At 46.1% G+C, this 57,133-nt stretch carries 59 protein-coding genes; 11 read left to right on the top strand and 48 right to left on the bottom strand.

The window, feature by feature from the left end; all coding sequences use genetic code 11:
• Nucleotides 1-757 (top strand): integron integrase (locus tag ABWW54_RS19890; RefSeq protein WP_353414947.1); only part of this gene is annotated, 757 nt, incomplete at its 5' end.
• A gap of 115 nt (nt 758-872) precedes the next feature.
• Here the strand turns inward: ABWW54_RS19890 and fadA are convergent.
• Nucleotides 873-2,048: an acetyl-CoA C-acyltransferase FadA gene (gene fadA / locus ABWW54_RS19885; protein WP_353414946.1), complete on the bottom strand. Its 1,176-nt coding sequence runs from the start codon at nt 2,046-2,048 to the stop codon at nt 873-875.
• A gap of 29 nt (nt 2,049-2,077) precedes the next feature.
• On the bottom strand, nt 2,078-4,234 hold the full coding sequence (fadB, locus tag ABWW54_RS19880; RefSeq protein ID WP_353414944.1) for a fatty acid oxidation complex subunit alpha FadB: 2,157 nt from the start codon (nt 4,232-4,234) through the stop codon (nt 2,078-2,080).
• Between the two features lie 282 nt (nt 4,235-4,516).
• Here fadB and ABWW54_RS19875 point away from each other — a divergent pair, with 282 nt between their 5' ends.
• Nucleotides 4,517-4,882 (top strand): hypothetical protein, encoded by a 366-nt coding sequence (locus ABWW54_RS19875; RefSeq protein WP_353414942.1) that lies wholly within the window; start codon nt 4,517-4,519, stop codon nt 4,880-4,882.
• Between the two features lie 21 nt (nt 4,883-4,903).
• Here ABWW54_RS19875 and ABWW54_RS19870 read toward each other — a convergent pair whose 3' ends face one another.
• The 10 genes from ABWW54_RS19870 to ABWW54_RS19825 all read right to left on the bottom strand — a co-directional run bounded on the left by ABWW54_RS19870 (nt 4,904) and on the right by ABWW54_RS19825 (nt 14,138).
• Complete coding sequence (locus tag ABWW54_RS19870; RefSeq protein ID WP_353414940.1) at nt 4,904-5,143, bottom strand: DUF1145 domain-containing protein; 240 nt, start codon at nt 5,141-5,143, stop codon at nt 4,904-4,906.
• A 51-nt stretch (nt 5,144-5,194) separates the two neighbouring features.
• Nucleotides 5,195-5,653 (bottom strand): methylated-DNA--[protein]-cysteine S-methyltransferase, encoded by a 459-nt coding sequence (locus tag ABWW54_RS19865; protein ID WP_353414938.1) that lies wholly within the window; start codon nt 5,651-5,653, stop codon nt 5,195-5,197.
• Between the two features lie 30 nt (nt 5,654-5,683).
• On the bottom strand, nt 5,684-7,078 hold the full coding sequence (locus ABWW54_RS19860) for a DNA-3-methyladenine glycosylase 2 family protein (protein ID WP_353414937.1): 1,395 nt from the start codon (nt 7,076-7,078) through the stop codon (nt 5,684-5,686).
• Nucleotides 7,079-7,254: 176 nt separating this feature from the next.
• Nucleotides 7,255-8,229, bottom strand: a complete 975-nt coding sequence (locus ABWW54_RS19855) for a right-handed parallel beta-helix repeat-containing protein (protein WP_353414935.1) — start codon at nt 8,227-8,229, stop codon at nt 7,255-7,257.
• A gap of 16 nt (nt 8,230-8,245) precedes the next feature.
• Nucleotides 8,246-9,643 carry an asparagine--tRNA ligase gene (gene asnS / locus ABWW54_RS19850; protein WP_353414933.1) on the bottom strand — a complete coding sequence of 466 codons (1,398 nt, stop codon included), beginning with the start codon at nt 9,641-9,643 and terminating at the stop codon, nt 8,246-8,248.
• A gap of 46 nt (nt 9,644-9,689) precedes the next feature.
• Entirely contained in the window at nt 9,690-10,175 is a 486-nt protein-coding gene (locus tag ABWW54_RS19845) for a glutathione peroxidase (RefSeq protein WP_353414932.1), read from the bottom strand.
• A 176-nt stretch (nt 10,176-10,351) separates the two neighbouring features.
• Nucleotides 10,352-11,137 (bottom strand): class II aldolase/adducin family protein, encoded by a 786-nt coding sequence (locus ABWW54_RS19840; RefSeq protein ID WP_353414931.1) that lies wholly within the window; start codon nt 11,135-11,137, stop codon nt 10,352-10,354.
• A 64-nt stretch (nt 11,138-11,201) separates the two neighbouring features.
• Complete coding sequence (locus ABWW54_RS19835; protein ID WP_353414930.1) at nt 11,202-11,705, bottom strand: DUF6841 family protein; 504 nt, start codon at nt 11,703-11,705, stop codon at nt 11,202-11,204.
• A gap of 63 nt (nt 11,706-11,768) precedes the next feature.
• Nucleotides 11,769-13,139, bottom strand: a complete 1,371-nt coding sequence (locus tag ABWW54_RS19830; protein ID WP_353414929.1) for an NTP/NDP exchange transporter — start codon at nt 13,137-13,139, stop codon at nt 11,769-11,771.
• Nucleotides 13,140-13,142: 3 nt separating this feature from the next.
• On the bottom strand, nt 13,143-14,138 hold the full coding sequence (locus tag ABWW54_RS19825; protein ID WP_353414927.1) for an SDR family oxidoreductase: 996 nt from the start codon (nt 14,136-14,138) through the stop codon (nt 13,143-13,145).
• Nucleotides 14,139-14,418: 280 nt separating this feature from the next.
• Between ABWW54_RS19825 and ABWW54_RS19820 the strand changes: the two genes are divergently transcribed.
• Entirely contained in the window at nt 14,419-15,537 is a 1,119-nt protein-coding gene (locus tag ABWW54_RS19820) for a sensor histidine kinase (RefSeq protein ID WP_353414926.1), read from the top strand.
• Nucleotides 15,530-16,261: a LytR/AlgR family response regulator transcription factor gene (locus tag ABWW54_RS19815; protein WP_353414925.1), complete on the top strand. Its 732-nt coding sequence runs from the start codon at nt 15,530-15,532 to the stop codon at nt 16,259-16,261. The genes ABWW54_RS19820 and ABWW54_RS19815 overlap by 8 nt, the downstream gene beginning before the upstream one ends.
• Here the strand turns inward: ABWW54_RS19815 and ABWW54_RS19810 are convergent.
• Nucleotides 16,258-16,656, bottom strand: coding sequence for a hypothetical protein (locus ABWW54_RS19810; RefSeq protein WP_353414924.1), 399 nt, complete (start codon nt 16,654-16,656; stop codon nt 16,258-16,260). The two genes, ABWW54_RS19815 and ABWW54_RS19810, sit on opposite strands and share 4 nt — an antisense overlap.
• Nucleotides 16,653-16,961, bottom strand: coding sequence for a hypothetical protein (locus ABWW54_RS19805; RefSeq protein WP_353414923.1), 309 nt, complete (start codon nt 16,959-16,961; stop codon nt 16,653-16,655). The genes ABWW54_RS19810 and ABWW54_RS19805 overlap by 4 nt, the downstream gene beginning before the upstream one ends.
• 139 nt (nt 16,962-17,100) lie before the next feature.
• Here ABWW54_RS19805 and ABWW54_RS19800 point away from each other — a divergent pair, with 139 nt between their 5' ends.
• Entirely contained in the window at nt 17,101-17,913 is an 813-nt protein-coding gene (locus tag ABWW54_RS19800) for a helix-turn-helix domain-containing protein (RefSeq protein WP_353414922.1), read from the top strand.
• Between the two features lie 169 nt (nt 17,914-18,082).
• On the top strand, nt 18,083-18,523 hold the full coding sequence (locus ABWW54_RS19795; RefSeq protein ID WP_353414921.1) for a DUF3088 family protein: 441 nt from the start codon (nt 18,083-18,085) through the stop codon (nt 18,521-18,523).
• 35 nt (nt 18,524-18,558) lie between these two features.
• On the opposite strand, the gene ABWW54_RS19790 is transcribed toward ABWW54_RS19795, so the two are convergent.
• The 5 genes from ABWW54_RS19790 to ABWW54_RS19770 all read right to left on the bottom strand — a co-directional run bounded on the left by ABWW54_RS19790 (nt 18,559) and on the right by ABWW54_RS19770 (nt 24,450).
• The gene (locus tag ABWW54_RS19790) at nt 18,559-19,674 is read right to left on the bottom strand and encodes a glutathione S-transferase family protein (RefSeq protein ID WP_353414920.1); all 1,116 of its coding nucleotides are present in this window, start codon (nt 19,672-19,674) and stop codon (nt 18,559-18,561) included.
• Nucleotides 19,675-19,699: 25 nt separating this feature from the next.
• Nucleotides 19,700-20,878, bottom strand: coding sequence for an acetyl-CoA C-acyltransferase (locus ABWW54_RS19785; protein WP_353414919.1), 1,179 nt, complete (start codon nt 20,876-20,878; stop codon nt 19,700-19,702).
• Between the two features lie 87 nt (nt 20,879-20,965).
• Nucleotides 20,966-21,877, bottom strand: coding sequence for a 3-hydroxyacyl-CoA dehydrogenase NAD-binding domain-containing protein (locus ABWW54_RS19780; protein WP_353414917.1), 912 nt, complete (start codon nt 21,875-21,877; stop codon nt 20,966-20,968).
• Nucleotides 21,878-22,127: 250 nt separating this feature from the next.
• Nucleotides 22,128-23,264 (bottom strand): acyl-CoA dehydrogenase family protein, encoded by a 1,137-nt coding sequence (locus tag ABWW54_RS19775; RefSeq protein WP_353414916.1) that lies wholly within the window; start codon nt 23,262-23,264, stop codon nt 22,128-22,130.
• A 10-nt stretch (nt 23,265-23,274) separates the two neighbouring features.
• On the bottom strand, nt 23,275-24,450 hold the full coding sequence (locus ABWW54_RS19770; RefSeq protein WP_353414915.1) for an acyl-CoA dehydrogenase family protein: 1,176 nt from the start codon (nt 24,448-24,450) through the stop codon (nt 23,275-23,277).
• A 270-nt stretch (nt 24,451-24,720) separates the two neighbouring features.
• On the opposite strand from ABWW54_RS19770, the gene ABWW54_RS19765 reads away from it, so the two are divergent.
• Together ABWW54_RS19765 and ABWW54_RS19760 are read left to right on the top strand one after the other, a co-directional pair.
• A complete protein-coding gene (locus ABWW54_RS19765) occupies nt 24,721-25,605 on the top strand; it encodes an ABC transporter ATP-binding protein (RefSeq protein ID WP_353414913.1) in 885 nt (294 codons plus the stop codon).
• 11 nt (nt 25,606-25,616) lie between these two features.
• Complete coding sequence (locus ABWW54_RS19760) at nt 25,617-29,174, top strand: ABC transporter permease/M1 family aminopeptidase (protein WP_353414912.1); 3,558 nt, start codon at nt 25,617-25,619, stop codon at nt 29,172-29,174.
• A 110-nt stretch (nt 29,175-29,284) separates the two neighbouring features.
• Here ABWW54_RS19760 and ABWW54_RS19755 read toward each other — a convergent pair whose 3' ends face one another.
• From ABWW54_RS19755 to ABWW54_RS19705, 11 genes are all read right to left on the bottom strand, one after another.
• Nucleotides 29,285-30,061, bottom strand: coding sequence for a DUF4097 family beta strand repeat-containing protein (locus tag ABWW54_RS19755; protein WP_353414911.1), 777 nt, complete (start codon nt 30,059-30,061; stop codon nt 29,285-29,287).
• 266 nt (nt 30,062-30,327) lie between these two features.
• Nucleotides 30,328-30,474 carry a hypothetical protein gene (locus ABWW54_RS19750; protein ID WP_353414910.1) on the bottom strand — a complete coding sequence of 49 codons (147 nt, stop codon included), beginning with the start codon at nt 30,472-30,474 and terminating at the stop codon, nt 30,328-30,330.
• A 12-nt stretch (nt 30,475-30,486) separates the two neighbouring features.
• Nucleotides 30,487-31,032 carry a DUF4386 domain-containing protein gene (locus ABWW54_RS19745; protein ID WP_353414908.1) on the bottom strand — a complete coding sequence of 182 codons (546 nt, stop codon included), beginning with the start codon at nt 31,030-31,032 and terminating at the stop codon, nt 30,487-30,489.
• Between the two features lie 86 nt (nt 31,033-31,118).
• On the bottom strand, nt 31,119-31,919 hold the full coding sequence (locus ABWW54_RS19740) for a DUF2306 domain-containing protein (protein ID WP_353414907.1): 801 nt from the start codon (nt 31,917-31,919) through the stop codon (nt 31,119-31,121).
• Nucleotides 31,920-31,942: 23 nt separating this feature from the next.
• Nucleotides 31,943-32,974 (bottom strand): ABC-2 transporter permease, encoded by a 1,032-nt coding sequence (locus ABWW54_RS19735; protein ID WP_353414905.1) that lies wholly within the window; start codon nt 32,972-32,974, stop codon nt 31,943-31,945.
• An 8-nt stretch (nt 32,975-32,982) separates the two neighbouring features.
• Nucleotides 32,983-33,828 carry an ABC transporter ATP-binding protein gene (locus ABWW54_RS19730; RefSeq protein WP_353414903.1) on the bottom strand — a complete coding sequence of 282 codons (846 nt, stop codon included), beginning with the start codon at nt 33,826-33,828 and terminating at the stop codon, nt 32,983-32,985.
• Entirely contained in the window at nt 33,828-34,205 is a 378-nt protein-coding gene (locus ABWW54_RS19725) for a GntR family transcriptional regulator (RefSeq protein ID WP_353414901.1), read from the bottom strand. The genes ABWW54_RS19730 and ABWW54_RS19725 overlap by 1 nt, the downstream gene beginning before the upstream one ends.
• Nucleotides 34,206-34,415: 210 nt before the next feature.
• Nucleotides 34,416-34,838, bottom strand: coding sequence for a secondary thiamine-phosphate synthase enzyme YjbQ (locus ABWW54_RS19720; RefSeq protein WP_353414900.1), 423 nt, complete (start codon nt 34,836-34,838; stop codon nt 34,416-34,418).
• 127 nt (nt 34,839-34,965) lie between these two features.
• Nucleotides 34,966-36,489, bottom strand: coding sequence for a trehalase family glycosidase (locus ABWW54_RS19715; protein WP_353414899.1), 1,524 nt, complete (start codon nt 36,487-36,489; stop codon nt 34,966-34,968).
• Nucleotides 36,482-37,795 carry an MFS transporter gene (locus tag ABWW54_RS19710; RefSeq protein WP_353414897.1) on the bottom strand — a complete coding sequence of 438 codons (1,314 nt, stop codon included), beginning with the start codon at nt 37,793-37,795 and terminating at the stop codon, nt 36,482-36,484. The genes ABWW54_RS19715 and ABWW54_RS19710 overlap by 8 nt, the downstream gene beginning before the upstream one ends.
• A 101-nt stretch (nt 37,796-37,896) precedes the next feature.
• Nucleotides 37,897-40,185 (bottom strand): TonB-dependent siderophore receptor, encoded by a 2,289-nt coding sequence (locus ABWW54_RS19705; RefSeq protein WP_353414896.1) that lies wholly within the window; start codon nt 40,183-40,185, stop codon nt 37,897-37,899.
• 276 nt (nt 40,186-40,461) lie between these two features.
• Here ABWW54_RS19705 and ABWW54_RS19700 point away from each other — a divergent pair, with 276 nt between their 5' ends.
• From ABWW54_RS19700 to ABWW54_RS19690, 3 genes are all read left to right on the top strand, one after another.
• Nucleotides 40,462-41,466, top strand: a complete 1,005-nt coding sequence (locus ABWW54_RS19700) for a LacI family DNA-binding transcriptional regulator (RefSeq protein WP_353414895.1) — start codon at nt 40,462-40,464, stop codon at nt 41,464-41,466.
• Nucleotides 41,467-41,604: 138 nt separating this feature from the next.
• The gene (locus tag ABWW54_RS19695) at nt 41,605-41,967 is read left to right on the top strand and encodes a BlaI/MecI/CopY family transcriptional regulator (RefSeq protein WP_353414894.1); all 363 of its coding nucleotides are present in this window, start codon (nt 41,605-41,607) and stop codon (nt 41,965-41,967) included.
• On the top strand, nt 41,967-43,532 hold the full coding sequence (locus tag ABWW54_RS19690) for a M56 family metallopeptidase (RefSeq protein WP_353414893.1): 1,566 nt from the start codon (nt 41,967-41,969) through the stop codon (nt 43,530-43,532). The genes ABWW54_RS19695 and ABWW54_RS19690 overlap by 1 nt, the downstream gene beginning before the upstream one ends.
• Before the next feature lie 67 nt (nt 43,533-43,599).
• Here ABWW54_RS19690 and ABWW54_RS19685 read toward each other — a convergent pair whose 3' ends face one another.
• The 18 genes from ABWW54_RS19685 to ABWW54_RS19600 all read right to left on the bottom strand — a co-directional run.
• Nucleotides 43,600-44,301, bottom strand: a complete 702-nt coding sequence (locus ABWW54_RS19685) for a response regulator transcription factor (protein ID WP_353414891.1) — start codon at nt 44,299-44,301, stop codon at nt 43,600-43,602.
• A complete protein-coding gene (locus ABWW54_RS19680; protein ID WP_353414890.1) occupies nt 44,298-45,992 on the bottom strand; it encodes a sensor histidine kinase in 1,695 nt (564 codons plus the stop codon). Before ABWW54_RS19680 ends, ABWW54_RS19685 begins: the two co-directional genes overlap by 4 nt.
• A 119-nt stretch (nt 45,993-46,111) precedes the next feature.
• Entirely contained in the window at nt 46,112-47,449 is a 1,338-nt protein-coding gene (locus ABWW54_RS19675; RefSeq protein ID WP_353414888.1) for a vWA domain-containing protein, read from the bottom strand.
• A 160-nt stretch (nt 47,450-47,609) separates the two neighbouring features.
• Nucleotides 47,610-48,140, bottom strand: coding sequence for a GNAT family N-acetyltransferase (locus ABWW54_RS19670; RefSeq protein ID WP_353414887.1), 531 nt, complete (start codon nt 48,138-48,140; stop codon nt 47,610-47,612).
• Between the two features lie 101 nt (nt 48,141-48,241).
• Nucleotides 48,242-48,859: a LysE family translocator gene (locus tag ABWW54_RS19665; RefSeq protein WP_353414886.1), complete on the bottom strand. Its 618-nt coding sequence runs from the start codon at nt 48,857-48,859 to the stop codon at nt 48,242-48,244.
• 41 nt (nt 48,860-48,900) lie between these two features.
• Nucleotides 48,901-49,116 carry a hypothetical protein gene (locus ABWW54_RS19660; RefSeq protein ID WP_353414885.1) on the bottom strand — a complete coding sequence of 72 codons (216 nt, stop codon included), beginning with the start codon at nt 49,114-49,116 and terminating at the stop codon, nt 48,901-48,903.
• Between the two features lie 7 nt (nt 49,117-49,123).
• Nucleotides 49,124-50,047 carry an AraC family transcriptional regulator gene (locus ABWW54_RS19655; RefSeq protein WP_353414883.1) on the bottom strand — a complete coding sequence of 308 codons (924 nt, stop codon included), beginning with the start codon at nt 50,045-50,047 and terminating at the stop codon, nt 49,124-49,126.
• Nucleotides 50,048-50,124: 77 nt separating this feature from the next.
• The gene (locus ABWW54_RS19650) at nt 50,125-50,604 is read right to left on the bottom strand and encodes a GNAT family N-acetyltransferase (protein WP_353414882.1); all 480 of its coding nucleotides are present in this window, start codon (nt 50,602-50,604) and stop codon (nt 50,125-50,127) included.
• Nucleotides 50,585-50,839 (bottom strand): hypothetical protein, encoded by a 255-nt coding sequence (locus tag ABWW54_RS19645; protein ID WP_353414881.1) that lies wholly within the window; start codon nt 50,837-50,839, stop codon nt 50,585-50,587. Before ABWW54_RS19645 ends, ABWW54_RS19650 begins: the two co-directional genes overlap by 20 nt.
• Nucleotides 50,840-51,041: 202 nt before the next feature.
• Nucleotides 51,042-51,446, bottom strand: coding sequence for a DUF4177 domain-containing protein (locus tag ABWW54_RS19640; protein ID WP_353414880.1), 405 nt, complete (start codon nt 51,444-51,446; stop codon nt 51,042-51,044).
• Between the two features lie 188 nt (nt 51,447-51,634).
• A complete protein-coding gene (locus tag ABWW54_RS19635) occupies nt 51,635-52,093 on the bottom strand; it encodes a GNAT family N-acetyltransferase (RefSeq protein WP_353414879.1) in 459 nt (152 codons plus the stop codon).
• Between the two features lie 106 nt (nt 52,094-52,199).
• Nucleotides 52,200-52,625: a Dabb family protein gene (locus ABWW54_RS19630; RefSeq protein ID WP_353414878.1), complete on the bottom strand. Its 426-nt coding sequence runs from the start codon at nt 52,623-52,625 to the stop codon at nt 52,200-52,202.
• Nucleotides 52,626-52,806: 181 nt separating this feature from the next.
• Nucleotides 52,807-54,135 (bottom strand): aspartate aminotransferase family protein, encoded by a 1,329-nt coding sequence (locus ABWW54_RS19625; RefSeq protein ID WP_353414877.1) that lies wholly within the window; start codon nt 54,133-54,135, stop codon nt 52,807-52,809.
• A gap of 236 nt (nt 54,136-54,371) precedes the next feature.
• A complete protein-coding gene (locus tag ABWW54_RS19620) occupies nt 54,372-54,854 on the bottom strand; it encodes a DUF3291 domain-containing protein (protein ID WP_353414876.1) in 483 nt (160 codons plus the stop codon).
• A gap of 545 nt (nt 54,855-55,399) precedes the next feature.
• Nucleotides 55,400-55,750: a hypothetical protein gene (locus ABWW54_RS19615; RefSeq protein ID WP_353414874.1), complete on the bottom strand. Its 351-nt coding sequence runs from the start codon at nt 55,748-55,750 to the stop codon at nt 55,400-55,402.
• A 100-nt stretch (nt 55,751-55,850) separates the two neighbouring features.
• Nucleotides 55,851-56,189, bottom strand: a complete 339-nt coding sequence (locus ABWW54_RS19610; protein WP_353414873.1) for a putative periplasmic lipoprotein — start codon at nt 56,187-56,189, stop codon at nt 55,851-55,853.
• Nucleotides 56,190-56,304: 115 nt separating this feature from the next.
• Entirely contained in the window at nt 56,305-56,712 is a 408-nt protein-coding gene (locus ABWW54_RS19605; protein ID WP_353414872.1) for a DCC1-like thiol-disulfide oxidoreductase family protein, read from the bottom strand.
• Between the two features lie 67 nt (nt 56,713-56,779).
• A partial coding sequence (locus tag ABWW54_RS19600) for a hypothetical protein (RefSeq protein ID WP_353414870.1) occupies nt 56,780-57,133 on the bottom strand: 354 nt, incomplete at its 5' end.

The following is a 57,133-nucleotide window of genomic DNA, read 5'->3' as shown; positions in this document are numbered from 1 at the left end:
ACTTAACTCACTGGCATTTTTATACAATAAATATTTGGATAAACCTTTAGGAAATCTTTCAGAATTCAGACGTGTAAAACGTCAGCCTAAGCTACCCACAGTGTTGACTGAAGAGGAAGTAAAACGCCTTTTGTTGCTCACAGATCCGCAATATAAATTGCCGGTGGGGTTACTCTACGGGTCTGGGTTGAGGTTAATGGAGCTGGTTCGACTGAGGGTGAAAGACTTGGATCTTGATTTAAAACAAATCCAAATTTGGAATGGAAAAGGGTTTAAACATCGTTTGGTTACCTTGGCGCCCGAGCTGATTCCATCAATTAGAAAGAAAGTACGTTCAGTGGATGATTATCTTCAGCAAGACCTACTGCATGACGGCTTCGGCGGAGTCTGGATGCCAGACGCATTAGCTCGCAAGTACAGACATGCAAACCGACGGCTGTCTTGGCAATATCTATTTCCGTCTATTAAGTTAAGTGTTGACCCGCAAAGTGGCAAGATTCGCCGCCATCATATTGATGAAAGCGGTGTAAATAAGGCCATTCGCCGCGCAGCAAAAAAGGCAAACATTAGCAAGCAGGTCAGCTCACACACTCTAAGGCATTCGTTTGCTACCCATTTATTGCAAAGCGGTGCCGATATACGTACCGTTCAACAGCAACTGGGCCATAGCGACGTTAAGACCACCGAAATATACACCCATATTCTTAAACAGGGAGCAGATGGCGTTAAAAGCCCATTAAGTCGATTATTAGATTAGCCGCGGCTAATCAGAGCTTATTCATAAATAAAAAGGCCCCGATCAATGACTTGAACGGGGCCTGATTAGGGCAATGGCCAGTTTTCGGGCCATTATTTAGTCAGTCATTGAATGTCTAAACACGCTCAATGACAGTACTGATCCCTTGGCCTAGACCAATACACATGGTAGATATACCCCATTGCTGATCTCGGTCTTCCATTACGGTTAACAATGAACCGGAAATACGAGTACCAGAGCAACCAAAAGGGTGGCCTAGAGCAATAGCACCGCCGTGAACATTCACTTTGTCTTCCATGTCGTCCAAAAGATCAAGATCTTTTAGAACTGGTAGAGCTTGCGCTGCGAATGCTTCGTTCAATTCAACGTAATCAATATCATCAATATCCATGTCGAGCTGATCCAACGCCTTCTCTGTAGAAGGCACTGGGCCATAGCCCATGATTGATGGATCAACGCCCGCTAACGTGGTTGCGCGGATGACGCCTTTGGGGGTTAGGCCCAAATCAGCCGCTCGCTCAGCCGACATGATGATCATGCCGGAAGCGCCGTCGGTGATTTGCGATGATGAACCAGCGGTTACCGTGCCACCTTTAGGGTTAAACACTGGGCGCAACGCCGCTAGGCCTTCTGCCGTCGTGTCTTCGCGAATGGTCTCATCATGAACAACCATAAACGGTACGCCTTTTTCATCGTGCCCCATAACAGGAATGATCTCGTTAGCGAATTTACCAGCAGCACGAGCTTTAGCGGCTAACTGGTGAGAACGCGCCGCAAGTGCATCCATGTCTTCACGTTTGATGCCATGCATCATCGCAAGCATTTCTGCTGTCATGCCCATGCTGCCCGCGGCTTTTGCTGCGTACAAACCAAGCTCTGGGTTTGGGTCAACGCCTTCGTTCATGTTGATGTGGCCCATATGCTCCACACCGCCAACGATATAAACGTCACCAATTCCAGCCATAATGTTTGCCGCTGCCGTGTGCATGGCAGACATTGACGATCCACATAAACGATTAACCGTTTGCGCTGGTACCGTTTCCGGCAGGCCAGCCATAATGCCGGTAAAACGAGCCAGGTTAAAACCCTGCTCGTCACGCTGCATTACGCAACCCCAAATTAAATCATCAATTTCGTCTGCGTCTAACTCTTCGTTACGCGCCAATAAGCCTCGGATTACCGCCGCGCCTAATTCATCGGCGCGGGTGTGACGAAAACAACCGTTTTTAGAACGGCCCATTGCTGTGCGTGCAAAATCTACGATCACAGCGTCTCTTGGATTCAAACTCATAATACTTACCTTTCTAAATTCGTTAACGGTTACAGTGCGTAGTATTTGGCGCCATCGGCCGCCATCTTACGCTGTGTTTCAGTTGCGTCGTAAAGTGGCCCCAGTTCTTTAACTTGATCACTCAGCGAAACGAATTCGGCTGCACCCATTTGATCAATCCAACGGAAGATACCACCTCTAAAAGGAGGAAAACCCACACCGTAAACCAATGCCATATCAGCTTCAGCTGCTGAGCCAACTATGCCTTCTTCTAGGCAACGTGCTAATTCAGTCGCCATTGGCACCATCATGCGAGCGATGATTTCTTCAGGCGTAAATTCCTTACGTTCGGCCGTGATTGGCGCCAACAATTCGTAGGCCGCTTCATCAACGACTTTCTTTGGCTTACCGCGCTTGTCGGTTTCGTACTTATAAAAGCCCAAACCGTTTTTCTGTCCAAGACGATTCGCATCGTACATGGCATCGCCTGCCGTTTTATACGTTCCTTTCATTCGATCAGGAAAACCATCGGCCATGACTGCTTGACCGTGATGCCCTGTGTCCATACCCACAACGTCCATTAGGTACGCTGGGCCCATTGGCCAGCCAAAACGCTCCATCACTTTGTCTACTTGTTGGAAGTCTGCGCCGTCTCGAAGTAAGTCCATAAAACCAGCAAAGTATGGGAACAACACTCGGTTTACCAAAAAGCCTGGGCAGTCATTCACCACAATGGCTTTTTTGCCCATGGCGTTAGCGTAAGCAACCGTTCTGGCAATGGCCGTATCAGATGTTTTCTCACCACGAATTACTTCAACCAAAGGCATACGATGCACAGGGTTAAAAAAGTGCATACCGCAGAAATTTTCTGGTCGTTTTAATACTTCGGCTAAATGCGTAATAGAGATCGTAGAGGTATTTGACGCAATGACTGTGTCTTCAGTAACTTTATCTTCTAATTCAGCGAGTACCGCGTGCTTAACTTTCGGGTTTTCGACAACGGCTTCAACTACTACGTCTATGTCATCAAAATTATCGTAAGACAAAGTTGGGTCAATCCGCGCTAACGTCTCGCCCATTTTTTCTACCGTCATCTTCTTGCGCTTAACCGCTTTAGCAAGAAGTTTGTTTGCTTCAGACAAACCAAGATCTAAGCCATCTTGATTAATGTCTTTCATTTTAATCGGGGTGCCTTTAATCGCTGATTGATAAGCAATACCGCCGCCCATGATGCCAGCGCCCAATACAGCCGCTCGCTCAACCTTTTTGTCTGCTTTCTTTTCCCACGACTTGGCTTTTTTCCCAATCAGTTGATCAGACAAAAACAAGCCCACGAGGCTTTCGGCAACCGGCGTTTGCGCCAATTCAGCAAACGCATCCTGCTCGATGTCTAACGCGTCATCACGATACTTGCGCGCGGCGTGTTGCATCACTTCAATCGCCTTAACTGGAGCCGGATAGTGCGGGCCGGACATGCCTTTAACAAACGCTTTAGACGTTTCAAAAACCATCATCGACTCGGTTTCATTTAGCTTTAAAGGCTCGTCTTTTTGATCACGACGATCTTCGTAATCCATTTTTCCGTCGATGGCGTTTTGCAATACAGTTAACGCTGCATCGCGAAGGTCTTCAGGCGCAACAACACCGTCTACCACGCCCGCTTTCAATGCCGCGTCTGCGCGAACCTCTTTACCTGATGCAATCCAATCAATGGCTGTATCCGCTCCCGCGATGCGTGGTAAGCGAACGGTGCCGCCCCAACCGGGAATGATACCCAATTTGGTTTCAGGCAAGCCCACTTTTGCAACCGAACTCATCACGCGAAAGTCGCATGCCAAACAAAGCTCTAGACCACCACCCATGGCGTAACCGTTGATGGCAACGCAAGTTGGAAAGTCTAATGTCTCAAGCGTGTTGAAGCTGTCGTTGTTTTTTCCAAGGTGTGAGCCAACGTCAATGTCACCACCGTTGTCCCCAAACAATGGAACAAACTCAGTAATATCAGCACCCACAATAAACACAGGTTTCGCACTGGTGACCAGTAGGCCTTTTACGTCATCGGCGTCATCTAACAAAGCAACCGCTTCGGCTAGTTCAGAAACCGTCTTAGAATCAAATTTGTTGACCGACTCGCCTTGCAAGTCGAAATTCATTTCGGCGATGCCACCGTCAAGCATCTTTACCGAGATAGCGCTACCATTAAACATCTAGTTGGCCTCTTTGGTTATAGTGTTGTGTCAGGTGCTGACTGTATTACGCCCTTACTGGGAAATCAGCTCCTTAGTTAAAAATCGAACGAGCGCTCGATTTAATTACCGCATTATGCTTAGATTGGGGCAATAAAGCCAGCTTTCATCCATTCATGCCCTGAATAAAGGTGTATTCACCATGTTAATGATCAGTTTACTGCGAGTTACATGACAAATGGATTAAAACTGCCTATCAACTTCCAAGAAAAGATCACACTATAATTCAGGAGCCGACTAAAAATGCCGAACTACCCAGATTCATTTGACCGTATGCTTGACGCATGGAACGAACAAGACCCAACTCGAATCCGCGCTCATCTTGAGGCGGCTTTAACATCAGACGTGTATTTTGCTGACCCGACCATTGTTCTGACGGGCATTGATGATTTTGAAAAGATGGTTCACGAGGTTCAAGGGCGCATTCCCGGCGCAGTCTATTCAAGAACCAGCAGAGTGGATACTCATCACGACTTATATCGATATCATTGGGCGATACACGTCAACGGAGAGCAAATCGTTCAGGGTTTTGACGTGGTCGAAGAGCGCAAAGGAAAAGTTGCGAGAGTGCTTGGCTTTTTTGGAGACCTACCAATCAACGCGACGTAATCTATGTGCAAAGCAGCTACGTTAACTTGGTCGACCATTGATATAAATAACACCAAACACAATGGTCATTAAAAACCCTTTTAGGGTTGAATCCCCCTTGCTAGATATCCGTTTGCTAAAGACAAAATATTCAATCAAATGAGCGACTAACAATATAGCGCCTAGGAGCGTTAACCATGATGCATACGCACTGGGCAGCAGCCCTAGAAATGCGCCTAGAATGGCAGCCCATACAACCAGCATAATGACTCTAAGAACCATGCGAAACCCTGTCTGTTTTCTCTTTTATCTTAGATTGAGTATACGCAAAAGTTAGAACAGGAGTGAACCTTCGTGTTTAAGAAGCCATGCTTTTCTATCCACTCCGCTGGCGTAACCAGTGAGGGCACCATTAGCGCCGATGACTCGGTGACAAGGAACGATAATACTAATGGGGTTTTTACCATTAGCCGCACCCACGGCTCTAACCGCCTTTGGGTTTTGAATGGCCTCCGCGATATCTTGATACGAGCACGTTTGCCCGTAATCAATAGCGCATAAAGCCTGCCATACTCCTTGTTGAAAATCAGTCCCCGTGGCGTCCAAAGCAATATTGAATGTTCGGCGCTCGCCGTCAAAATACTGATTTATTTGACGTATGGCCTCATCAGTGATTGAGCTGGAATTAACGGAACTTGTTTCTTCCACAAAATTAAGTGACGTAATTCCGGAATCACCGGCGCATACTTCCATGCGACCCAATGGGGTATCAACGTGATCTCGGTAGCTCATACAACTATCTCCTATTAAAATTAATTGTTATTAAAGCAAGTTCCAAAGCTGAAAGCCCAAATAGCTGCGATACGGGCGTGCCTGCTCTGTGTCCAAATCACCCACTAACTTGAGCGCATTTTTAATTCCTGAGTCTCCATCTAGCCAAACATCGGGGTCCTTTGTAGCCCTCAGTTTTACGTAGTTAACGGTCCACGGGCCTATGCCTTTAATATCCAACCAAGCGTCTATGTCATCGGTATCTTCGGTCGTCATCATGTACTTAGCCAAGCGTCGAAGCGTATCCTTGCGAGATTGCGGCATTCGAAAAAACGCCAACTCACTGTTAGCAACCGCCTGCGGTGAAGGGAAAAGGTAACGGGCTGATTGATGTTCCATCGACACGCTTTCGCCGAGTTCCTCGACCAATAAGGTAACTAAGTCGTGAGCCTGCTTGACCGACACTTGTTGTCCCAAAATTGCGCGTACACCAGACTCAAAGGTGGCCCACACGCCAGGCACTCTCAACCCGCTGTGATACGAAAATGCGTTGTCCACCATGTCAGTCAAATGAGCTTCGATCGACGCAATGGGTGCATCCAAATCCAAGACCGCTCGAATACGTTGAATTACCTTGGGTAATTTACTGAGGTCACTCAAACACAGTTTAACTCGAACGCAGTGTTGCTGAGGATCGGGTGTTAATTCAAACATACCGGAGGTGCCCTCCATATCAATGGTTCTGCCATAACAACCGTGTTCAACCCATTCTAAACCAGGAATGATCCGTCGTTGCAGAAAGCCGATGAACTTGTCCCAATCAAATGGTGGCCGGTAATCAAGCTTAAGTTCGATACCATCGTTGGCGCTACGCACCTTAGAGCGTATCTGTGTGGGCGTTAACGCCAATCGCTCCTGCATAACTTCATTAAATCTGCGCACGCTATTAAAGCCCGTTGCAAAGGCAATTTGAGTTACCGGAAGGTCAGTTTGATGCAATAGTTGCTTGGCAAGTAAGCACTGTCTATGCAGCGCGTATCGCTTTGGTGACGTACCCAAATGTTCTGAAAAAAGCCCACGCAAGTGTCGTGAGGTTACCCCCAACCGGTCAGACAAAGCCTCCAACGAATCGTCTTGCAGTGCGCCATCATCGATAAGCTTAACCGCTCGCTGTAAGGTCACTTGAGTTCCTATCCAAGCATTGGAGTTTGGGGCACTGTCTGGCCGACAGCGCAAGCAGGGGCGAAAGCCTGATTCGGCGGCAGAAATAGAAGAAGAATAGTACTCCACGTTTTCTTCCTTGGGCGGATTCGCTGGGCAGATTGGGCGACAATAGATCCCAGTGGTCTTTACGGCAGTGAAAAACACGCCATCAAAACGCGCATCCTTTGCTAGCCGAGCGCTGGTGTATTGATGCTGAATCTTAGTATCTGAAATGAGTGTCATGATTTTATTCTAAACATAAAATCCGATAAAACTGGCGGTTTTCGGAACTAAATACCATTTCCGTTATGCACCCGAGGATGCATTAGTAATGGAGAATAAGGCTTTAGCGGATGAACCTACAGCGCATTTCAATGGGGCCTTAAGCAAAACACCCGACATTCTGCATTCGAAATGCTCTAAAGGTCGTTACGGCACGTGCTCGTTGAAACGTCAGTACCGATCACACCACCGGTGGGCTCAAAAATATTGCCTTCGACTTTAGTATCTGCGTCTTCACCTCGAACCAAAATTGTCCCGAAAGCGCAATCTCCACCGAATCGGTTATTTTTTATTGTCACGTTGGTGGGCGACCCAAATCCCTGCCCTTTATCATTGACCTGGACGCACCAGCCCCCTCCATTTAGCCAATTACCTTCAATTCTTACGTTGTCGATTGGGCCAAAGTTTGTCTGTATTATCAAGCACTGACTGTTGGTGAACCCAGTAAGCGGTGGCATATCGATGTTGTTCCCACGCACAATAACATTGCCACCAGAGACCATCTGCACGCCGTCTGAATGAGAACCAACCTTAGACCCTAAACGATGAAACCAAGACTGCTCGATTAGCACATTGCGGCTCGGTTTTACCGCATCGCCACCAGAGTCATGAATGTTCACTCGCCGCAACGTAAAATTTGACCCCAAGACTCCCGATGAGGTCATGTTGAACATCTCCGTGTCTTCGACTAAAACGTTGCTGACATCATCATCGACACGTATGGCATACAGACCTGAACAATCGATACGAACATTTCTAATCGTAACGTCACTGGCCTCAATTTGAATGCAGCCCTGGATACTAAGATTCTCGATTAACGCCCCGTTTTCGGTCACTTTAATGGTGCCATCGTGCGGCGTCAACACCCCGGCTGGCCCAGTGTTCTCAGGGCCAGGTTTGCTTTGCGAGATTGGAACCGCAGACGTTGAGCTACCATCAATGGGTGTTCGTTGCTTAGCAGAGACAATGGCCGGCACCATATACAGCAACTGTTCATCATTTTCAGGGGCAGCGTCTTTCGCGTTCTTTACTTGTTCACTCGCCGATAACGTGCTGGCAAAGACTGACAAAGCCGTCGCCATCATCATCTTCGACGAGTAAAGCTGCTTCATGGAAATAACACGGCCGTTAGAAATCGGCCGAACCCGGCGTTCTAGGAAACGGTATCGCGTCCCTGATGTTCTCCATTCCGGTCACGTAATTAATCAGTCGCTCAAAACCCAATCCAAAACCGGCGTGCGGTACCGTACCGTATTTCCGAAGGTCTCGATACCACCACAGATGATCCGCGGTCTCTTGATCAGGAAAACGTGTATCTAACACATCCAGCCGTTCCTCTCGTTGGCTGCCGCCAATGATTTCACCGATACCCGGAACCAATACATCCATTGCCGCGACTGTTTTTTCATCATCGTTCAAGCGCATGTAAAATGCCTTAATGTCTTTCGGGTAGTTTTTTAAAACCACGGGACCTTTAACGTGTTCCTCCGACAAAAAGCGTTCATGTTCCGACGCTAAATCAACGCCCCATTCCACTGGGTATTCAAACTTCTTGCCGCTCTTGAGTAAAATGTCGATGGCGTCCGTGTAGTCCATATGAACAAACTTGGAGTCCAATACGCTCTGTAGCCGATCGATAATACCTTTGTCGACGCGCTGCTGGAAAAACGCCATGTCGTCAGCTCGGTCGTCTAGCACCGCCTTAATACAGTGCTTAAGAAAATCTTCTGCCAACGCAGCGTCGTCTTCTAAGTCAGCAAACGCGATTTCCGGCTCCACCATCCAAAACTCGGCTAAGTGTCGGCTTGTATTTGAATTCTCAGCACGAAAAGTTGGCCCAAAGGTATACACCTTAGACATAGCCATACAATACGATTCAACATTCAGCTGACCCGATACGGTTAAAAAGCTCTCACCTCCGAAAAAGTCTTGCGAGTAGTCAACCTGTCCTTTGTCATCGTGCGGCAAATTCATCATATCTAAGGTTGAAACCCTAAACAGCTCACCCGCGCCTTCCGCATCACTGTCGGTGATGAGTGGTGTATTCACCCAGTGAAAGCCGTTTTGGTAGTAGTAGTTATGGATCGCATTAGCCAGCGTATTTCGTACTCGGGTTACCGCACCAATGGCGTTTGTTCTAGGGCGAAGGTGAGCTTGCGTGCGCAAATACTCAAACGTGTGCCTCTTTTTCGCCATTGGGTAGGTTTCTGGCTCAACCACCCAACCTACAACCTCGATTGAGTCGGCTTGGATCTCAACAGATTGGCCTTGCCCCTGAGATTCAACCAAGGTGCCAGTGGCAATCACTGAGCAACCCGTGCCTATCTGTAAAACCTCCTCTTCATAATTTGACAGCGAATCAGGAACCACGACTTGAATTGCGTCAAAACAAGAGCCATCGTGAATCGCAACGAACGATATGCCAGCCTTTGAGGTACGGCGAGTTCGCACCCACCCTTTTATTGTAACTTCTGTGTCAGTGGCCACTGCACCACCAAACAAATCTGCAACGGAGTTTTTGTTCATAAATTTTCGAATGTTTTAATCGCCGATGATTGGCGTTGCGCTGGAGTTAGATCTGCGCTAATAGTTTTTCAATATCATCTCGTAGTTTTTCTGGTTTAGTTCGCGGTGCGTAACGACGAACCACATTACCGTTATGGTCTACTAAAAATTTAGTAAAATTCCATTTAATACGTTTGCTCCAGAAAACCCCACGAGCGGATTCTTTTAAATGCTTAAATAACGGATGCGCCTCTTTGCCATTAACAACAACCCGTGAAAATACGGGAAAACTGACCCCATAATTCGTTTGGCAAAAGTTCTGAATGGTTTCATCATCACCAGGATCTTGATTGGCGAATTGATTGCAAGGGAAACCCAATATCTGTAACCCTTTGTCTCCATATTGTTGATTCAGTTCCTCTAGCCCTGCGAATTGAGGCGTAAAGCCGCACTTACTTGCGGTATTAACAAGCAATAAAACCTTACCTTCGTACTCACTTAGGCTCAGTAACTCGCCACTGCGATACTTAACCTTGTAGTTGTATACAGACATAGGAACACCCTATAAGTTAACTGATTCACCAGTGGCACACAGACCGTTATGTCCGGACCAACCAGTGACACGCTCTAAAAGCGTGCTCGTGGACAGAGAATATCATTTTTAAATCCACGGCGCAGTCACCAAGCAAACACACTCCTACATCTAAGCGCTTCAGATGGCATTACAAATCAAAGATCTCGGTACGAATCATCCTCACGGTCGACCAAGCGTTGTAATGCGGCGAACTCCAATTGACCATTTGCGACTGGCGTATTTGCCATTTGCAATTCAAGGAGCTTTTCGGTCATTTGCCCGATTGATTCATCAACCGGCGCAACGGCCTTTCCAGTCTGATCAACGGAAACCTGAATCTCGCACGCTCTCTGCAATAGCGTCATGTTCATAAACATATCGGCGATCGTTCCGCCTGTTGTAAGAAGGCCATGACTTCTTAGAATTAAGAACTGTTTATCGCCTAAGCTCTTTAAAAGGTCTTCTTTTTCGCCATCCATTACGGTGATGCCCTGGAAATCATGGTAAGCAATTTTGTTGTACAAAAGCACGGAATAGAAATTATCTATCCGAAGCCCCTCTTGTTGACAAGCCACCGTCATGCCTGCGGTTGAATGGATGTGTCCAATGCAGTGAGCGTCTTCTCTGGCTCCATGAATCGCACTGTGAATAAGCATGCCGGCAGGATTCACTGCGTAATTAGTGTCTTCCACGATGCTGCCATTAATGTCCACTTTAACTAAATTTGAAGCGGTGACTTCCTTGTAATGTAGACCGTATGGATTGATCAGAAAATGCCCTTCTTCGCCGGGCACTTTAACCGTGATGTGGTTATAAATAAGTTCGCTCCAACCCATGTAATCGAAGATTCGATAACACGCAGCGAGTTGGGTTCGTATGTCTTTTTCGGCTTGGTTCATGGCCTGCTCCTCGTTTTTTATACTGTCTGAGTATATCGACAATAACGAACAAGCAACAGGCCACGACTGGTCTTAAACTAGCCAGTAAAAACCCACGAACGAAACGCTAATCGTCAATGTATGATTCTTTTCGATAGATAAACGGCGTCTGATCAGGTGAGATGGATTGAATCATGAAGATTTTCCATCCATCTTCATACTTATACAAGGAATAGACTGACGACCGTCGATCAATCACTGCACCGTCTTGGTTATAAACATTGGCAATATTACTGGCCAAGGCATGGTTTTGACCCAGTTTTACGTATTGCACTTTTTCCCAGCGAATGCCCGCAGCTCCCTTTTTCTCGAGCGAGTTCAAGAAAAACGAAAAGCCCTTGCCCAACACCGCATGACCGTCAGCTAGCCTGGGAGCGACATTGGGCGGAACCTGTAACGTTTGATCAGCAAAGTGATCCAAGACAATGGAAATGTCTCCGCCTTGCTTCTTATCAAAGTACTTAGCATAGCTTGTGACATAGTCTGTAAAAAATTCTTCTATCTCAGCATCTGTCTGCCCAAATGACGCAGGCGACACTAGGATGAATAACGTTAATATATATTTGCGCATTGTGTTTCCTTAAATGTAGTAACTCTGTTTTTGTTGAAAAAATGTGATTGCAAAGCACCTTGCTCAGGCTTTGCTTAATGTGGGTTTCTGGACCGTTGATTGGATCAACGTAGAGCTTGGTTGAATGTCGGTATTTTGCTCATATGACTTGCCTAAACGAAAAGCGACTCGAGCCCAAACCGAGCTTATTCCAGCCCCTATAAGAGCAATGGCCGCCAGCCCCAAACCGAGCCCTTCACTTAAGAATGCAAAGAGAGTTCCACTGACAGCGTCGCCCCCCCGATAAACAACCACATCGATGACGGGTTTGGACTTAAATCGCTCCTCTTGAGTGACCTGGGTAAACAACATTTCACGAGCAGGTCGGGTGACAGCATAATTTCCGGCACGTCGTGCAATTTGAATTGCCATCACCACCACAATCAAGGGAGCAAACGTTAGTGCCAACATGCCCACCACAAGCAATATTGGCAGCAACATCAATGTAATAGGCATGCCGAGCTTGGTCACAATTCGACCAGTAACAAAGAACGCCAAGACAAACGTTAAGGTGTTAACCACCCAATCAATCGAGCCAAGAATTTGAGCGCGCTCAGGTCGTGAATAGTCAGCCAGTAGGTTTTTTTGTTCGAAGTACACGAACGATCCGATGAAAACGTAAAGCAATATAAATAGAGCAATGCCCAATAGATATCGATTGCTGATTACCTTGTTAAAGCCGGTCCACCAATTTCCACCCAACGGGTTCGTCTGCAAGCGAGACGCCGACGTTTCGGTGCCTTCGCCCTCTGATTGCGCACGGCCTAAGTCGGTTTGTTTTAGTTTGTACAAATAGAACACCAGCGGCACCACGAACGCTAATCCGCAAGCGGAAATCAACATCAATGTCTGTAAACCCAGACGGTCGGCAAAAAACGCAGGTATAGCAGGGCCCACGATGGCACCAGCACTGCCGCCCGCCGCTATGACCGCAAAGAGACGTTTACCTTGTTCTTTGGAAAAGGTGTCTGACATCAAACTCCAAAACACGGAGAGGTGTATCAAGCTGAAGGCGCTAACCCAAAGGTAAAAGGACTTCTCAATAATTGTTGGTTCGACAAACAATGGAGTGAAAATGTAAAACCCTATAAAACTCGCTCCGAATATTGAATACACAATGGGCACCACATTCTTAAAACTCACTCGGCTGATCATCCACCCATAGCCCGAGACAATAGCAATGCTGATAAAGAACTGCAGATTCCACAGCATACTAACCTCAGTATCAGACCAGTCGCTGGCCATGGCATCGCGCACGGGCCTCAATACAAAGTAAGATGCCATTAAAACGAACACCATCAAAAACGATACGGCCGTTGCTCTGAACTCGTGCGAATGGATATTGGATGTCATCTCAACCACCTTCGCCAATAGATTACGCTTATTGAGAGGCATTTCTTACTCCCCTTGACTTGAGGTGCCCTTGGAGGAACTCGGTTGTGTTGCGGCAGCCTGTTTGGCTAGTTGCGCGTCAAGTATCGAAATCAGCTGATCGCGAGTCATTGAAAACTCATGGTCCGCATTGACCTGCGCAATTTTTTTCATTAATCCACCAATGGCGTATCCGGCCTCGCGAGCGTTCGGTACAACCAGGTAACGAAGCTTTGGCGTCGCGGAGAACAGCGCATGCACCACAGCGTCAGCAACCGGCTGTGGATCTTTATGCTGAGATCGATCCGACTTTGTAAAACCAACCATCCGCTTGTATTCGTCTTCGTATTGAGTGGATTGATTGTTGCTCTTTAGCTTCGCGAGCCTCTTATGCATATTTTCCATGATATTCGACTGAAAATTGCCGGGTTCAATAACGCTCACCTTTACGTCAAACTTAGCCATTTCTCCGGCCAACGCATCGGTGTACGCTTCAACTGCAAACTTACTCATCGAATACGGCCCAAACATTGGCCCCGAACTGAATCCAGCAACCGACCCTGTGGAGCTAATACGACCCTTGCTTTTCATGATCAACGGTGCAAATGCCTTGGTGACTCGATAAGGCCCATAGACATTCACGTCCATTAGAAAGTCCATTTCTTTTTCACTCACTTCAATCATTGGAGAGTAAATGAACACACCCGCATTGTTGACAAGACCGTGCAAGCCTCGACCCTGCTGCTCTACCAGCTTAACGGCGGCAGCGATATCATCGTCTTTGGTCACATCGAGGCGTATACCCAGCATGTTTTTGTTTTTCGAAAGCCGCTCAATATCGTGGCTCTTGCGTGCTCCGGCGTAAACAAACACCCCTTTTTCAGCCAGCGTTTCAGCTATACGCTTACCCAAACCACTTGAAGCACCAGTCACCAAAACTGCTTTGCCTTGATACGGTATATCGGCTGCCAGACCGATTGATGCAAACGTCATTAGAACCACTAAAATTAATACGTTCTTCATTAGAATATTTCCTCAATTAAAATTCGTTAGGCAAGATTAAACGTAAACTTAGCCTCACTATTTTTAATAGACGAAACCCGCTGAACAGACGCCTAACCCACTTCGTTAGAGAAATCCCATTTGGTCTACGCTGGTTGCCAGTTGGTCAGCGTTAGATCCAATTTGGTCTACTCTAAAGCACAGATTACAGAGCTGATGTATAGTCACGAGTTGAAGTCAGCACTCGGTCAACCCGTCTAAGCAGACTGATGCTAGCCACGTCTATTTAAGAACTTATTCAATGAATCTAAATCCTCTTAGCGCACGTCACCATCACCCGTACATCTGGGGGCTATGTGCATTCTGGGGTGCCGTATTTATCCTTAATACCGGACCACATTGGGAAATCTATTCCTCGACGCGTGAACTCCTGGAAACCGCTGGAATGAAAACCGGCCTTCAATTTTTTGTGGCTGCCATCACGATCAACTCCTTGGTTCCGGCATTCCTAGAGAAAGGTCGCTGGGTGTGGTTTGCGGTGACGGTATTTCTGATTGTTGTGGTGGCCTCAGAAATCAATATCGTGATACGAGTGTTGTATTTAGAGGTGTTGTACCCAGAGAGCTATAAGCGCTTCCTTTCCTTGTTTTCTCACATGACTCTGTTTGAGCGCATGGATTTGAGCTGGGCAATGCGCTATATACTCTTTACTAAGGTACCCGAATTTACCTTCCCGACGGTTTTATTGGTCGCATACAAGTTCTATCAAAAACAACAGGGACTGCTTAAGTTAAAGGAACAAAGGATTTCCGCTGAACTTGACGCGTTAAAAAACCAACTCAATCCGCACTTTATATTCAATACACTCAATAACATTTACGCGCTGTCATTGAAAAAGTCAGATCAAACGCCTGTGGCAGTCGAAAAGCTGTCTGCGATACTCGACTACGTGGTTTACCGATGCAACGAAAAATTCGTCGACATCAACGCGGAAATCGAGCTAATTGAAAATTACATAGCGTTGGAAAAAATCCGTTACGGAAAGCGCCTTCAGTTTTCCTTAGATGTGGATCTGAAACACAACCTCACGATAGCGCCCTTAATTTTGCTGACACTTCTCGAAAACGCCTGCAAGCACGGTATCAGAGAAGAACTGCAACAGGGATATATCCGCATTGCCATCAAAGAAAAAAATGACTCTCTCAATATTGTTATCCACAACTCAAAGCCCGGTCACTCAACCAATGACAATGATAAGGCTCAAAAGGTTGGCCTAGCCAATCTAAGAAAGCAACTTGACCTCTTGTACCCTGACACTCACACCCTGCAGATAGAGGACAAACGCGAAAGCTACAGTGCAACACTGTCTCTTGACACCCAATACAACCTTGCTAGCGAGGCTTCTAAACACAATGGCTAACGTAAAATGTCTTATCGTCGATGATGAGGATTTGGCGCGCGACCTAATCCAAGCTCATCTGTCTCAGCTGACAGGTTATGACGTGGTCGCATCTTGCGCTAGCGCCATTGAAGCCAGTCAAGTACTCAAAAATCAAACCATAGACTTGATGTTCTTGGATATTGAAATGCCTGTGCTAAAAGGCACAGACTTCTACCAAAATCTAACCAATAAACCAAAGGTCATATTCACCACGGCGTACCGCGACTACGCGATAGATGGTTTTGAATTGGATGCCGTCGACTACTTGTTAAAGCCCATCGTGTTTTCTCGGTTTTTCAAAGCCATAGAAAAATTTTCAGCCAGTCTAAAAAAGACTGATTCCTCCCTTACCGAACCCTCGTCGACCATCAATCAACAACGTGAAGCGAACGCGACTAAACACATATTCGTACGCAAAGATCGTAAGCAGGTAAAAATACGGCTGTCCGACATATTGTATGTACAAAGCCTAAAAGACTACATTAAGATCTTCATGGAGTCTGGTTCCCACATTATTAAACAACGAATCAGCGCGTTTCATGACGAGCTCGGTCATGACTTCCTCAGAGTCCACCGTTCCTACATCATCAACAAAAGCAAAATTACCGCCTTCACTAAACATGATATCGAGATAGGCGATATTGAAATTCCAATAGGCGATGCTTACCGAACGGAGCTGCATAAACATTTAGAGGTGTGTTAAACAATCTCCCTAAATTTTACCCAAAGAGTCCAACTCAATAGAGTGAAAAGCACCACACTGCAAATGATATCAATTGTGATTACCCTAGAGATCTGCGGTGATATCGAAGAGGTCACGCTTTGTTGAACAACCGAAAGAGCCACAAACGAAACGGTGCTGACGAACCCAATGAGCAAGCCCACGGTGTGGTATTTCGCTTCAATACTGAGCATCATCAACGTCACCCCCAATACGCCAAAAAGAACGGCTCGATGCCTAAGTAACAACTCTATTTGAGGATCATCAATGTCGATACCATACAATTTATGCAAATACGCCACGCCTAAACTGCCTAAAACTGGCAGAGTATGAAGTAAACCGACAGCCGCTAAAATCACACCAACCATGACATTCATGGTTGATTATTGATGCTTTTAGAGCGGGCTTTATCGGTCGCCAAATACAGCAAGGGCCCAAAGCTACCTAACAACAGCGTTATTCCAACAAAAGGCCACGGATTGCGTCCGCTTTTTTTGGCTTCGGGAATTATCCAACCTAGCAACAACACGCAGGCAATCACTAAGTCGGCGAAGACCTGCCAGCCAGCAGGACTGTGAAGTTGGTAATCAAGAACGCCTATGTAACCAACTTTATACACCGCGTAGGCGGTAAGGGCTGTAAACGGAATTAGGATAAAAATTGCTAAGCTCTTTCGGTTCATCGTCTTCTCTGGTTGTTTCGTTTGTTGACCTTAGCCAGTGTGCCGCCCAGAATGCTTAGATTCAATTACCTCAGAGGTCATTGAATTCGGCCCTGTGAGCAGCATACTATTAAGTCTCCAAACGGACCGGTAGTCACCCATGACAACAGTAAATATTTCGGCGCAAACCTCATTCAATTCAGTCCTAAAAGGGTGGCGAAAACGAAAAAAACTTTCTCAGTTGGATTTGGCCTTAGCGGCCGAAGTATCGCAAAGGCATTTAAGCTGGCTGGAAACGGGCAAGAGTAAACCTAGCCGAGAGATGGTCGTGAGACTGGCTGAGGCATTAGACGTGCCGTTAAGAGACCGCAATCAAATTTTAAACCTTGCAGGATTTGCAAACCTGTATAGCGAACGCGATCTAACGGAGCCAGCGATGGAGCCGGTGCAGCAAATACTCCAAGAAATACTCACACATCATGAGCCCTACCCTGCGTTCGTTCTCGATCGTAATTGGAATATAAAGCTGAAAAACGACGCAGCCGGCATTCTTTTTGAGGCCCTAGGGGACCCCGAAAAGGTCTGGCGTGACGTCGGCGACACAGGAGAAATGAATATTGCTCTCCTGACGGTTCATCCAAACGGGCTCAGAAAGTTCATTTCCAATTGGCATGACGTCGGTCCTCCCTTTGTTCGTCGGCTAAAAAAGGAAGCGCTCGATTCTGGAAATACAGCTCTTATCGAGAAGAGCCGACGCTTGCAAGATCTGGCTGGGGAACCCGAACTTATTGAGTCAACACACCCTGACCTGCTGCCTGTCTTGCCTTTGGAAATTGACTTGGGCGGGCCAATATTGACGCTGTGCTCGGTCATATCCACGTTTGGCACAGCACAGGACATTACCGCAAACGAATTACGTATCGAGGCTTTTTACCCCGCTGATGAGCAAACTCGGCGATTTTTTTCGGAGTAGCATAAGGTATCAATGAGGTATTCAGCCTTAGAATTACTACTAAAGTCGTCTTGGGCCTTCCTACTATGCCAACGGTAAATGGACTTATGGCGCTAAAATCATCACGCCGAATGCTCTATAATGCGACATCTAAACGGCGTTCTCTAACGTAGACTAAACGGCATGCTGAATGCATGCTATTAGCAATTCGGGCGATAAACTAACCTTACGAAGTGAAATCGTATTCGAGGCCATCAAGCTACTCCTAACGACAACAACCAAAATGAACAAAGACACACTTTTCCTCTTAGCTCCCGGCTTCGAAGACAAAAATCGCCAAGAATATTGCCCCGAATGCGCGGAAATTTGGGGGCTAATTTCGTACTACCCGTTTGTAAAGGAAACGATTGAGGTTGTGTACCAGCCAATTTCCAAACCGCGCTCAGCGATAGTGCGAGCGCTGGGCGAAGAAAATCAAAATTGCCCGACGTTAATGCTAAATGACTCGAGCCCGGTTTTCAGTGATTGTGGAATTCAAGTAAACAATGGACGTACGTTCATTAATAACGCGAAAGATATTGGCCGTTACTTGGCTCGCAAATTCGGAACGCCTTACCCGCGCGGCACGTGACATTTCTTAACCGCAATAAATGATCAAGCAGGACATTACTGATCACTCAATTGCAGTACGTTTTTAGTTCGCACCAAACGGTTTTGTAAACCGCGCTGTAATGCATTTGAAAAACCCACTTGTTCAAGCAGCGGGTCCACTGCAGCCGTCCTCGAGTGTTCATCTAAACCTTGATAGAAATCGACGGGTCTCTGGAACATCCATAGACAGTAGGGCAATACCGCCCTTTCGGCGGTGACGCCTTCAACGGTGAACTCATGTGAGCCAATGATTCTCTGTACTTCGGGGGCATCGGGGTTATTTTCTCGCCATGCGCTCAGTAAACGATCGGTGTCTTGCAGCACCGGTAAATGTTCGCTGGCCATTCGCGATAAGATCGGCAACAACGTTTCCGGGACTTCATCGTCATCCAACCACTGTCCGCTGAGCAAAGATGCTGTATCATTCGTCATGCGCCCTACCCATTGACATACGGCAGGCGCCTTTTTTCGCATTAACTTTCCGGGTGCTGGGTCACGAAATAAGTGCGCATAAAGCGGCGCAATGAGCCCAAAATCACCAATACTTGGCTTAGACCCCAACAAAAATTCATGTTGCTCAAAATGCGTTTGCAGGTCGCCCAGTAATGACACATACGAACTTTCTAATGCGGGTATATTTTTCTCAGTAATGCCCAGTCGAGGTACAAACCCCTTAAATTTTCCACCGATTTTCCTCCCTAAAAATTTTTGAATGAAACCTGGCATGTTTGGCGCTGCCATAGAACCAAATTCTCGGTAAATAAAATCAGCATTCATTGCTGGGTAGTTCCACCGATAATGCATCGCCGGTATAACTAACCACTCATCCCCGTAGACTTCCAGCAACAACGAAACCAATTTTTGTTTTGGCGTGGTTGGGTAAACCGAGTGCTCAGGGAATCGTTTTTCTAACTCATCAATGATTGCCGTGGTGTCTTGAATGACCTCATCGTCAGGCGTTTGAACCACAGGAATATAACGCACACCAGTACGAGGAATAATGAACTTTTTATAGACGCTTACCGTCGACGTTATCTCTTCATAGGGAACGCCCTTCTTGCGAAGGTAAGAACGCGCCTTACCCGAATAAAGAGAAAATTCGGCGCCATACAACCGATACAGGTCACTCATACAATATTCCTCGACTGATTCCGTTCTAAGCTACTTCAAACAAACCCGCTGCACCCATGCCACCGCCGACACACATGGTAATCACAACGTATTTCACACCCCGTCTTTTGCCTTCGATCAAGGCATGACCAATCATACGCGAACCGCTCATTCCGTAAGGGTGGCCCACTGAAATCGCCCCACCATTGACGTTCAATTTGTCATTATCAATGCCTAATTTATCTCGACAGTACAGCACCTGAACGGCAAACGCTTCGTTCAATTCCCACAAGCCGATGTCATCGACTGACAATCCATTTTGCCTTAGCAATTTTGGAACAGCGAACACAGGGCCGATGCCCATTTCATCGGGCTCGCAACCGGCAACCGCCATACCGCGATAAATGCCTAATGGTTCGATGTTTCTTTGCTCCGCCAGCTTCGCATCCATGATTACCTGGGCAGACGCACCGTCCGAAAGTTGAGACGCGTTGCCAGCCGTGATTGTTCCACCGTCAATGACGGTCTTCAAACTGGCTAGCCCCTCAGCCGTGGTCTCTCTTAGCCCTTCGTCTTTTGAAACCGTAACATCGAGCTCAGAGGTCTCTTTTGTTTCTTTATCAAAAACCAGCTTAGTGCACGACACAGGAACCAGTTCATCGTCAAACTTTCCAGCGGCGTAACCAGCCGCCGTACGCTGCTGAGACTGCAAACCGTAAGCGTCCATTGAGTCTCGTGTAATGCCGTAGCGATCCGCGACAATTTCGGCTGTTTGCAACATCGGCATGTAAATATGAGGGTGCATAGCGACCAACTCTTTATCAACGGCTCGATGCATGTTCATCTTATCGTTCTGAACCAAACTGATGCTGTCTAAACCGCCACCAATGGTCACCGATTGTCCATCAACCACAATTTGCTTGGCCGCTGTCGCAACCGCCATTAAGCCAGACGAACATTGCCGATCAATAGACATTCCTGATACCGTGGCAGGAAGCCCTGAACGCAATGCAATCTGACGTGCAATATTTCCACCAGTGCTACCCTGCTGCAGAGCGGCGCCCATGATGACATCATCGACTTCGGCTGGGTCTATTCCGGAACGAGCTACAGCGGCCTCGACGGCGGCAGCCCCGAGAGTTGCTCCATTTAAGTTATTGAATCCACCGCGATAGGCTTTCCCAATCGGGGTGCGAGCTGTCGATACGATGACGGCTTCTTTCATAATAGTCTCCTATGTATTGGCTACGTTTGCCACGTTGTTTGTTCTACTAAAGGCCACTTTTTAATTCTAAAGTTGCCGTGTCTAGCATTAGCTGTCAGTTGTTTTCGTTTTATTCAAAAACTCAGGGGCCGCATAATCAGGGCGAGGGTAACTGTAAAACCCCTCACCTGACTTATACCCTAGATTTCCCTTTTCCATACGCTGTTTCAATTCAGCGGCAAACGGTTGTGATGCCGTGGCCATATTTTTACTCATAATATGCCAAACAGTATCCAAGCCAATCTGATCCATCATGCCAAACGGGCCTGCCGGTGTATGGAAATTCCCCATAAAAGAACGGTCAATATCTTCAATACTGCCAACGTCATTCATGTAAAGCTCACCGGCCTTCGCCAGAATCTCGCCAAACATTGCGTTAAAAAGATACCCGTTACTCTCTTTCTTAACGAACACCGGTATGTGATTAATGCGAGTACCGAACTCCATCAAAAGATCTATAACGCCTTGCTCAGTCTTGGGATGAGGCATGACATCAACAATCGGCTGTGTAATTACATCGTGAAAATGAAACGCACAAAAATACTCAGGTTCGCGAATAGAAGGCAACATTTGGGAGGGCAACAGAAATGACGTGTTCGTAGTGACTATCGTCCCCGATGGAAGTCGAGGCGTTAAGTCCCCATAGAATGCCAACTTGATGTCGATATCTTCGATCACAGACTCACTGACTAAATCGACATTTTCAATCGCCTCGTCCAAGCTGGGTGTGGCCAGCAGATTATCAACCGCCTTCTTGGCTTGATCTTCATCAATCTCTCCTTTCTTAAGTAACACCTTCGTCAAGTGAGATTGCATACCCTTGGCGACTTCTAATTGCTCAGCATTGATGTCGTACATGCGAACGTTAAATCCGTCCAACGCACAGCGAAGGGCAATACGCATACCCAGCGTTCCAGCACCCGCGATCATGACATTCTGTATATCGTCTATTGTTTTCATGTATTTCCTAGCAAAAGTTTTGGTTCCTTAATGACAACAAAATCACGCTCATACGCTGTCTGTTAAGCAGGCTCAAAATAAGTCCTAATGACAAGTCTGTTCAAGCGAGCCACACAGGCTACGGCAAATGCGCGACGGCCTGTTCAATCGACCTACCGAATCCACCAGACCGGCCGTTAACATTTCAAGACCCAGGTGAGACGATTTGCATCGTCTTACCTTAGGCCTTCATACTTACAAATCAAAAGCCTTAAGCATACGAAACGTTATTAAAGCGCTCTTGATAAAAGTCGGCGTTGCCGAACATCAGATTGATCATCATCATTCGTTTTACGTAGTGCCCCACTGACAACTCGTCGGTCAGCCCCATGCCACCGTGCAATTGGATTGCTTCATCACCTATCAGCTTGCCATTTTTAGCCGTCAACGTGCGCAGCGCATTGACCAACTTGCTCGCACGAGCTTTCGAAGTTTTATCATCGGTTAGCTCGCACAATGTGCCAACCAACAGCGATTTAACTTGCTCGTAGGCCATGAATGTATCCACCATTCGATGTTGAAGAGCTTGAAAGGAACTGATCGGCACGCCAAATTGTTTGCGAGTTTTAGTGTACTCAACGGTCGTAAGATTAAGCGTTTCCATAATCCCAGACGCTTCGGCACATAATGCAACTTGGGCGTTTTGCAAACTGTCATTGAGCGGTTCATAGGCCTCACCTAGTTCAGTAACCAAGACGCCTAACGCGTTATCAAACGTGATATCAGCAGCTAGCTGCCCGTCCATTAGTGAGTAAGTCGCTTTCGAAACGCCAGAATCTGAAGCGTCCACCAAAAACAAACTCAAGCCATCGGTGTCCATCTGCTCTCCACTGGTCCGCGCTAAGACCAAGAGCTTATCGGCAAGACCGCCACCCAAAACAACAGACTTTGCTCCGTTTATTTTGTAACTTCCGGAGTCATTGTTAGCCGAAGTGATGATGTTACTCATATCAAATCGAGATTGAGACTCATACACGGCCAACGCACCAAATACTGTTCCATCAATGATCTGCGGAATGACCTCACTTTTAACGGTTTCGTTGGTTGCGCCTGAAAGCGCGCTGCCAAACAGGACCATGGTGGGCACAATCGGTTCAGTCACTAACGCCTTACCAAACTCTTGCATGATGGCCGCCAAATCAATGACACTTCCACCGTAGCCACCGTATTGTTCAGCGAACGGTACCGACAACCAACCTAACTCGGCGAAAGTAGCCCAATGAGCTCGGCTAAATCCATCTGCACTGTCAGCGGAGACACAGCGTTGTTCAAAAGAGTAATTGTCCTGTGCCCACTTAACGATGCTGTCTTTGAGCATCATTTGTTCTTCATTAAATTCAAAATTCATGGCTCTACTCCTATAGACCTAACACGGCTTTCGCAATGACGTTTCGTTGTACTTCGTTAGACCCACCGTAAATAGTCGCTGCGCGCCCGTACATGTACTCCTTACGCGATGCAGACCCCGCGCGATGCAAGTCGTTTTGAAATGCATCCACCTGCAACGAGGCCGAGTAAGCGCCAATGGTTTCCATCCGCAATTCTTGCAAGGACTGTTGAATTTCGGTGCCCTTAATTTTTAATAGCGAGGCTTCCGGCCCAGGCGTATCGCCGGCTGACATCGAAGCTAAAACACGCAGATCCATGTATTCCAGTGCCATTAATTCAATTTCAATATCAGACAGCCTATTCTGGAAATACGGGTCATCGATCAAACGGCCACGATGGTTGGTTTGGCTCTTTGCTAATTCTATGATTTCGGCGAGATTACGTTTGCTGTTTGCCACTTCAGCGATCGACGTTCGTTCATGAGCCAACAACGCTTTCGCATACGTCCAACCTTGATTTTCCGCGCCAATGAGATTTTCAACAGGCACGCGGACGTTATCAAACACGACCTCATTTAAACTGTGATGATTGTCGATCGAGTGGATAGGATTAACGGTAATCCCTGGCGTCTTCATATCGATCAGCACAAAACTGATTCCTTGCTGGCGCTTTTCAAAATTACCTGTTCGCACCAAGCAAAAAATCCAATCAGCGTACTGCGCGTAGGTAGTCCAAATTTTGGCTCCGTTAACAATGTAATCATCACCGTCACGCTCGGCCTTAGTTTGCAATGCCGCTAAGTCCGAACCCGACCCTGGTTCAGAATAGCCCTGACACCACCAGTCTTCGCTACTTAAAATTCTTGGTAAGAATCTCGCCTTTTGCTCGTCGTTTCCAAAGTGGATAATTACCGGAGCAACCATTTTCAGGCCAAAGGGCACGACGTCCGGTGCTCCAGCCTCGCAGCGTTCTGTATCAAAAATAAACTTTTGCACAGGCGACCAGCCAGTCCCCCCCAGCTCAGTTGGCCATCCTGGAGCAACCCATCCTTTTTCGAACAACTTGCGCTGCCATTGCGTCGCAACGCCTTTCACATCAGTACCAGCCTCTGCTCGAGCCTTTAAATCCCCAGTGTATTCGGTTTTAAAAAAGTCGCGCACCTCTTGCTGAAATTCAAGATCGGCGGCCGAAAACGAATTGTCCATCGATTACTCCATTAGTTTTATTAACTGTTTTGTAAACAGTATAAACAGAACATGCATTCTGGCAGTGAACAATGTTCAAAATACTGCACGAATCAGGCTCATTTAGAGATTTAGTACAAAATGGAATTCACCGAGAAACTGACGCCGAAGTCGTTGTCTGCGACGACCACATAAAAATCTTAAAAAAGTGAATCCAGATGATTCCAAGCCGCATCTAAGCGATAAAGTAATAACAATAATCCACACGTTGACCTACCACGGAGAACAAGAATGCTCACCATCACAAACATTTCGAAAACCTACGACAACGGTGTAAAAGCCCTGAACAACGTTAACCTAAAAGTTAACAAAGGTCTCTTTGGGCTGCTGGGTCCTAATGGCGCGGGTAAGTCGAGCTTGATGAGAACTATCGCGACGCTGCAACAGCCAGACCAAGGCAGCATTCGGTTTGACAACCTAGATGTACTAAAGCAGCCCAACGAGCTGAGACAACGTTTAGGCTATCTACCACAAGATTTCGGCGTGTACCCTAGAGTCAGCGCACTAGACCTTCTTGATCACTTGGCCATTCTTAAAGGCTTGTCCAACAAGGCAGAACGAAAAGAAGCCGTTGAAGGCTTGCTGGCGCACACCAATCTTTTTGAACACCGGAAAAAGGCCGTCAGTGGATTTTCGGGTGGTATGCGTCAGCGTTTTGGCATCGCGCAGGCACTGTTAGGCGACCCAGACCTATTGATTGTCGATGAACCCACTGCCGGATTAGATCCTGAAGAAAGGAACAGATTCCACAACCTGTTGGTAAGTTTGGGGGAAGAAAAAGCCATCATCCTATCTACCCACATCGTAGAAGATGTGTCAGAGCTGTGCTTGAACATGGCCGTCTTAGGTAATGGCCAAATTTTATTAGAAGGTAACCCACTTGACGTCACGGCTGATCTCAATGGCAAAATTTGGCGAAAGCTTGCCTCTAAAAAAGAAGCGGATGAGCTGGAAGAAAACCTACCCGTAATTTCAAAACGACTGCTTGCCGGTCGAACGGTCTTGCACGTGATGGCCGACAGCCAACCTGAAGGGTTCGAAGCGACGGATGCAAATCTAGAGGATGTGTACTTTTCCACATTACATTCCGCTCGCAACAACCAAAAAGCAGCGTAAGGAGGGGCCAAATGTTATTAGATACTTTAAAGTTTGAGTGGCGCTATTTTACGCGCCAACCGTCATTCATTGTCACCTGCCTCGTGTTCTTTCTATTGCCTTACTTTGGCATGTCCATCGACCAAGTTCAAATTGGGTCTGGCGGGAACGTCACCAAGAATAGTCCTTATGCGATCACACAAGTTTTAGCAATTCTGAGCGTGTTTTCCATGTTCTTAGTGGTGAACTTTGTTGGTAATACCGCCACCAGAAACCACACCACCAAAATGGCGGAAATCGTCAGCACCAAGCCCATTCAACCACTTGGGTACAATTTAGGTCGATTCTTCGGCGCGTATTTAATCTGCTTGACTGTCTTCGCCATGGTTCCAATTGGCGCCTGGATGGGGTCGATTATGCCTTGGGTTGACGCCGAACGAATTGGTCCGAATAAACTCAGTTACTATCTCGCTCCGTTTTTAGTTCTGTCAGTAACGACTATCTTTACTTTGTCGGCGCTTTTTTACGCGGTGGCAAAGCGTACTAACAGTTTAATGATCATGTACGTTGTGGCCATTGCATTATTCATGATCTACAGCTTATCTGGGGCAATTTTTGATCAACCAGATCAGCGGACAATGCGAGCGCTATTAGACCCATTCGGGCTAAACACGTTTGGCGAATACACGCGCTATTGGACCGCGTTTGAACGAAATGGCAGCATCATAGAACTGACTGGCTCGGTGCTGCAGAACAGAGCATTTTGGTTTATCGCCAGCTTATTCATCCTTATTTTCGGCGGCGGGTTAACCAAAAGCCTTGGCCTTAGCACCATCAAGGCGGCAAAAAAAGAACGGGGCACCCCCCTCTTAGAACACGCTCCGGTGAACCCTAAAATCGACTATAAAGCTAACGAAATTTCGGCTTCCGCTCAATTTATGGCTAGGCTAAAATTCGAGTTAAAACAAACCTTCAGCAGCCCGGCGTTCATCATTTTTATGATTATTTCGTTGGTGCAATTGTTTGCCATCGTCTTGACCAATGAAGGCCGGTATGGTCAACCATTCTGGCCGGTAACCCAGGTAATCGTAGAAAGCATTGCCGGTGCTTTTGGTCTTCAAATGCTCATCGTTGTGGCCTACTTTACAGGTGAAGCGGTTTGGCGAGAGCGTACCTCCGGCATGGGCGACATAACCGACTCTACACCCACGCATAACATTGTATTTTGGGCATCTAAACTGATCGCGATTTGCTCAATCTTCGTTATCCTTATGCTAGTTGGCATCCTATGTGGCGTCCTGATTCAAGCCGCTATGGGGTACACCCAATTTGAATTAAGCCAGTACGTCGTTCGTTTACTGTATTTTGACGCTTATGAGTACGTTCTAATTGCTGTCTTGGCTTTCTTTTTGCAAGCAGTCAGTCCCAATAAGTACATTGGTATTATGCTGTTCGCGCTGTTCATCATTAGCACTTTGGTGCTCAATAATTTGGGCGTAGAACACAACATGTTTATGTATGGTGAATCGCCTAACATGATCTACAGTGACATGAACGGCTATGGCGACTCTCTCAAAGCGCACAGTTGGTACATGCTTTATTGGACGGCGTTTGCGGTCATCTTGGGCGTTATCAGTTACGGTTTATGGCATAGAGGAACAAGCTCTACCTTGCGCGAGCGGTTCGTTCAACTAAGATACCAAGTCGGCGTTAAAGGCACGGTTGCAGCGGCGTTAGCGCTAATGGTGTTTGTGGGAGCCGGAGCGAACATAATTCATAACACGAGAATAGTTAACAACTTCACCGGCACCGAGGAATTCCGCGACTTACAAGCTGACTACGAGAAAAAGTACGCTGAGTTCAAAGATTCAAACTCGCCAATGGTCAGCAAAGTGGACGCAAATGTGGCTATCTTTCCTGAGCAACGTCGCGTTGAAGCCAAGGCGAACATTACGATTGAGAACCGCGGCGAACAGGCCATTACAAGGGCGCTTATCAGCCTGCCCACGTACTCCAAAACGGCCAACATAACCATTGAAGGTAGCGAACTGGTTGAGCACGACGAAATTCTCAGAACCGCTTGGCTGAACTTTAGCGACCCGCTACAAGCCGGTGAAGCTCGTTCGGGGACGATGGAGAGTGTCATTGATCATGATGGTTTTAAAGACCGAGGAGAGGATTACACGGTGTTAGAAAACGGAACGTTCATTAACAATGCAGAACTGTTTCCCTCTTTTGGCTATAACAACGGGCTTGAATTACTTGATCGTCACGAGAGGCGCAAACGGGACTTACCTGAACCGGAACGTGCTCACAAACTGGAGGATGAATCGCGTTATGAAGAACACGCCTTCCACCGATCAATGACCTTTATTGACTTCAAAGCCACCATTTCAACCTCGGCAGACCAGATTGCCATGGCGCCTGGCTACCTTGCGAAAGAGTGGGAAGTCGATGGTCGGAAATTTTTCCGATACGAAATGGATTCTCCGATGCTCAACTTTTACAGCATTACGTCCGCTCGTTTAGCCGTAAAGAAAGAGGAGTACAAAGGCGTTTCCATTGAAGTCTATTACCACCCGACGCACGAATGGAATGTTGACGGAATGATTCAATCCACCAAGGACTCATTGGACTACTTCCAATCTGAATTTGGCGAATATCAACATCGTCAGTATCGAATCATAGAGTTTCCACGGTACCGAAGCTTTGCACAAAGCTTCGCCAACACCATTCCGTTCTCCGAAAGTATTTGGTTTAACGACCAACGCTCCCCCGACGACATTGACTTTGTTTACTTCGTAAACGCGCATGAAATGGCACACCAATGGTGGGGACACCAATTAGGCGCTGCAAACGTCCAGGGGTCCGCGGTATTGTCCGAGACCTTAGCCGAATACAGTGCACTAGCGGTAATGGAAAAAGCACTGGGCGAGACCAAGGCTCGGCACTTTTTAACGTACGAGTTGGATGAATACCTGCGAGGACGAACGAGTGAAATACTCGAAGAAAACCCGTTGATGAAAGCGGAGAATCAATCTTACATTCATTACCAAAAAGGGTCTGTAGTAATGATGGCCATTCGCCACAAGATTGGAGAACAACGTTTAAATCACGCATTGAAAGCGCTTCTTGATGAGTATAAATACAGAAGCACTCCCTATCCGACCACACTCGACTTAGTCCGACATTTAAAAGCGGGGGCAAACGAGGTTGAGGGCGCGTTTATTGATGATTTGTTTGAGCAGATCACTCTGTTTGACCTACGCGCCGACAAAGCTGAACTAACGGAACTCGAGGATGGTCGATTTAAAGTTGTCTTAACGGCGTCGGCTAAGAAATTTAAAGCCGATGGTAAGGGTAAAGAAACCGAGCAAGACCTCAAAGAAACCGTAGAAGTGGCTCTGTTCACCGAAAACCCCAATGACTTTGCCGCAGACAACAAGGTCATTTACAAACAAGAGCATGCAATCGTCACTGGCGAGAATACCATTGAGATCATTCTTGATGAAAGGCCCGCCTACATAGGTATTGACCCATTTGTTCGCTACATAGACCGTGATACGGGCAATAACATATTAAAGCTCTAAAACAAGCTATCGGCACTTAGTCGCACCCGTTAAAAAGGCCAGGCTTTTACACCTGGCCTTTTTAACGTCGTCTATCCAGTCGCCGTAGCTACCTAGACAATAATATTTACCTACAGCTCTTTAATTGACACACTGCCGCCACTCGTTCGTAATGTGAGCTCTGGACCACCACCGTTGATGGACCCTCTGATTCGAGTTTTCTTGACCTTTCCATCAACATCGAACTCACTTTTCACTCTGCCACCACTGGTACTCGCATTAAGATCAATGGCCATAGACGGCACTAAATACGCGGATATGCTTCCACCAGACGTTGTCAATTTACAATCATCCGTGAGTTGCTTGGAGAGTTTTGCCTTAATGCTTCCTCCCGACGTATTGGCGTCAATGTTCCCATAGACGTCATCGACCGTGATGGATCCGCCGGAAGTTTTGACGTCAACGTCTCCGTTGATCTGGCCAAGTTCGATTGATCCACCGGAGGTATAAGCATCAATTTCACCGTTTAGATCCTCAATTTCAATTGAACCACCACCGGTCTTTAAATCTAAATTGTAGGACTTAGGAACCTTGATGGAATACTTCACACTCAAACTGTAATTGCCCCACCCACTGTCCTTATCACCGTCAATTTTCACGTCCGAACCGTCCTGTTCAAACGTAACCGTAAAATCGTCAGCGTTCTTACCCCGCTTATCAACTCGAATCTCAACGGTATCGCCATCATGAGACTCAATATCGATCGCCCCAGAATCGGAATCAACGTACAGTGTTCCGCCAGCTTCAACATTGAATGATTTCTCAACGGTATCGGCACTGGCTTGAGTTAATCCAATCGCAGCGAATGTCAGTATGCCGGCTCCGGCTATTACTAAAGTCTTTTTCATGTTTGTCTCACAGAGAAGTTGTAATGGTTTGATGTTAAGACGTATGAAAACAGAAAAGGGTTTACAACAAACTCGATATTATTGAAATCTCTGAATTAACATAGGGGGTTGCTGGCAATGGTGGACGAATTCGGAACAACAACATCAACGCAGCAGATTGCCTAAACACCCGCTGAACGCGCCCTCAGTTTTACGCACCAAGAAGCAAGAATTGAACGCTGAACGTCGGTTAAACTCGCGCGATTTTTCGAATGCATTCGATTCGATTATTGATGCGCTGAGAACTCGATTGACTTAGCACCCTTAATCAACAACCAGACACCGGTGACAATTTCGCTCACAAACATCGGGGCCCATCCGTACTGAACGACGGCGCTGTATTCAGGCAGCACCATGAAAAGCATGGCCGTCACAATCGCCAACACCTATGCCATAACCCCAAATATCGAAATGCCTACTGGGAGTATATTCGCCCTTAAGAACGTGACGAAAAACAGCGTCGACCCCACTCCAAAAAACATCACCGAGATATTGAACCCCACATTTTTTGCATCAATTAAAAGGTCTATTAATAGCTTACTGTGGACGGTGAGTTCACCTTCGTAATTCAGATAGAAGTGGAAAATAGTAAAGGTGAAAATTGTTGTTACGGCACCAATAAATGCTTCCCCCAGCCTCCAAATCATGGCCATAAGAGCAAAGTTTTTATTGTGTTGACGGGCCAATACATACAGCGCGTAAGCCAACACTACGGTAAAAATTGGCGTGATTATTTGTAAGATAATGCCCGATCGATAGAAAAACTGCCGCTGTTGAACCACAGCTGACAGTCCCTCCAATTCAACACCATCGACCACACTGCCAATTAGATATTCACCCGACATATACAATATAATTAGTAGCAGATACACCGAACCTGCTACTACGGAGAAAGCTCTTATCTGTTGGCGATGATTTAGCTGCTCTGACATAAAACCTTCCTCTCTTTCAGTATTCCATCGAACGCCAGAGCGTCCTACTGTTAGCTTGACCCTGGTCTATTGGGCGCTCAGTCCCTCTAACTAGAGGGAAACCACATCATCGCACTGGCCGCACCAACTCCGACTAGCGTGGCCAAACAAGAGATCGACAACAACAATGCCACCCCCAATTTAAACGTACTATTTTCACTTCGTTGAGCCCTTAAATAGAGCTCCAACATGGCTAGCGGTAACAGAAACTGAGCATAGGAAATAAAATAGAGTGCAGGCCCAGTAAAGGTCTCCATGTCCATGCCAACAGGCCCTTGATTGACGACAAACCACAACATCAACCCAATGCGAAAAAACCACCCAGCATTGGCGACCAAAAACAACCGCAGAGCCCACCTTCGATGCTCAACAAAACGTCGCGACCTTGCGGTCATGTAAGCTAACGCCGAAAACAGTAACACCAGCCCCCCTGCTGAACTGGTTCCTAAGTCCATAATGAGGTCACCTGGAATCTCCCGCGTGAAAATCAAATATTGGCCGGCCAAGCTACACACGATTGCACTGACCATGAACAAACGTCCGTTGAGACGATGAAAGACTGGAAACCGCGTTCTTAGACTGGGCAATAGTTGCAGCAATCCCCCACTGATGACCACCAGAGCTAAACTTAGGTGCGTCACCAAGAAAAAGTTGCCTAAGGTATCCCCCTCAATAAACGTGGTACCTGGTTCGGTGTCAGAAAAACCAAACGCGGCTCCACCGTAATGCACGATCACGTACAGAAAGAAAGCCATCAAACCTGCAACAGCTATGCAATACCAAGCCGAGGCAGCCCATTTAAGCTGTTTATTAAATGAACGAGGGCGTTCAAAAGCCGTAGCATCCATAATTATTTCTCCAAATCTAAAAGTTAAAGCTCGAAGCGGTGCTGTCTATGCCATGCCGCTGAGTAAATGAGTATTGCCGCTACAACTAACCCAAGTAGCAGACTGCCAAATGAATCAATCAAAAAGGTGTGTAGATACTGGCCGACCGTATCCACTTGGGCATACGTCTCCAGTAGAGTGAATGGCGAATGAGCATTTAGAAAGCCGAAAACGTAGTCTGTGCTAAATAGAATTCTCTCAATAATGCGTACGACAATAATTGGCACCACTAACATAAGAAATGGCATTTTTTTCGCTCTAGCCGAAACAAAAAGCACTAACGCAAAAACAGGTGCACACCAGACCAACGCCAGGAGGAGCACGGCTGTAGGCCAAATCACCATCATTGAAAAGTTCATGCCGGCACTGTCTCGGGCCACCATGTCAGCGGGCAGTGCGATATTTGCGTATGTCATGAGAACAACGCCCGATACCCAGGCGACGGCAATGGCAACTCCGCCGAATCCTAAAATGGCGAAGCAGTATTTAGACAGAACCGTTGTAACGTCAGATACGGGCATGGTTTTCCAGTACAAAATACTCTTGTCGCGGCGGTCGTTATACAAACTCGACAAGGAGTAAAATAGCGCCGCCAACCATGCGGCCGCTAAATACGCTCCCACATACCAAAAGGTTTCATCTTCTGATTGTTCGCCCGCTTCACTTTTGACGTCCGACTCTGCATTCAGTTGAGACTCTGTGTTCGAAAGTTGAGACTCTCCATTCAAAAGTTGAGACTCCTCACGCTCACCGTTTTGACCATCGGGGCTCGCGTCACCTAGCTTGCTGACGGACTCGCTATTAGGCTCATCTACGCTCAGCTCTTGCCCATCTACTGAGATGTCAATTTTGATTGAATCATCCATTTCACTCAAAAAGGAGTCCTCCACATGATGAGAAAACGTGGCTACAATCGCCATCAAGCAAAAAATCCCCGTCACGATCATCGGCATAATGACGAGAAGCCTCTTATACTCCCAATACTCTCGCTTAATTCCATACAAAAACTGGTTCATATCAACTCCTAACTCATCGTGGCAACGAACAAATCCGCCACGCCTGGTGTTCTCGTGGCCCCATATTCACTCAACGCACTGGCTGGGACTCCTTTAAAAAGTAAGACATGCGCTCCCAAAACCTTACGCTCATGCAGTGGTTTGTACGCCCTAGCCTTTTCCAGGTTTTGCTCGCTCACCTCTACCTCCACATAGTCATCACCAAGGCGCTCCATTTCAGCACTTAATACCGAGTTGCCATTTTTTATGAACAACAGATCAGTGAGTAAATGTTCGACTTCCTCGATTTGATGCGTGGTGATCAGAATGGTTCGATTCTCATCAAAATAATCATTCAGCAGTTGCTCGTAGAATCGTTTACGATACAAAATATCTAATCCAATGGTTGGCTCATCGAGCACCAAGAGCTTGGCGTCAATCGAGATGGCTAATGCAAGATGTACCTGCGTGACCATGCCTTTTGATAGCTGCGAAATCTTACTGGTGAGCCTAACCTCCGTTGAGGAGATAAATCCATCGGCTCTGTCTCGATCGAACTTGGGGTGTACTCCGGCTGTGTATTCAAGTAGTTGATTGACCGTCATCCAGCTCGGCAGTATTGCCGTATCTGCGATATACGCAACGTCACTCAGCATTCCCATACGTTGAGTGCTTGGGTTTTTACCCATTACTTGTAATTCTCCTTCATAGCCAGTCATGCCCATCAGGCACCTCAAAGCCGTTGTCTTTCCAGCCCCGTTAGGCCCGATCAAGCCCATGATTCGGCCTGGCCCCAGCTCTAAGTTAAAGTTATTTAGCGCAAACGAATCGCCGTAGATTTTAGTAAGCCCTTTGGCTCTAATCATGGATTCCATTAATCACCCTTTTTATTTTGAAAATTGGTTAAGGCTTTCTTTAAGTCGTCGATCGACATGCCGATATGCGCAATTCGCTCTAATAGCTTGGGAACCTCTTGCTCTTTAAATTTGACTCGTTCAGCATCTATTAATCGCGCTCGTGCGCCCTCGAGCACAAACATCCCACGACCTCGTTTCATTTCTAGAACTCCTTCGTCTACCAACTCTTGGTAAGCTTTTGCTACAGTTAAATGATTGATTTTCTGCTCAGCCGACACCTGCCGAACTGAAGGCACAAACTCCCCCTCTGTGATTAACCCGTCCATAATCAGTCCGGCTACACGATCGCGTAGCTGCTTGTAAATGGGCAAATCATTGTTCCACTGGTCTGACATATAAGTTAATTTGATATAGTGTTATACATTACTATATCACCATATCTAAGAAATTCAAGTAGACGAGCGAATTTCATTTCAATCGCCATCTAACGCAAGGTGTAAATTAATTGCCGAACCGGCATTGTGCTCAGATCCATTGAGCATCTTAAAGACTTAGTCGTGAGCTCTTACGCTGATGCCCAAGCCTATGTTAGAACAACACAGACACTATTTTCCGCTTACAGTAACGATCAACTGTCGTGAATGGGAGGCATAGCGATGTTCGTACAGAAACAACCCTTGCCATGTGCCTAGGTTTAACCGTCCACGGGACACAGGCAATGTCACGTCGTTGGTGGTTAACACAGATCGAACATGAGCCGCCATATCATCGTCCCCTTCATAATCATGCCTATATTCAGCGTCGGCGTCAGGTGCTAACCGTTTAAGTATGGTTTCCATGTCAGTAAGCACCGTGGCATCGGCATTTTCACATAACATCAACGACGCACTTGTGTGCTTTAGGAACACATGAGCCAATCCGGTTGTCACGGAGGCACCGTTGACTGCATCGTCGATGACGGCGGAGATGTCTATTGCACTCCGACCAGGGGTTTTCACCTGCAGCTCAGACTGATACCAGATAGTCATATTATTCCTCTTTACGCAAAGTCGTAATAAGACATTAAAACTCCTTGCCGTTCAACTGATGTAGCGCTCTTGATTTTAATCAACGAAAAATTAAATGAAAATTGTTGATTCATCCAAGCAAAACCCGCTACACGCGAGCATCAATGTTAAGCGCATTCATAAAGCTAACCAGAACGCCATTGGTCCAACCAAACCCATGCTGGACATTATACTCGCCACCTTCAGCCAACAGACCTATTTCATCTACATTGTATTTTTCTAATAGATACCCGGTTGACTCATACACCACTCGATTATTATTAACCCAATTCAGCGCGCCGGCGTTCGCTAATTCGCGGAAACCATATTTGGTCAAACCCACATAGGTAATCCACTGCAACGGCGCCCAACCGTTTGGAGCATCCCACTGCTGACTCGAGTTAGCTAAGGAGGTAACCCATCCTCCGGCACGCAGAAAATCAGTCTCTAATTTTTTCGCTATTAGACTGGCTTGAGCATGATTTGCTGCTCCAACAAAAAGAGGAAACACGCCCGCAAGCGACGGAGTTGTGCGCTGGGTAAGATCGGCTAAATTCAGATCTAAGAACATGTCATGTTCGGGGCTAAAGAACAGCTCCTGAAGAAGCTGTTTACGACAACTTGCTTTGCTTGAATACAAATCGGCATCCTGATATCGCCCCAAAGATTCATAACAAGATGCTAAGGTTGCCTCGAGTTTATAGATCAACGCGTTCAAGTCCACGGGAATCACAGACGTTGTTTCAATGGACTCTAAAGACTTGCTTTCACCTAGCCAACGAGTCGAAAAGTCCCATCCTGATTCGCATGCCGCTCGTATGTCGCGAAAAAGACTGCCTTGAACTCGTGACGATTCTTTGGCTAACTGAACATCCTCCACAAAACTTTCTGGTCTGGGGGTATCGAGGTCATCCCAGTAGCGATTGAGAAATCCATCACCAACACGAATTACACGATCTGAACAGCCGCCTTGAGCCTCGATTTCACCCGCTCCGTGCATCCAAAACCGATACTCTGATTCCAGCAACCCAATGTAACTGGCGTAAATGTCATCGGCTGGTTTGTGCCTCGCCAACAGTTCAATCATTAATGACGCAACCGGGGGTTGTGATCTGGAGCAAAAGTAGCTTCGGTTACCATTTGGGATATGACCTACCACATCATTTAGATAAGCAAAATTGTCCAGCATATTCGTGAGCATCTCAGGACCATGATCCTCAGTGTAGCCAAGCATCGTAAAATAGCTGTCCCAGTAATATATCTCCCTAAATCGCCCTCCAGGAACCAGATACTTGTGCGGCAAAAACACCAACGAAGAATGTTTCTGCGCCTTATCCGACGCTCTTTCGAGTGTTATCCACATGTCATCAAGATGCTCTCTCAACGACGAGCGTCGTTCTTTTTTTGAAAGTGAAAGTTCATTGCCAGCAGGGAATTTAAAATTCTTCTGCAAAAACAAAATCAGATCAAAATCTGGGCCACCCACGCTGTTCAAAAACTCTTGATTGACCGCGACAGGGTCGTATAAAGCAATCGCATCGACGAACACTTTAGAGTCCGGAAAAATTTCACTCGTTTGAACCAATTCAAACAACTCAGGAAACGCAAGTTCATTCGAAAACACGTTAAACACTCTGCACCTCGCCCTGATTAGTCAGTGCATTTTGTGCCTGCCGATCACTGAACTGCTTGAGAAAATACAGAGCAGCAAAGATTCCAACTAAAGGAACTAACGAACAGTAGAACGCGCGCGAACCGCCAAGCACTTCAAATAGCGTGCCAGTGATAAGAGAACCTAATGTGCCTCCCAGAGCCGAAAAAACAACAATCAAGCCAGTCATTGGGGCATGCTGTGTTTGCGGCAATGCAGATAAAACCACGGAATTGATGATAGGATAAATCGGAGACAAACAGAGCCCGATTAAAGGAAAAACGAAGGCCGCTAACGGCGCGTCGCTCCACCCGGTTACCACGTTCGTCACCGCAACGGCATCAGCCAATGGCAGCGCACTTAATACCAACAACCCGGATAACCCTAAGCAAACGCACAACAAAAAATACCAACCAATTTTTCTTACGACATAGCCAGCGATTAACCTCCCAATTGCAATAGAAGCGGCCAATATACTGGTCATTTGAATACTCAGAGAGGCAGGCAAACCCAATACAGAATTATTAAACGTCGGTAGCCATGACATGATGCCTTGCTCGATTAACACGTAGAGAAACACACTGATGACGAAGACGAGTACCACTGGCTGTTTACACAAGGCCAACATGTCAACGAAGCTTCTTAGCGCTGGTATATCCGCTTGTTTCTTACCCGATTTCTCATCCAATGGAGCAATAAGGAGTGCTAAAAACGCCAGCAAAACGATACCCGATATCGGGTAATAGACGTTATACCAAGCCAAACTCAAACTGTCAGAATCATCCACAAAGGCACTGAAAAGAAAGTACCCCGACAGCACGCCAACCATAAAGAATGCCTCTAAAAAACTCATCATACTGGCGTGTTCTCTGCGACCGGTTGTCAATAAACCTATCGTCGAGAAGATCGACACCTTAACAACCGCAAAGCTCACACCAACGAGCGCAAACAGTGCTTTGTTCATCCACATTGACGGAAATTGTGGCATTAACAACAAAAATAGGAACACAGCAAACAACGCCACTAACATAGAGCGCTTATACCCTGCGCGCGCGATAAAGGCGGCCACTAAAAAGGACGCAATGGCAATACTTAGGTCTTTGTAAGCTTCCAGAATAGACGCGTCCGATGCCGACACTGAAAACGTTGCTTGAACCTGCAGAATTACCGAACCCACGCTATTTAACAAAATAGCGAACACAAAGTAATTCAAGAACAAAGAGACAATTAGGGTTGTTTTACGTTGATGCATATCGTTGTATGAAAACCGTATCTTGGTTAATGACATTACGTATTTAGCCTGCCACCTCACGCACTACTTAAAGGCCGACGTGAGGCAGCAAACTCTAAACGCAACACTCTAGTTATTGACGACTACTGGCTAGAGATCTAAAAGTCGTAACCAATACTGAGCTTAACTGACCGACCAAATATTGGACGACCATTTGGCGCTGATGGGTTTCTTGGGTCCCCTTCAGTAATGCCATCAGAATCGGTTATGTTGTCCCCATGCACTTGCAGAAATAGACCAGAATCGGCGCGAACAATGAGCCCTAAATCTATTTTTTCAAATGACGGCAGATCAACCGTATTGCCATTGTCCCCAAAGCGATCTCCAACGTAAGAGAACGTACCGTACACTGTGGCCTGATAACCAGACCCAAACTCAAAATCGTATTGCGGAGACAGCCTGATCTGAAAGTCAGGCTGACGTAACACGGTATTCCCTACGTTCCCATTAGTGGATGCCGTGATCTCAGCATCTTGAATCGTGGCTCCAAACACGGTCGTAAAGCGGTCGGACAGAAATATTTCACCTTCAAGCTCCAGCCCAACCGCGCGTGTCTCAAATGCGGAATTAGCCACTGAAGCACCGACCACTGAATTGAACGCATCCGTCTCATTATGGTACAAAGTCGCGTAGGCACGAACCTGCTCATTCGAGAATTTTATTCCGCCTTCCAATTGCTCTACTCCAAACACAGACTGAACACCGCTTCGAATTGAGTCAAAATGAGGCCAGCTAAATCCATCAGAATACCGAACAAAAAAGCCCAGTTCATCACTTACCCGATAATCGATAGCTGCCGTAGTGGCAACCTCATCACCATCAAGGCTTACGTCCAGATCTCTGACACCGTCAGGAAATCCCGGACCGGTATCCAACCGATACTCGACGTCGATCTCTTCATACCTTAAGCCAAGATCCAGGGTTAACTTCTCTGAGATGCTCCAAGTATCAGCTATGTACAGCGCAGACACATCAGCATTGCCCTCCGATGAAAGACCAAAAGCAAAACCAGCATTGCCGCCAGCGCTGGCAATATCACCAGGCGTAATTCCGGCTGACAGTGGAATCCCATTCTGACTGTTATGTACGGCAATCGGGTTGCCTAAGGTCCAAAAATCATCCGCGCTGAACGAGGACTGATACCACCCGAAGGTAACATCATGAGAGTCTGCGAAAGTCTTACTCAAACTCAAATCATTAGAAAATGAGTCAATGTCTTTTAATACCACCCAATGACCATAAGTCTGCGCGAATTGATCTCCAGTCAGTCTGTCACCTTGCTGTGTCATCACAGACCCGCCGATCACCTCTTCAAGAGCCGCCACGGAAACCGCCGACCCGGCCGGAACAAAGCCGAACGTATTGGCATCGCCAGAGACGTGATTAAAGTTATTTTTGATCTTAAAGCCCGCGCCCAGCTCAAAATCAATATTGATCCCTGAGACCAAACCATCCCAACCGCGTCCTTCTGAAAAGTCAAAGGTCTCTGTCGTTCCCGAGGGGGCTGTTTGTATTTCACGAAATCGAGTCGCATTGCCTAACTGTGAAAAAGTACCCAAATCACTTTCTCGATTGTTCAATGATATTGGCAGATACCATTGCCCATGATCGTCTGTGGCACGGGCATAGAAATTCACCTTACCGTTGTCGAACACCTTTGTAATCTGGCTTGAAAGTTGCCATCCTTCTTCCGAATCGAACTCAGCGTCGCGTATGCCGGGAGATTTACTCGCGTAGCCCCCGACCATATAGTACAACCCCTCACTTAGTCGGCCACTGACGAACCCGTCTACTCGCTGTAAGTCATAATCTGACGTGGAGTACTTAACCCGCCCTGTTGTTTCCTCGCCGCCCTCACGCAATTGAAAGTTAATCGTGGCACCCGGTTCGCCTTTCGCAAAGACGGCATTGGGACCCCCTCTTAAGGCCTCAACAGAGGCAACCGTTTCATCGACTCGGAAAAGTGTGCTTCCTTCAAAAAACGAGAGGCTATTGAACCCAAATAATGGTGACCCATTGACTGAAAATGAAGTGAACGGCGCATCACCACCGCCGGGCAGACCACGCACGTCGATATTTGCGCCAGCAACACCGCCTGAACTTTCCGCCCAGATACCGGGAACAGATTTAAGTAAGTCTGCCGTACTTTTAGGTTGAATCTTTTCAATCTGCTGATTGTTAATCGTAGTAACAGCAAAACTGACGTCATCTCGGCTCACGCCCTTACCACCGGCGGTCCCAATTATGATTAATTCTTCAATCTCTTGGGCTCCCGTATCGGGCGTACCTTGCGACTGGGCCATCACATTCGTACCCATCAACATCGTTGACAGCACGGCTAGGCAAACCGGGGTACGCGCTAGTCGTAAATTAGTGTATCTCATCATTTTCTCCTAAATCTCCAAAGTGACCATTATTAGTGTCAGCTATTCACCTGACTGAGTGCAGTATAAAAACAAATGAAATGCATTTCAATATATTTCTGAAATGCATTTCATAAATTGAATTAGAATATACTTGGTCCGCAACATTGTTGAAGAGGTCAAATAGGCCTCAAGGTTTCGGAGTTATATAAATGGCTGTCGTCTTCGCTTTAGCACGATTCTATCAAGCGAGTGTTAGCTAATAACTCGGTATCCCCTCTAACTTTCTGACTACGGCGTATGCGAAAAAAACAAATTACAATGGACGACGTAGCGCGTTTGGCAAACGTATCCAAACCCACCGTTTCCCGCGCGCTCAGTGGAAACCCAAACGTCACGGAACAAACCAGGGAAAAAGTGTTAGCCGTTGCCAGAGAGCACGGCTATGCGGTCAATAGAAACGCACGAAAGCTAAGAGAAAAACACACCAACACCGTCGCCGTCGTACTGGACTTCAGTTCTCACAGAAGAGATAGAATTTCAGACCCGTTTATTTATGAGTTATTGGCGGGTGTATCTGAAGCTCTGTCAGTCAGAAATCAAGATTTGCTGTTGTCCCCTCCCACTCTCACGAATGTGGACTCATACCGAGACCTCGTGATGAGTCGAGTTGTTGACGGTTTTATCATGTTAGGCCAAGGCGCAAATGATGCGCTATTTAGCGAACTCCATGAACTTAATGTTCCGTTAGTCGTATGGGGTGGCAAAACAGATGACACTGAATACTGCACCGTAGGAAGTGATAATTTCTTGGGTGGATATCTAGCCGGAGAACGATTCGTTACGAACAAATGCAAAGACGTTTTGTACGTCGGAAATTCAGAACACCTTGAATTAAGGCTTAGGCGTGATGGACTCAGAAAAGCGCTAAATACCGCTCACTACGACATTAAGTTTCGCGAACTTGAAATTGAAGACTTTTCGTTTAGCTCCCATTTTGAATCAATGGCGAGGCTTTTAAAGAAGTCGTCCGCTCCTGACGCAATATTCACCTACAGTGACACCGCTGGAATGGCCGTGATCAACGCCCTGAATGAACATGGCCTTGAGCCTATAAAAGATTATTTCCTCATCGGCTATAACGACATTGCGCAGGCATCTCACTTTTCGCCAAGACTGACCACCATCAGACAAGATACTTTTCTAGCCGGCTCTCTTTTGGTGGAAAAATTCATGTCGGTACTTAATAAAAATAACCCGACATCCAGCACCATTCCAACGGAGTTAATTGTCAGAGGGACCTAGGCAATTTTCACTTCCAACTTCCAAAACGTCAATTTATTACACAGATGTAAGATGCATTCGGTTGACACACAACGATTACAGGCGTAATCTTCATTTCGATTACAGACGTAATCTTAAATAACTCAGTGGAATCACAGCATGACAAACCGAGTGAGTGACTCAGAAAAAATTGTATTGGAGATACTGTGGCAGGAATCTCCTCTATCCAGCCAAGACGTAGTTCAGCGCTTAAGCGCTCACGATTGGACTGAAAAAACCGTTAAAACCTTTCTCAATCGCTTGGTTAAGAAAGACATTCTGGCGTTTCGTAAAGAAGGGCGCCGCTATTTCTATTCTCCTAAGGTAGAACGATCCGAGATATTAAGCGAAGAGAGCGATGGCTTTCTTAAAAGAGTATTTCAGGGCGACATGAAAGCCTTATTGGCCACTTTTGTGGAGAACAAACAGCTTTCCTCAGAAGAACTAAAGTACCTCAAAGATCTATTGGACGAGGAGCAATAATGGACATACTTTTTGATACTTTATGGCGCTTCAACGGCCATCTAAGCGCCCTGCTGTGTGCTGTGTTACTGGTGCGTTGGTTGTTACGTAAATCAGCCAAGATCTACAATGCTTATTTACTTTGGTTCTTCCTGCCACTTGCGCCGATCAGTGGGCTTCTCACCAGCCACGTGGTGTCCTATTTCGGTCAAACATCGGCGCTCAGAGACTTTGCCGCCCCAATTTTCCAACAACGTGGTGTGATAAATGACGTCTCCCCGATCTTGCAAAAATCGGTGATCGAACAAACCGTGAGTTCTACCAACTCATCGATTGCCATAAGCGCTACGAGCATGTTTATTCTGGCATGGGCTATCATTTGTCTGGCGCTGCTGATTAGGTTAGTGATTCAGCACATAAAACTAAGAAATCAGCTCAACTCACCCGAGTTCAATCGGCCTTTAAATCTCGAGTCAGAATGTGCATTTCCAATACAAGGCGTTTCTCAAGAGGGTTTCTCACCAGCGGTTTATGGTTTTTTCAGACCCAAGATCTACTTTCCAACCGCGCTGTTTCATGAACTCGATTCACAACAGCGTAGGTTGATTCTTCAACACGAAGTACAGCACATTAAGCAAGGACACCTTTGGTTAAATCTAGCCTGGGATATATTGGTCTGCTTCATGTGGTTTAACCCACTACTCTATTGGTCAAGGCACGCGTTTCGGCACGACCAAGAACTATTTTGCGACTATTTGGTCTTGCATAAAGCTGACCGGAATAGCCACAAGGCCTATGGCCATGCTCTCATTACGACCGTTTCTGCCACTCACTCGGTCAGTCTGCTGTGTTCCTGGAAAATGTTTAATCAACTAGAGGAACGAATTTTGAATATCAAATCCAATCACCCAACCCGTAAAAATGCTTTATTGTCATTATCAATAGCGTCACTGTTGGTCGTAAGCTCTTTGATCGCAATCGCGACCGCCGACGAACCGACTGAACCTGACCAAAAGGCGTCAAAGCCAAACAGCATCAGTATCGTAAAAATTAACACTGACGATAAAAAACAAATCACCATAAAGACCGATGATAAAACGTACCGCTCAGAAGATGGCGACAGCTTTATTATTGAAGGCGATGAACAACGCCAGCTCACAAGAGAAGAGGAAGAAAAGTTCGAAAAGCTAATTGAACAAAGCGTACGCTACGCAAGTTCGCGCGGTTCTGACCGAAGAGGTATTTTCGAGTTCGAAAATGTTCATTCGTTTACGTTCGATCACGATGGTGAGTTTGACATCGACGAGTTTGAAAAACGCTTCGAGAGCATGGAACCTATGCCCCCAATGCCTCCGGAAGACATCAAAATCATTACCATGATTGAAGGTTCAGATGGCACACAACGAAAAATTGAACGTGCACTAGAGCGCGCCCACCACTCTGAAAGAGCAGCCGTAAAAAAGGCTCGAAAGAAATTGGCTAAAACACATAAGGAATTAGAAAAACAACACGCTGCCCTAGCCAAGAAAAGAGAATTGGCCCACCAACAACTAAAGGAACTTCGAGAGCTTTCTGAGGCACATTAATTTATCCATCCGCTGAGGATCACAATATCCAAGTCGGCGTTCGTCGACTTGAGATTGAGTTATTCCATCAACCTGTTTCGTAACGATACCCAACACCATGCACGGTGCGTATCAGTGAAGGTGATTTGGGGTCAGGTTCCACCAACTTTCGTAACTGCGATATATGCTGATCTAATGTGCGGCTACTCGGCATGTAATCACGCCCCCAGCATTGATTAAACAGTTCATCACGAGTCACTACCTTATTACGATTACGAAAAAGATAGCTAAGGATAGAGCAATCCCTTAGGCTTAAATCAAAGGTGGCCTGCCCTCTTGATGCACGCAACTGCTCGGGGTCAACTTTTAGGTCATGCATCATGAACACTTGAGCAGGTTCTACTTGTGGCGTTCGAGCGATTGAATCACGCTTATATCGCCTAAATATTGCTCTAACGCGAGCAAGAACCTCATGCTTACCAAATGGTTTCATAAGGTAATCATCGGCCCCCAGTTCCAACCCTAGCACGCGATCTATTTCTTCGGATTTAGCACTGATAAACATGATCGCCGTCTGTTCATCGGATTGCCGAATCCTGCGGCAGACCGAATAACCGTCCTGCCCTGGCATCATAATATCCAGCAGCACCATATCTGGTTTAGCTTCTTGATACTTCACCCAGGCTTCGTTTCCATCTTGCGCTGCGATGCAATCAAACCCTTCGGTAGAAAGAATGTCCACCAGTCCGTCTCTAATCAACGCGTCATCTTCGGCAATGAGTAACTTCATTGAAACACCTCCGTCTTCAATGTCAGCTCAAAGCAAGCTCCTTGAATACTGTCGATTAGCGACAAGTCGCCCCCGTGAAGTCTGGCCAGGTCCCTGGCAATACTCAACCCAATTCCGGTGCCCGAAACACCCTCAATCAACGAGTCAGACCCCCGTTCAAAAGGTTCAAAGATCTTGGATCTTAGTGCGAGCGGAATTCCTTCTCCACGATCACTAACCAATACAGTCACGGTATTGCCAGAAAAAGAAGATACAACCTTCGCCAATCCTCCTTGGGCCGCATACTTTTCGACATTGCTGAACAAGTTATTTAGGATTTGCTCTAACAACTCAGCGTCTAACATCACCGTTTGAGAAATCGCTAGATCAGTCTCAACGTGAATTCCTTTGCTCTCGAACGCTGGCGCAAAGTTGTCCAATGTAAGTAAAATCAACTCATCTGGGGAAACAAGCGTTTTGTGCACGCTTATCTTTTGTTGCTGAGCTCTCGAAAAATTAAGCACGTTATTAATCAATCTGCTCAGCCGTTGACTCTCCGATGTCACCACCTTTGCAAACTTACTGACACGAGCTGGGTCAGAGTGTTCATCTTGATTAGCCTCGGTCTCTAACATATCGGCGTAGATGCAAATGTTGGTTAACGGTGTTTTCAGCTCATGCGAAACTTGATTAACAAAGCTGACGCGCTGTTCTGCGGTATGAATTTTTTGTTGGTATTCACGCCATACAAGACGCACCCCAATAAAAACCAAGGCTAATAAGCATAGAAACGAACTCAAGAACACAAACAATTTAAAATTAGTATTTGGGGTCGCCGGCGCAAAATACTCAAGACGCCAGCCGTCTAATGGGTAGGTCAACCACTCTTTAGATAGCGGGCTTTCCATCACGTCACCATCCAGATTATCTCGAACTAGATGTTCACCTGCCTGATAAATCGTGCGCTGGCGTTTATCCACTAAGCGTATAGTGGCATTCACCAACCCGCCAGCGTCCAGACTGGTTCCCAAGCGGACAATTAATTGCGACAGCCAATAAGCCGAAGACAGTTTTTGCCCAACCAACACATCACTAGACGTTCGATGCCACAAATACACATCCGTTGCCGTCCCCGTGTCCCAAGTTGTCCAGCCGGCTTCAACCCTGGGTGGCGTGTCTGAGCTATCACTGAGGGTGCTAGCAACCGTCTCATTTATATTTTTTGAACGATTGAGACTGGCAATAAGGCCCTCTCGGCGAGCCTCGTAACGATGACTGTTGATGAGGTCACTCGATGCACCGCTGCTTTGCCCGATGACATCCGCCTTTGATCGCAAGCGAAAAGCATTTGGATCGGACAACACCTCTGCGAACGACGTAACAAACTGCCTTTCAGCGTTGGAGTAAATAGCTGTGTCTTGTGGAAACACCAGTTCTCGATCCGAATTTAGTACAAAAACGTGATCTAAAAATGGATCAGTATTAATAACCTGACGAATCAACGTGATATTTTCATCGCTGATACTGTCGGCAATCTGTAAGAAAGACAAAGCAGTAATAGCGCTTTGCTCTAACTCATTGATAAACCCATGAACCACACCTTGCGCTTGCCGTAGCCGAGCATCGGCTAATTCACTTGCTTGGTGCTCGGCCACAATCCGGTCTTGAATCAGAGATCGCTGACCTAGCCATGCCAATAATATGAGAGGCAAAACCAAAATCAAAAAAAGTATAAATCGCGAACGAGTATTCAATGTGATATCAATTTGAGAGGAATGTAAAAAAAGCAGTGTGCTACCAGTCACTCCATGGTAGCACAGCTGTTTTTGCTTTAGTCTTTACGCTCTTGTTGCTTAGACCGCTTATACGTTTTGGCTTTAATCGACTTACGCGACTCATTCCAATCCTCGTCTTCGAGTACCACATCGGCTTCAGCCTTAGACTCAGCGCTTTGCCGAGATAGCTTGGGAGACGAAATAAGTTTCGCTGCCCTATCCAAATAACTGGCGTTAGAATCAAGCGTTTGTTTAGCTTCTTTGACTTTTCCTAAATCACGAAGCTCAAGCGCGCGTTGTGTCTCGACATTGGCGATTTGCTCTACCGCCGATTCATAGGCAACCTTATCGATGGCTCCTTTAACTCGTTCGTTATTATTAGAGAAAGTCACTGACACCAGATCGCTCTTCCTCTCACTTTTCTGGGTTGCCATGTTATTGTAAACAACATTGACAGCGGCAATTTGACGCTCACTGTTACTTTCCGCAGGCGGTACTTGGACCTCCAAGATAACGTAGTTTTGCTGCGAGCTGTACAACTGATTCACACGAGTGGTAACCCGTTGACCAATAATGGTGCTTTCACGCCCCACGACTCGGATTGGAATCACACCCTCATCGCAAATAATTTCAATATTAACGTCCTGTGCCACCACCGACATGGCGTCACCAAACTCTCGATCAAACACTCTAGCAAGGTCGGCTGAGTCTTTAACGAAATCATGGTTACCATCGCTGTAGTTCGCCAGCTGCGTCATCAAATCTTCGTTATAGCCCAAACCCAAGCCTATGGTAGAAACGCTCATGCCTTTCTTAGCCAACGCCTTCCCCAAGTCACCTAATTCCTTCGGACTGTCTGGGCCTACGTTCGCCATGCCATCAGACAGCAATACCACCCTGTTGACCTTTTCTTTATTCAGAAATCGACTTACTTGATCAGCACCGATGCTTGTACCGGCAAATAAGGCAGTACTGCCATTTGCTCTAATGGACTCGATCGCGTTATACAGACGACTCTTATCAGTAACTTGCGTTGCAGGCACCAATACACGCACAGCCGAATCATAGGTCACAATCGACACCACGTCCCGAGCCGAAAGCTTGCTGACAGCCATAATGGCGGCTTGCTTGGCTCTTTCGATTTTATCTCCGCTCATCGAAGAAGACTGGTCCAAGACCAGCGCCACGTTTAAAGGTGGGCGCTGCACTTCGTCACCCAGTTCAAAGCCAGTTAACGCAACGCGTAAGAAAGCCGTACCTTCAGTATTAGCCTGCATAATAGGAGTCGCCAAACCTGCATTTACGCTCACCGTCTTAGCGGCAGAAATTACGCTAAAGCTCAACGCAAGCGAAGTCACCACCGCCACCATAATCCGTTTAAAAAATGTACTCATATCGTCACCTTGTTTGTTGTATCTGTTCAATGACAGTGTGCCAATAGTGAAAAATTAGATGGTCAGAAAGCCATAAATACTTTGTAAAAAAAATGTAAAACAGTTCATTTAAGAATCAGTTTGGCAAACGGCGTCGATTCGTCTTACAACGCTTAGAACTCTATGCGTTGGTTAATGAGTACATGCACGCGTCGACAGAAACACCCTTAACCAGCAAACGGTTTTGTAAAACGCCTTCGTATTTAGCGCCCACCTTTTCCGCTACCCTCTGGCTTGGAAGATTTTCGGGCAGCGTCACTATTTCGATGCGAGAGAGCGCCAACTCGTCAAAACCATATCCAGATATCAATTTAGTGGCTTTCGCCGCAATACCCTTTCCCAGTGCGCTCTGCCCAACCCAATACCCAAGGTTAGCAATACGATGCGGCTTATTAATTTGATTGAGCGCAATACTGCCAAGCAGCTTCTGGCTTTCGCACTCATAAATAAGAAACGAATACTCCTCACCATTATCCCAGGCTGATTGACGGCTGAACACCCAATCTTGGGACTCTTGGACGCTGTATTGGGAATGGCACCACGGGAAAATCGCAGACAAATAGTCGGCGGACTCCAATACCAGTTGCTGGAATCCGATTACATCTTGATCGGCGAAGGTTCTAATACCCACACCCAGACCTTCAATTCTCATTCTCTGAAGCCATCTTAATAGTTAGTTGTCCCGGCAAGCTGCTCTGAACGCGTGCACTCCAATACATCGCAGTCTTGCCTATCTATTTGAATAACGTAGGGTCAAGCTTTCGCACGTAGAACATTTAGCCCAAGAGCGATGTATACCCCACCTGTTACCCTGTTAATCCAGTGTTGAGCCAGATTACTATTTCGAATGGTCGTTGAGAATGACGACGCAAAACAAGCAACCAGCAAACACCAAATCGTGCCGCCTAACACAAATGTAAAAGCAAGAAATAGGAGACTTGCCGAGACAGAATTTACATCGGCAAACTGAGGCAAAAACGCGATGAAAAATAGTGCTACCTTCGGATTTAGCACATTAGTAATCACGCCCTGAGAGTATATTTTTCTCAACTTAGTGGTTTCAAGGTTCGTGGAAGTGGGCAGCGATGATTCAGACATCAGCGTGGAAACACCCAAGTAAATCAAATACAAACCACCAACGATTTTAATCATCAAAAATAGTACCGGAGACGTCAAAATAATCAAAGACACTCCGGCAATCGCGAGTCCCGCGTGAAATAGCGCACCCGTACTTATGCCTAGCACTGAGACCACTCCAGCCATTCTACCCTGAGCAACACTTCTGGCGATGATGTATAGGGTGTCCTGCCCAGGTGTTATCCATAACAAGAAACTGGCGGCCAAAAAAAGCCCATAACTTTCTATATTCATATTTTTACTCTAAGGGTACGACGACCCAGTTTGTCTACTTTCTATGTCGGATTACCATCAAAGGAAAAACGGGCGTAGTCGTTGGTAATCAAAACACTGACACAAACAGCCCGCAGTTCCAAGAGCCATTTAATGGTGTTCAACCCAGATCCGAAGCCAAGCCGAAGCCAAGCCGAAGCCAAGCCGAAGCCAAGCCGATGCCAAGCCCCATCAACGGAGTATTTTACACCACTGATGGGCCATGAAGGCTTACTCAAAATGTTGTCACATTCCCTTAAGTTTTACATGGATTTCCATTTCAAGAAACCCGTCAACTCTGGCGTCGTTTAAGTAGTTTTCTAACATTGGAAAGTCATCTGGCTCGAACCCACTGTTGGGTAACCAATCCGAGTAAATACTAAGTTGCGCATTAATCGCTTCCTCTGGATCACCCTTAAAATACAGAACGGCGTACTTCCCAGCTGGAATTTCAAATGATGTAAACGGCGAATTAATTTGGATTTCATCAGCCACAACAATAGACGCGACATACCGGCATTTATCAACCGGCGTTACGGTTGGGTTATCGTACGCCAACGCAAACCGCGTTTGATTGTGTTCTGGTATGCCATTATTTGACGCCCACTCTATCAGTTTATCCCAAGCGGCGTATATTGCGTCAGGGGCGTAGCCACCATTTGATGCTAACGTGCATACTCTTTGGGAACCGAGTTCCCGTACCTTGATATTCATTTTTCTATCCTGTGAGTTATTATTGTTTATCACGTTATCTGTGATGCGTGCAGGATATAAATCAGATGGGGTAAAAACTTTTCCGTACTTGCTGGATACTTTTCCAATCTTGCTATTTTTTGCTTTATCAGGGTTTCTGATCTCTGACGGACTAAAGCCGAAGTGCCCTTTGATCGCTTTAGAAAAATTCGCGCTGGACGAATAACCTAAATCTAAGGCTATCTGGGTAATACTTAATTCTCGGTGAAAAACCAGATGGTTTACTGCTCTTTCGAGCCGTCTTCTGACGATGTAATCATTGACCGTCTCGCCCACGATTGCTGTAAAGATTCGATGAAAATGATAAACCGAAAAGTGACTAACGCTCGCCACGTCACTGAGCGAAATACGCTGATGCAAGTTATCTTCAATGAACCTGATAACACGTTCAATGCGTTTCTTATATTCAGTGTTCATGATTAGTTTGGAAAGTCACCGTAGAGTTATTGAAGCACCAACGTTACGTCATCAATATATAGCGCGTTGGTTTTATATCAACCGATGGCTCGCATATGGTATTCGTATTTATCTTCATCAACAATTTCAAAACCAAACTTTTCATACAACCGCACTGCCGGGTTTGCCTTCAACACAGACAACGTGATTCTCTTGCCTTTCCCTTCGCGCAAAATACGTTTAATGGCAACTGAACCAATCCCCTTTCCTTGATATTTGGGGTCAATCTGGATCTGAATTAGATCTAGATTTTGCTCATTAAGCTCGTATTTCACGTGCCCCACTTTATCGTTGTTAAAAACCACAAGATAGGAGCAATCAAATTTATGATTGAGCCTATCGACATGCTCTTCCTCAGTTAGAAACAAACCGGCTGATTCAAGGTGCTCGGTCATCGTGAGCTTCCTTAGCGTCAATAGATAATCCTTGTCTGACTCTGTTGCTTTAACAAACTTGAACAAATAAATAGGGTCGAGCGCGACCTTTTCTCTGGCTATATTAGATTCGTTCGGCTTCATAATAAGAGGTAGACTCTAATAGCCCCTCAGTGTATGAAACATCGACATTGGCATCTACTTCGCAAGAGCCGATCCTAGATCGTATTAATTTTCCAGAGTTGAGCCTTATATTGGCTACACCGGCAATAACCCCCTTTCCGCGCACAAAACAAAACGTTATTACTCCTCGACCAATCTCGTGCTTTTCACCACCATTATTTACTTTTTCTAATGCGTAAACCCCTGCAAATAACATTAAATACACGCCTGCTATAACAGCGTTTTTGAACACAACTGAACTTTTCAAGTAATTTAGGAAGCATGACATATCAGCACCATAGGAATTTCATGTCTAATTGTATGGCTATACCAGCCCAACTACCACTTGCTGGTAGTACTTTTGCACATTCTCATGCTCGCTATTACTCAGCTACCGTATCATCTATACGTAAATTTCGTCACTCAGACTTTTCTCGTTCAAAAACCGCAATCATTTTTTCAGATTGCCCCATATTCGAAGACGCAGGCATTACAATTTGATGTAATTTCCAGCCAAGGTTTCCCTGTTCATTCAGGACTTTATCGATGTCCGGTGTCCCTTGTTTTAAGATACCAAATTTGAACGGCATCTCAACGGTTTTGTATTCGTATTTTTTCACAGTGTGGGTTTCCTGGTGACTGAGGCTTTGAAGATCAATGTCCAACGCAGACGCCAGCGCTTTCTTAGACTGAAGGGAGGCCGATGACTTGGCCTCAACTCGTTGAATCGTTCTGAGGTTTAACCCTGATGCGATGGCCAGTTCCTCTTGGGACCATCCTCGCTCCAGTCTCAATTCAAGAATTAGTGCTGCATTAATTTTCATATATAGTTCTTAGCCATTGTTAAATAGGCAAAACGAGTATCAACCAGAATCCAAGACTCTTTTACGACTAATACACGAGAAAACCACGACACCTTACCGCCAGTTGCGTGGATCAGGGCTTTATGACCCTTGGTGCCACAACCGTGCCAATTCTTACCATCCCAAACAGACTGATTTAACCGTAACAACTAAGCATCGCCCCTCATTCTAAGAACCATGTCCACTCGATGCATGCCCGGGCCCCAACCATCTGGCGTTGTTTTTATCACTTGAGCCCCAAATTTCTTAAAGAAGGGAGCTGATTTGTGGCTTGCGGCAATGTTTACCCGACGATACGCCGAACGTTGAGACAACACCACAACCCTATCCATAATCAGAGAACCTATTCCGCTCCCTTGCACACCAGGATCCAATAAAATCCAGTTAAGAGCGCCAACGTCGCTGAACTGGCCAATTAAACCAAACGCTCCCACCAATCTATCCGCAATGGCACAGACTTGGTACTGAGATACGACCGAATCAAGGAATGTTGCATAATCTTCTCGTTCATTGGGCGCAAAAAATTGAGGGCAGTTTGCGTCAAACATATCAAGACAACACGGCCTATCGAGACTGCTATAGGGCCGAAATGTAATCGCCTCTTTCATAGCGGCCACTTAGCTAGCTCCTTATTAGTACCCACCTCACTGTTAGACTTACTCGCCATTAAGCACTGAACAATGGAAGTACTTAGGGTGATTTTCCTATCGAAGACTACAATGAATTGAACGCATCATAAACAACCACCTTGCTCCATAAATGCTGAGCATCTTCCACAAACTTTAGATGAACAGGCTCAGCTTGATACTTATCCTGATCTTCCTTAGTTTCAAAAGTCAGTATCAATGCGTAGGTATATGAACTGTCGACAACCTCACGTTCACTTGGTGCAACGGTACCGATAAACTTACTTTTAACGTACTGAGAACTATCAATAAACATACCCAAGTGCTCTTCAAAGGCTTTTCGATCGTCTTCGTTATCGGGATTTTTCAACCAAAAGTACACACTATGAAGAAACCCGCCTGGTTCAATAACGGTTTGCTTCCTTGGCTCCCCCGCTGACGCCGTGTTTATGAACAAAATCAATGAAGCGCACAATAAAAGCGCGCCTCCGAAATTAGTTTTATTGCTGAACATAGTATTAAGTCTCATTTTTATAATCAGGTACATAGCGCACAGAGTAGGAAATTATAGACAAAACGATACTGATTTCAGGTTTGCCTGTCACATCGTAAGATATTTCGTCTCGCATTGAGCACAAGGGCTACCGTAACTCGTTGTTCTCGACTCTAATTAAATTTAGCCCGCCAACCTTAGGTTATGTATTAGAAGCTAGCGCTTCAGCCATAGAAATATCGGCAATTTCTTCTAGCCAATCCAAATCAACCGATTGATGGGACTCACAAATGAACCAAGGTTCACGAGAATCGGGTTCTAACATAATGCCGTTTTTGATTAGATTCATGGCAAACTCAGTGTATAACGCACTGTTGGTTTGTTTCCAATCCCGGTAGTTGCTGGGAACAATGTCACCAAAATGAATGCCAAACATGGAATCAGGCCCGGCAAACCTATGCTCTATACCATGCTTTGTGAAAACGCGACTAAGCACCCGTTGGATATCCGCGCCAACCTTATTGATAGTGGCGTAGGCGTTTGTTTCATTCAGCACGGTTAAGGTGGCTTTTGCGGCCGTTAACGCAATGATGTTCGCGGTATACGTTCCTCCGTGAGTGACGCCTTTGCTGGAAAAATTAATCATGTCCATCACATCAGCGCGCCCGCCGAATGCTGCGACTGGATAACCATTGCCCATGGCTTTAGCGTAGGTGGTTAAGTCAGCCTTTATTCCATAAAGTTCTTGCGCGCCGCCTTTAGCCACTCTAAAACCTGTTTTAACTTCATCCAGGATTAATAAGGTGTCATTGGCGTCGCATATATCACGCAGCTTTTGCATGTACTCTTGACTTGACGCAATGCTTCCGCAGTTGCCCAAGATTGGCTCTATTACAATGGCCGCTATGTCATCTCCTACGCGTGCAAACACAGCATCAATGGCGTCAAAGCTGTTCAGAGGCACGGTTTCTAAATGTTCGCGGCTGGCCTCCGGAATTCCCACACCGAACGACGCTATTTCAGGCGCTTGGCCAGATTCTGCATCCCAATTATCCACGTCAGATTTCCACATCATTTCGTCGTATAACCCGTGAAAGCCCCCTTCAACCACCACAATTTTATTGCGACCAGTAAAGCCACGTGCCGTTCGCACAGCGCCGAGTACGGCTTCAGTTCCAGAGTTAGCAAAACGCATTTTCTCGATGTTGGGGCACATCTGCTTAACCAATTCGACGACCTCTGAATCAAGGTCCGTTGAAAAGCCAGAAATGGTCCCACGGTCAGTAATACCGCCAATCACGGCTTGGTCAATGCGGGCATCACGATAGCCCAAAATAATAGGGCCGTAAGCTAAACGAAAGTCGACGTAGGTTTGATCATCGGCATCGGTGATCGTACACCCGTCGCTAGACTTCACGAAAACCGTATTATCCTCTCCCCAATAGCGGTAACTATCAGCGACCCCCATTGGCATATTAGAATGAGACTGCTTCAATAGGCGGCTGGTATTCGGCTTAGCTGGATTGCTCATGGGTCGACTCTTAAAAATACGGATAAGATAAAATAGTTGCGCGCATAATACAGGGTCCCAAAGACCTTTGCATCCAGAGGCTATACACTGGAATAAATTATCAAACCGACCCTAAAACCTCACATGAGATTAAGGTTGCCATTCCAATTCGTTAACGCCGGTGTTCCTAAGTAACACCGCGTAAAAATACTTAGCCAGTAAGTTAGGTTCAGGTGTTTGTCGTCAGACCTAAATTTTTATGCGCATTCGTCAATTACAGGATTAATTACATCTGAATTTGGGGCCGGAAATGGGTTCTTAAAACTAAAGGCTTGCGCTGTGGGCCCTTGGCTAACTAACCATTCCAGTTTCGCCTTCGCTTCTTCTAGCGTGGGAGTATGCCCCTCTTCAATCCACCAAAGTACTAAATAAAAATCGATTTTGTCGAACCATTCATTTCTTCGACGCATTATCTCTCTGTGTTCTTTGTTTCGATACACAAAAGCGCCAAGAGCCTCTAGGCTTTTCCACACAGACATATTAGCGGCAACATTGGGATCATCAAATGCATTGACATCCAAGGCATTATTGCCCTCTCCGGTCAGACGCCAAACAAACCCCTCTTGGCTTTCGGCGATTGCATTAACCCGATCTAAATTATCTATAAAGTCACTGTTAACTGGGTGGTCTTGAGGTAACCGAAAACGAGCGATATTCAATTGCGCCAAATGATAATTCATAAACAACCTCTCAAATTTTGAAAATCCGGCAGGCTTAATAGCCGACGTGCCTTAGCACGACATAATGACCACGTGCCTTTAAACTCTTTAGGATTCATTGGCATAAAAAGTTTCTATGCTTATCTCTACAAGTTTTATACCCAAAAAAACCAAATGAAAGAGTAAACAGGAAAACACTGGGATGTTGCATACCAAATACATTTAGGCTTCCAAACAACAAGAGCAAACATAATAATAGCAGTACCGTTACATTAACCTTCTCTGCCTTTGTTTTTTTACGAAGAACAGGAAAAACAATCTGCGCACAAAAGATGCCAGGTAAAAACGCCTGAATAACGCTTAGAGTAATTAAAACGATAGTGACTGCAGCCGATGAATGTACTGGTAGATTAGACGTATTCAAATTCCACCCCAAATACACAAGGGCGGTTAAAGAGGTTAAAACGTAATAGCTCAGTTTCACTGCTTTTATTTTTTCGTAAATCTAATCAAGTGGGCACAGGCACGTGATACGCACCCAAGCGCGGCGGTAGTGTTTTGCCTGGTTAGTCGTCAAACGCATGCTTAACTTCTTTGGTTTGCAATAAACACAAGGTTACGACGCCCAAAACCGTGCCAAATGGAAACCCCAGTAACAACACGATAGACAGGATAGTCGCGGTTTTACGATTCCTACACTGGAAAAGCAAACGCCCCACCCAACAAGCTAACCCGAACAACAGCAGTCCGATTAGACCCAACGAGAGAGTTGGTATCCCATGCGCGCTAAAAATTGAAAAATTTGGATCAGATGAACCGACTTCGAGCACTTGCACAATTTTGACACCAACGAAAATAAGCATTCCAACGCCATAGAGAATGTAGCCAAAAGATACAAGGGACAATAATTTCTTCATGGTTTTACCGGATAGATAACGTCTTTAAAACGGGAGGAGGTTTCCGTTGAAAACGCGTCCGAGCCGAAGGCGTTTTTTTGAGGCTTATTACGTAACTTTTTTAACACATTAACGCCTGTCCTTTCACAGTTACTCCCGCAGAAGTTGCCTCATATTTTTGCATCAAAGCCGTATTTCCTGATACCTCAACGACTTTCTTTTTCAGCTCATCAATCGCTGAAATCAGAGTTCCTTCCGACTGCATTTTCGCTTTGATTTCTTCCTCCGATTTCGGAGGTTGGCCTTCGGAGAAAGGAGCGAAAGTTTCAATGCTCTGGATTAACGCGCAATCACCATTTTCTGAATCTATAACCGAAACTTTCATCCAATGATTTGTAGGAGAGCTGGCGCATCCAGCTAAGCAGAGAGCGAATGAGAATATAAATAGAGTGTTTTTCATAACTGATTTTAAATAGTGTTGGTGGTTCCCGCATATACCTAACGCCCAAGGTATGCGCGCGCGAAGGGCGCGTCCAGCCCGTAAGGCAAAATACCCTTTCTTGTTATTTGTCTTTTTAAAACTTGCTATTTTCATCTTTATCAAGGTTGTTGATTGTAGTTTTACCCAATAGTTTTAGAAGCGTATTCCTGAAAAAACGTAGCATTGGGTATAACACGCTGGAAACTTTCTTGGACTTGAACATCCAGTAGTTTAAGCGATTAAAAATCCCAGATTTGCTACTAATCAGAGCTAGAGCATGGATTGCATCTGTACCATAGTAAAACTGATCTCCCATTTTCAAAACCATCCCCTGATCAATATCGAGCCCCTTAGAGGTAATTTCATCCATAATTTCGCTGTTCTCACGAGCATCTACTATTTTCAACTTCCCCACCCTTTCTCGTATTCGAATTACCTGACAGTAATTGTTGCAAGCAGGGCACTCCTTATCATAGACCAATAGAATTTCTTCTTCGCTCATCAAAACCTCCTAGAACACATAACGCCCCGCGGATCCCATTTGTGGGCGGAGTGAATTGGGCAACTTGTTATTTGCTAGCATGGGATATCGGCAAATACACTGACAACAAAGACAATGAAAACCAAACACCTAAAGCGGTAATTAGTGACAATAATACGATAGTAGGTTTATGGCTACCTGCTATCTCAGATGATTTAACAAAACCAACCTTTACTATCGCGGGGATTACTAGAGTTAAAGCCCAAAATTTGTATGTTTTGATACATAATATTGCCAGCGCTGGCAGCGCAATACCCATATAAGCAAGCTGTTTTAGATAATTTGGCATCATGTGCAAACCTAAAAAATAAAAGGCCAAAGTTTCGATAGCTAGAACAAAATTCAATTTCGAATTAATCGATGAATAATTCATATAGGGCCC

Source organism: Arenicella sp. 4NH20-0111 (assembly GCF_040366405.1).
Lineage (GTDB): Bacteria > Pseudomonadota > Gammaproteobacteria > Arenicellales > Arenicellaceae > Arenicella.
Note: the sequence above shows the minus strand (reverse complement) of the source record. Positions and strands in the feature narration are given on the sequence as shown.

Bases quoted from the DNA above. Each gene is read 5' to 3' on its own strand.
- fadA (WP_353414946.1), bottom strand. From the start codon at position 2,048: ATGAGTTTGAATCCAAGAGACGCTGTGATCGTAGATTTTGCACGCACA.
- fadB (WP_353414944.1), bottom strand. From the start codon at position 4,234: ATGTTTAATGGTAGCGCTATCTCGGTAAAGATGCTTGACGGTGGCATC.
- ABWW54_RS19875 (WP_353414942.1), top strand. From the start codon at position 4,517: ATGCCGAACTACCCAGATTCATTTGACCGTATGCTTGACGCATGGAAC.
- ABWW54_RS19870 (WP_353414940.1), bottom strand. From the start codon at position 5,143: ATGGTTCTTAGAGTCATTATGCTGGTTGTATGGGCTGCCATTCTAGGC.
- ABWW54_RS19865 (WP_353414938.1), bottom strand. From the start codon at position 5,653: ATGAGCTACCGAGATCACGTTGATACCCCATTGGGTCGCATGGAAGTA.
- ABWW54_RS19860 (WP_353414937.1), bottom strand. From the start codon at position 7,078: ATGACACTCATTTCAGATACTAAGATTCAGCATCAATACACCAGCGCT.
- ABWW54_RS19855 (WP_353414935.1), bottom strand. From the start codon at position 8,229: ATGAAGCAGCTTTACTCGTCGAAGATGATGATGGCGACGGCTTTGTCA.
- asnS (WP_353414933.1), bottom strand. From the start codon at position 9,643: ATGAACAAAAACTCCGTTGCAGATTTGTTTGGTGGTGCAGTGGCCACT.
- ABWW54_RS19845 (WP_353414932.1), bottom strand. From the start codon at position 10,175: ATGTCTGTATACAACTACAAGGTTAAGTATCGCAGTGGCGAGTTACTG.
- ABWW54_RS19835 (WP_353414930.1), bottom strand. From the start codon at position 11,705: ATGCGCAAATATATATTAACGTTATTCATCCTAGTGTCGCCTGCGTCA.
- ABWW54_RS19830 (WP_353414929.1), bottom strand. From the start codon at position 13,139: ATGCCTCTCAATAAGCGTAATCTATTGGCGAAGGTGGTTGAGATGACA.
- ABWW54_RS19825 (WP_353414927.1), bottom strand. From the start codon at position 14,138: ATGAAGAACGTATTAATTTTAGTGGTTCTAATGACGTTTGCATCAATC.
- ABWW54_RS19820 (WP_353414926.1), top strand. From the start codon at position 14,419: ATGAATCTAAATCCTCTTAGCGCACGTCACCATCACCCGTACATCTGG.
- ABWW54_RS19815 (WP_353414925.1), top strand. From the start codon at position 15,530: ATGGCTAACGTAAAATGTCTTATCGTCGATGATGAGGATTTGGCGCGC.
- ABWW54_RS19810 (WP_353414924.1), bottom strand. From the start codon at position 16,656: ATGAATGTCATGGTTGGTGTGATTTTAGCGGCTGTCGGTTTACTTCAT.
- ABWW54_RS19805 (WP_353414923.1), bottom strand. From the start codon at position 16,961: ATGAACCGAAAGAGCTTAGCAATTTTTATCCTAATTCCGTTTACAGCC.
- ABWW54_RS19800 (WP_353414922.1), top strand. From the start codon at position 17,101: ATGACAACAGTAAATATTTCGGCGCAAACCTCATTCAATTCAGTCCTA.
- ABWW54_RS19795 (WP_353414921.1), top strand. From the start codon at position 18,083: ATGCATGCTATTAGCAATTCGGGCGATAAACTAACCTTACGAAGTGAA.
- ABWW54_RS19790 (WP_353414920.1), bottom strand. From the start codon at position 19,674: ATGAGTGACCTGTATCGGTTGTATGGCGCCGAATTTTCTCTTTATTCG.
- ABWW54_RS19785 (WP_353414919.1), bottom strand. From the start codon at position 20,878: ATGAAAGAAGCCGTCATCGTATCGACAGCTCGCACCCCGATTGGGAAA.
- ABWW54_RS19780 (WP_353414917.1), bottom strand. From the start codon at position 21,877: ATGAAAACAATAGACGATATACAGAATGTCATGATCGCGGGTGCTGGA.
- ABWW54_RS19775 (WP_353414916.1), bottom strand. From the start codon at position 23,264: ATGAATTTTGAATTTAATGAAGAACAAATGATGCTCAAAGACAGCATC.
- ABWW54_RS19770 (WP_353414915.1), bottom strand. From the start codon at position 24,450: ATGGACAATTCGTTTTCGGCCGCCGATCTTGAATTTCAGCAAGAGGTG.
- ABWW54_RS19765 (WP_353414913.1), top strand. From the start codon at position 24,721: ATGCTCACCATCACAAACATTTCGAAAACCTACGACAACGGTGTAAAA.
- ABWW54_RS19760 (WP_353414912.1), top strand. From the start codon at position 25,617: ATGTTATTAGATACTTTAAAGTTTGAGTGGCGCTATTTTACGCGCCAA.
- ABWW54_RS19755 (WP_353414911.1), bottom strand. From the start codon at position 30,061: ATGAAAAAGACTTTAGTAATAGCCGGAGCCGGCATACTGACATTCGCT.
- ABWW54_RS19745 (WP_353414908.1), bottom strand. From the start codon at position 31,032: ATGTCAGAGCAGCTAAATCATCGCCAACAGATAAGAGCTTTCTCCGTA.
- ABWW54_RS19740 (WP_353414907.1), bottom strand. From the start codon at position 31,919: ATGGATGCTACGGCTTTTGAACGCCCTCGTTCATTTAATAAACAGCTT.
- ABWW54_RS19735 (WP_353414905.1), bottom strand. From the start codon at position 32,974: ATGAACCAGTTTTTGTATGGAATTAAGCGAGAGTATTGGGAGTATAAG.
- ABWW54_RS19730 (WP_353414903.1), bottom strand. From the start codon at position 33,828: ATGGAATCCATGATTAGAGCCAAAGGGCTTACTAAAATCTACGGCGAT.
- ABWW54_RS19725 (WP_353414901.1), bottom strand. From the start codon at position 34,205: ATGTCAGACCAGTGGAACAATGATTTGCCCATTTACAAGCAGCTACGC.
- ABWW54_RS19720 (WP_353414900.1), bottom strand. From the start codon at position 34,838: ATGACTATCTGGTATCAGTCTGAGCTGCAGGTGAAAACCCCTGGTCGG.
- ABWW54_RS19710 (WP_353414897.1), bottom strand. From the start codon at position 37,795: ATGTCATTAACCAAGATACGGTTTTCATACAACGATATGCATCAACGT.
- ABWW54_RS19705 (WP_353414896.1), bottom strand. From the start codon at position 40,185: ATGATGAGATACACTAATTTACGACTAGCGCGTACCCCGGTTTGCCTA.
- ABWW54_RS19700 (WP_353414895.1), top strand. From the start codon at position 40,462: ATGCGAAAAAAACAAATTACAATGGACGACGTAGCGCGTTTGGCAAAC.
- ABWW54_RS19695 (WP_353414894.1), top strand. From the start codon at position 41,605: ATGACAAACCGAGTGAGTGACTCAGAAAAAATTGTATTGGAGATACTG.
- ABWW54_RS19690 (WP_353414893.1), top strand. From the start codon at position 41,967: ATGGACATACTTTTTGATACTTTATGGCGCTTCAACGGCCATCTAAGC.
- ABWW54_RS19685 (WP_353414891.1), bottom strand. From the start codon at position 44,301: ATGAAGTTACTCATTGCCGAAGATGACGCGTTGATTAGAGACGGACTG.
- ABWW54_RS19675 (WP_353414888.1), bottom strand. From the start codon at position 47,449: ATGAGTACATTTTTTAAACGGATTATGGTGGCGGTGGTGACTTCGCTT.
- ABWW54_RS19670 (WP_353414887.1), bottom strand. From the start codon at position 48,140: ATGAGAATTGAAGGTCTGGGTGTGGGTATTAGAACCTTCGCCGATCAA.
- ABWW54_RS19665 (WP_353414886.1), bottom strand. From the start codon at position 48,859: ATGAATATAGAAAGTTATGGGCTTTTTTTGGCCGCCAGTTTCTTGTTA.
- ABWW54_RS19655 (WP_353414883.1), bottom strand. From the start codon at position 50,047: ATGAACACTGAATATAAGAAACGCATTGAACGTGTTATCAGGTTCATT.
- ABWW54_RS19650 (WP_353414882.1), bottom strand. From the start codon at position 50,604: ATGAAGCCGAACGAATCTAATATAGCCAGAGAAAAGGTCGCGCTCGAC.
- ABWW54_RS19645 (WP_353414881.1), bottom strand. From the start codon at position 50,839: ATGTTATTTGCAGGGGTTTACGCATTAGAAAAAGTAAATAATGGTGGT.
- ABWW54_RS19640 (WP_353414880.1), bottom strand. From the start codon at position 51,446: ATGAAAATTAATGCAGCACTAATTCTTGAATTGAGACTGGAGCGAGGA.
- ABWW54_RS19635 (WP_353414879.1), bottom strand. From the start codon at position 52,093: ATGAAAGAGGCGATTACATTTCGGCCCTATAGCAGTCTCGATAGGCCG.
- ABWW54_RS19630 (WP_353414878.1), bottom strand. From the start codon at position 52,625: ATGTTCAGCAATAAAACTAATTTCGGAGGCGCGCTTTTATTGTGCGCT.
- ABWW54_RS19625 (WP_353414877.1), bottom strand. From the start codon at position 54,135: ATGAGCAATCCAGCTAAGCCGAATACCAGCCGCCTATTGAAGCAGTCT.
- ABWW54_RS19620 (WP_353414876.1), bottom strand. From the start codon at position 54,854: ATGAATTATCATTTGGCGCAATTGAATATCGCTCGTTTTCGGTTACCT.
- ABWW54_RS19615 (WP_353414874.1), bottom strand. From the start codon at position 55,750: ATGAAGAAATTATTGTCCCTTGTATCTTTTGGCTACATTCTCTATGGC.
- ABWW54_RS19610 (WP_353414873.1), bottom strand. From the start codon at position 56,189: ATGAAAAACACTCTATTTATATTCTCATTCGCTCTCTGCTTAGCTGGA.
- ABWW54_RS19605 (WP_353414872.1), bottom strand. From the start codon at position 56,712: ATGAGCGAAGAAGAAATTCTATTGGTCTATGATAAGGAGTGCCCTGCT.